Annotated in this window: 40 protein-coding genes and 1 pseudogene (1 of these 41 running past the window's edge); 17 read left to right on the top strand and 24 right to left on the bottom strand. The window is 34.0% G+C overall.

The annotated features are described in order from the left end of the window. The 3 genes from J8H85_RS16060 to aroC all read right to left on the bottom strand — a co-directional run. Positions 1-1352: the 5' portion of a dicarboxylate/amino acid:cation symporter gene (locus J8H85_RS16060; protein ID WP_209656301.1), read on the bottom strand. It extends 94 nt beyond the left edge of the window; only the first 1352 of its 1446 coding nucleotides appear in the window; its start codon is at positions 1350-1352; its stop codon lies off the left edge, out of view. A 109-nt stretch (positions 1353-1461) separates the two neighbouring features. Then, on the bottom strand, positions 1462-2490 hold the full coding sequence (locus J8H85_RS16055; protein WP_209656300.1) for a hypothetical protein: 1029 nt from the start codon (positions 2488-2490) through the stop codon (positions 1462-1464). Between the two features lie 219 nt (positions 2491-2709). Beyond that, the gene (aroC, locus tag J8H85_RS16050; protein WP_209656298.1) at positions 2710-3771 is read right to left on the bottom strand and encodes a chorismate synthase; all 1062 of its coding nucleotides are present in this window, start codon (positions 3769-3771) and stop codon (positions 2710-2712) included. A gap of 230 nt (positions 3772-4001) precedes the next feature. Between aroC and J8H85_RS16045 the strand changes: the two genes are divergently transcribed. Next, positions 4002-4859 (top strand): UDP-2,3-diacylglucosamine diphosphatase, encoded by an 858-nt coding sequence (locus tag J8H85_RS16045; RefSeq protein ID WP_209656296.1) that lies wholly within the window; start codon positions 4002-4004, stop codon positions 4857-4859. A gap of 59 nt (positions 4860-4918) precedes the next feature. Here J8H85_RS16045 and J8H85_RS16040 read toward each other — a convergent pair whose 3' ends face one another. Then, positions 4919-7840, bottom strand: coding sequence for an FAD-binding and (Fe-S)-binding domain-containing protein (locus J8H85_RS16040; RefSeq protein ID WP_209656294.1), 2922 nt, complete (start codon positions 7838-7840; stop codon positions 4919-4921). A 144-nt stretch (positions 7841-7984) separates the two neighbouring features. On the opposite strand from J8H85_RS16040, the gene J8H85_RS16035 reads away from it, so the two are divergent. Then, positions 7985-8479 (top strand): hypothetical protein, encoded by a 495-nt coding sequence (locus J8H85_RS16035; RefSeq protein ID WP_209656292.1) that lies wholly within the window; start codon positions 7985-7987, stop codon positions 8477-8479. A 200-nt stretch (positions 8480-8679) separates the two neighbouring features. Further along, complete coding sequence (locus tag J8H85_RS16030) at positions 8680-9195, top strand: outer membrane beta-barrel protein (protein ID WP_209656291.1); 516 nt, start codon at positions 8680-8682, stop codon at positions 9193-9195. Between the two features lie 75 nt (positions 9196-9270). Here the strand turns inward: J8H85_RS16030 and bshA are convergent, their stop codons facing one another. From bshA to J8H85_RS15990, 8 genes are all read right to left on the bottom strand, one after another. After that, positions 9271-10407 (bottom strand): N-acetyl-alpha-D-glucosaminyl L-malate synthase BshA, encoded by a 1137-nt coding sequence (gene bshA / locus J8H85_RS16025; RefSeq protein ID WP_209656289.1) that lies wholly within the window; start codon positions 10405-10407, stop codon positions 9271-9273. An 82-nt stretch (positions 10408-10489) separates the two neighbouring features. Beyond that, a complete protein-coding gene (locus tag J8H85_RS16020) occupies positions 10490-13408 on the bottom strand; it encodes a glycoside hydrolase family 3 N-terminal domain-containing protein (RefSeq protein WP_209656287.1) in 2919 nt (972 codons plus the stop codon). Between the two features lie 185 nt (positions 13409-13593). After that, positions 13594-14817, bottom strand: a complete 1224-nt coding sequence (gene serB, locus J8H85_RS16015; protein WP_209656285.1) for a phosphoserine phosphatase SerB — start codon at positions 14815-14817, stop codon at positions 13594-13596. A 74-nt stretch (positions 14818-14891) separates the two neighbouring features. Next, positions 14892-15377: an ABC transporter ATPase gene (locus tag J8H85_RS16010; RefSeq protein WP_209656283.1), complete on the bottom strand. Its 486-nt coding sequence runs from the start codon at positions 15375-15377 to the stop codon at positions 14892-14894. A 53-nt stretch (positions 15378-15430) separates the two neighbouring features. Next, entirely contained in the window at positions 15431-16222 is a 792-nt protein-coding gene (locus tag J8H85_RS16005) for a (Fe-S)-binding protein (protein ID WP_209656282.1), read from the bottom strand. 112 nt (positions 16223-16334) lie between these two features. Then, a complete protein-coding gene (locus J8H85_RS16000; RefSeq protein ID WP_209656281.1) occupies positions 16335-17648 on the bottom strand; it encodes a (Fe-S)-binding protein in 1314 nt (437 codons plus the stop codon). A 6-nt stretch (positions 17649-17654) separates the two neighbouring features. Next, the gene (locus J8H85_RS15995) at positions 17655-18584 is read right to left on the bottom strand and encodes an MlaD family protein (protein WP_209656280.1); all 930 of its coding nucleotides are present in this window, start codon (positions 18582-18584) and stop codon (positions 17655-17657) included. Between the two features lie 57 nt (positions 18585-18641). Then, on the bottom strand, positions 18642-19712 hold the full coding sequence (locus tag J8H85_RS15990) for an N-acetylmuramoyl-L-alanine amidase family protein (RefSeq protein ID WP_209656279.1): 1071 nt from the start codon (positions 19710-19712) through the stop codon (positions 18642-18644). Between the two features lie 201 nt (positions 19713-19913). Here J8H85_RS15990 and J8H85_RS15985 point away from each other — a divergent pair, with 201 nt between their 5' ends. Continuing rightward, a complete protein-coding gene (locus J8H85_RS15985) occupies positions 19914-22667 on the top strand; it encodes a putative LPS assembly protein LptD (RefSeq protein ID WP_209656278.1) in 2754 nt (917 codons plus the stop codon). Positions 22668-22722: 55 nt separating this feature from the next. Continuing rightward, the gene (locus J8H85_RS15980; protein ID WP_209656277.1) at positions 22723-23103 is read left to right on the top strand and encodes a RidA family protein; all 381 of its coding nucleotides are present in this window, start codon (positions 22723-22725) and stop codon (positions 23101-23103) included. A gap of 19 nt (positions 23104-23122) precedes the next feature. Here the strand turns inward: J8H85_RS15980 and J8H85_RS15975 are convergent, their stop codons facing one another. Next, on the bottom strand, positions 23123-24523 hold the full coding sequence (locus J8H85_RS15975) for an ATP-binding protein (RefSeq protein ID WP_209656276.1): 1401 nt from the start codon (positions 24521-24523) through the stop codon (positions 23123-23125). Between the two features lie 138 nt (positions 24524-24661). Here J8H85_RS15975 and J8H85_RS15970 point away from each other — a divergent pair, with 138 nt between their 5' ends. Then, positions 24662-25702 carry a GMP reductase gene (locus J8H85_RS15970; RefSeq protein ID WP_209656274.1) on the top strand — a complete coding sequence of 347 codons (1041 nt, stop codon included), beginning with the start codon at positions 24662-24664 and terminating at the stop codon, positions 25700-25702. A gap of 38 nt (positions 25703-25740) precedes the next feature. Next, a complete protein-coding gene (locus J8H85_RS15965; RefSeq protein ID WP_209656272.1) occupies positions 25741-26745 on the top strand; it encodes a sugar kinase in 1005 nt (334 codons plus the stop codon). Between the two features lie 5 nt (positions 26746-26750). On the opposite strand, the gene J8H85_RS15960 is transcribed toward J8H85_RS15965, so the two are convergent. Continuing rightward, complete coding sequence (locus J8H85_RS15960; RefSeq protein ID WP_209656270.1) at positions 26751-27647, bottom strand: SMP-30/gluconolactonase/LRE family protein; 897 nt, start codon at positions 27645-27647, stop codon at positions 26751-26753. Positions 27648-27953: 306 nt separating this feature from the next. On the opposite strand from J8H85_RS15960, the gene J8H85_RS15955 reads away from it, so the two are divergent. The 3 genes from J8H85_RS15955 to J8H85_RS15945 are packed head-to-tail and all read left to right on the top strand — an operon-like array spanning position 27954 to position 34752. Beyond that, positions 27954-31292: a transglutaminase family protein gene (locus J8H85_RS15955; RefSeq protein ID WP_209656268.1), complete on the top strand. Its 3339-nt coding sequence runs from the start codon at positions 27954-27956 to the stop codon at positions 31290-31292. Between the two features lie 7 nt (positions 31293-31299). Continuing rightward, positions 31300-33858, top strand: a complete 2559-nt coding sequence (locus J8H85_RS15950) for a circularly permuted type 2 ATP-grasp protein (protein ID WP_209656266.1) — start codon at positions 31300-31302, stop codon at positions 33856-33858. Positions 33859-33861: 3 nt separating this feature from the next. Further along, positions 33862-34752 carry a transglutaminase family protein gene (locus tag J8H85_RS15945; RefSeq protein ID WP_209656265.1) on the top strand — a complete coding sequence of 297 codons (891 nt, stop codon included), beginning with the start codon at positions 33862-33864 and terminating at the stop codon, positions 34750-34752. Positions 34753-35069: 317 nt separating this feature from the next. Here the strand turns inward: J8H85_RS15945 and J8H85_RS15940 are convergent, their stop codons facing one another. Beyond that, on the bottom strand, positions 35070-35309 hold the full coding sequence (locus J8H85_RS15940) for a ribbon-helix-helix domain-containing protein (protein ID WP_209656263.1): 240 nt from the start codon (positions 35307-35309) through the stop codon (positions 35070-35072). A gap of 262 nt (positions 35310-35571) precedes the next feature. Between J8H85_RS15940 and J8H85_RS15935 the strand changes: the two genes are divergently transcribed. Next, on the top strand, positions 35572-37002 hold the full coding sequence (locus J8H85_RS15935) for an ApeA N-terminal domain 1-containing protein (RefSeq protein WP_209656261.1): 1431 nt from the start codon (positions 35572-35574) through the stop codon (positions 37000-37002). Positions 37003-37065: 63 nt separating this feature from the next. Here the strand turns inward: J8H85_RS15935 and J8H85_RS15930 are convergent, their stop codons facing one another. From J8H85_RS15930 to J8H85_RS15910, 5 genes are all read right to left on the bottom strand, one after another. Beyond that, entirely contained in the window at positions 37066-38286 is a 1221-nt protein-coding gene (locus J8H85_RS15930; RefSeq protein WP_209656258.1) for an ATP-binding cassette domain-containing protein, read from the bottom strand. Between the two features lie 142 nt (positions 38287-38428). After that, positions 38429-39289 carry a BadF/BadG/BcrA/BcrD ATPase family protein gene (locus tag J8H85_RS15925; protein ID WP_209656256.1) on the bottom strand — a complete coding sequence of 287 codons (861 nt, stop codon included), beginning with the start codon at positions 39287-39289 and terminating at the stop codon, positions 38429-38431. Positions 39290-39373: 84 nt separating this feature from the next. Continuing rightward, positions 39374-40378 carry a type I glyceraldehyde-3-phosphate dehydrogenase gene (gap, locus tag J8H85_RS15920; protein ID WP_209656255.1) on the bottom strand — a complete coding sequence of 335 codons (1005 nt, stop codon included), beginning with the start codon at positions 40376-40378 and terminating at the stop codon, positions 39374-39376. A 17-nt stretch (positions 40379-40395) separates the two neighbouring features. Beyond that, the gene (pfkA, locus tag J8H85_RS15915) at positions 40396-41382 is read right to left on the bottom strand and encodes a 6-phosphofructokinase (RefSeq protein ID WP_209656254.1); all 987 of its coding nucleotides are present in this window, start codon (positions 41380-41382) and stop codon (positions 40396-40398) included. A gap of 158 nt (positions 41383-41540) precedes the next feature. Next, positions 41541-45914, bottom strand: coding sequence for a translocation/assembly module TamB domain-containing protein (locus J8H85_RS15910; protein WP_209656253.1), 4374 nt, complete (start codon positions 45912-45914; stop codon positions 41541-41543). 276 nt (positions 45915-46190) lie between these two features. On the opposite strand from J8H85_RS15910, the gene tsaD reads away from it, so the two are divergent. The 6 genes from tsaD to J8H85_RS15880 all read left to right on the top strand — a co-directional run bounded on the left by tsaD (position 46191) and on the right by J8H85_RS15880 (position 50336). Next, positions 46191-47213, top strand: coding sequence for a tRNA (adenosine(37)-N6)-threonylcarbamoyltransferase complex transferase subunit TsaD (gene tsaD, locus J8H85_RS15905; protein WP_209656252.1), 1023 nt, complete (start codon positions 46191-46193; stop codon positions 47211-47213). Positions 47214-47217: 4 nt separating this feature from the next. Next, positions 47218-47685: a hypothetical protein gene (locus J8H85_RS15900; RefSeq protein ID WP_209656251.1), complete on the top strand. Its 468-nt coding sequence runs from the start codon at positions 47218-47220 to the stop codon at positions 47683-47685. Positions 47686-47772: 87 nt separating this feature from the next. Beyond that, positions 47773-48417, top strand: coding sequence for a peptidylprolyl isomerase (locus tag J8H85_RS15895; RefSeq protein ID WP_209656250.1), 645 nt, complete (start codon positions 47773-47775; stop codon positions 48415-48417). After that, complete coding sequence (locus J8H85_RS15890) at positions 48417-49121, top strand: 16S rRNA (uracil(1498)-N(3))-methyltransferase (protein ID WP_209656249.1); 705 nt, start codon at positions 48417-48419, stop codon at positions 49119-49121. The genes J8H85_RS15895 and J8H85_RS15890 overlap by 1 nt, the downstream gene beginning before the upstream one ends. 1 nt (position 49122) lies before the next feature. Then, on the top strand, positions 49123-49767 hold the full coding sequence (locus J8H85_RS15885; RefSeq protein ID WP_209656247.1) for a DUF4159 domain-containing protein: 645 nt from the start codon (positions 49123-49125) through the stop codon (positions 49765-49767). A 68-nt stretch (positions 49768-49835) separates the two neighbouring features. Then, complete coding sequence (locus J8H85_RS15880) at positions 49836-50336, top strand: TrmH family RNA methyltransferase (RefSeq protein WP_209656245.1); 501 nt, start codon at positions 49836-49838, stop codon at positions 50334-50336. A gap of 145 nt (positions 50337-50481) precedes the next feature. On the opposite strand, the gene J8H85_RS15875 is transcribed toward J8H85_RS15880, so the two are convergent. From J8H85_RS15875 to J8H85_RS15860, 4 genes and pseudogenes are all read right to left on the bottom strand, one after another. Next, complete coding sequence (locus J8H85_RS15875; protein WP_209656243.1) at positions 50482-51909, bottom strand: rubredoxin domain-containing protein; 1428 nt, start codon at positions 51907-51909, stop codon at positions 50482-50484. Beyond that, positions 51906-55427, bottom strand: a complete 3522-nt coding sequence (locus J8H85_RS15870; RefSeq protein ID WP_209656241.1) for a nitrate reductase — start codon at positions 55425-55427, stop codon at positions 51906-51908. Before J8H85_RS15870 ends, J8H85_RS15875 begins: the two co-directional genes overlap by 4 nt. Before the next feature lie 118 nt (positions 55428-55545). After that, the gene (locus J8H85_RS15865; protein WP_209656240.1) at positions 55546-56973 is read right to left on the bottom strand and encodes an MFS transporter; all 1428 of its coding nucleotides are present in this window, start codon (positions 56971-56973) and stop codon (positions 55546-55548) included. A 439-nt stretch (positions 56974-57412) separates the two neighbouring features. Further along, positions 57413-57517, bottom strand: a pseudogene (locus J8H85_RS15860) (LuxR C-terminal-related transcriptional regulator); the annotation flags it as partial. Positions 57518-57671 lie beyond the last annotated feature (154 nt).

The following is a 57671-nucleotide window of genomic DNA, read 5'->3' as shown; positions in this document are numbered from 1 at the left end:
TCGCCTGTTACATTTACTACGGTTCTGAACATATCTAAAATTCTGTCCACAGGAAAAATAATAGCTATCCAAGCTGGATTTAAACCCACAGAATTTAAAACGATGATAAGCATAACCAAACCTGCACTTGGCACAGCGGCAGATCCAATAGATGCCAAAGTAGTGGTTAAAACCACCGTTATTTGCTGACCAATGGTTAAATCTATCATGTGCATTTGAGCTAAAAATATAACCGCAACTGCTTGATACAAACTGGTACCATCCATATTTACGGTAGCACCAATAGGCAACACAAAACTGCTTACTTTTTTATCTACACCCAAATTTTGCTCCACACATTCCATAGTTACCGGAAGTGTTGCAGCACTACTAGAGGTTGAAAACGCCAAGGTTTGTGCTGGCCCCATAGCTTTAAAAAAGCCCAAATACGGAATCTTTTTAACAAACAACTTTAATATGGTTGGGTATACTACAAAAATCATAAGCAACAATCCGATTAAAACGGTTAATGAATACCAACTTAATCCTTTAAAAATTTCGATCACTTTACCCATATCGTCACCCGCCATTTTACTAACTACACCTGCCAATAAAGCAAATACGAAAAAAGGAGCTCCTTGCATTACCAAATCCACCATTTTTAAAAACACTTCATTTATGCCGTCAACCAAAACTAATACGGGTTGCGATTTGTCGTTTGGTATGAATAATAAGCAGATTCCAAAAAACAAGGCAAAAAAGATGATTTGCAACATCAATCCATTATTAGAAAGAGATGCAAAGAAATTCTCTGGCACAATATCAACCAATGGTTGTAAAGGCGAGACGCTTTGTTGTTTATTAGCTTTTTCGAGCTTATCTGAAACCGAAGCTTCTTTTAATTCTGATTTTGATAATTCGGATATTTCTTGGGCACGCTCAAAAAACGCAGGGTCTTTTAAATAATTGATACCATCTTTTACCTCATGACCTTCGGAAGATGACCAAATTTCGTAACTAATTCTGTTATCAATTCTGCTTTGTTCATCAATTAATTTACCTGGTTTTATCACATTTACCAAAACCAAACCTAATGAAATTGCCATTATCGTGGTAACAAGGTAAATACCCAAGGTTTTACCTCCCATTCTTCCTAAGCTTTTAGGATCTCCAATATTAGCTACGCCTCCAATAATAGAAAAAAGCACCAATGGAATTGCTATAAGTTTTAATAAATTTATGAAAATGGTACCAAAAGGGTCTATCCAATTTATTGTAAATGCACTCCAACCTAATGTACTTGAAAGTAATGCCCATATAATACCGAGGGTCATTCCTATTAATATTTTCCAGTGTAGTGCGAGTTTTTTCATAAGCCTCTCCTAACCTCTCCAAAGGAGAGGGATTGTTTTTAGTTGATTATTGAATTTTGAAGCAAGATAAGAATTTAAACTAAGTTGTGAATGAATAAAACTTACTGCTTTATCTAGCTGTATATTTTCCTTCAATCCAACAAAATGCCCCTAATTGCCAATTTTCAACAGAATCTTTTGACGATACTTCTAGAACATTATTAATCTTTTGTATTTTTAAATGATGCTTTGATTCATATACTTCACCTTTATCAGAAAACACAAAACCTTCAAATGTATTCTCCTTAGATTTATATAGAACGCCTTCAAAATCGGGGACAGCACAATTTTCATTGGCAATCATTAAGCTTATTTTTATTGTATTCGCATCTACATAAATTACTTCTAAATCGTTGGTTTTACTGTAATAATTTAGGCCTTTATCCTCAAGAGATAATTTTAGTTTATTTTTTAATGTAGAATAAGCATATTTTAATTCAATATGTGGTGTCATACTCTTTATAGCATTTGGAAGACTACACTCTTCTATAACTTGCAAATAATCATCATACAAAGCAAACTCCTCAAAATCAGCATTATTTTTACAGTTAATGTAATATTCATGAACCCAATTATATTCATCTAAATTAATCTCGTTGGTTTTTAGCAATTCCTTCAGTTCATTCAATTGTCCATCAAATTGGTTGCTTTTATCGGTAATTAATTGTTCTTTGAATTGGTATAAGTCTATAATGTGGTTAAGTTCCAAGTATTCACCTGTTTTTGTGTTGTAGTTAAAATACGATACCCAGTTCGTACAGTACGCAGCGCAACCTTCTGTTTGGATATTTAGTGACAGTAAATTGTTTTGATTATAAGTAACATTGAAATCTATATACCCTATTTGATCTCCAATCCATTGCGTAAGCGTTTCTCTTACTGATAAATTTGGAGCTTCATCAAAGGTGTATCTATTCTTTAAATCAAAATTTATTAACGAATCTATTTTGATGTTACCTGTATTAATTATTGGATAAATTAACTTATCAGTTGAAGATTTGTTTTTTTCGTAGGGCGCCAAGAACAACGTATCTACTTTAACACTTTGAGAAAAGGAGTTCAAACAAATAAATAGCACTAAGTAACGCAGATTTTTCATTTCTGAACTAGCTGTAAATATGATGGGTCTAAGATAGGAAAGCTACCTTTATTCTAAACACAAACACTACAGATAATTTAGCCCCGATTGAAGCGGCATCCTTTTTTGTGCTAAACGAAAAGTGGCTTGAAACACAAATTAAAATGCACACAACTACTATGATGAGATACTGAAACAAGTTCAGCACAAGAAAGATATAGCCGAAAGCGGGAATAGCTTCTAACTATACATTTTATTACGTAAGTAAAAATCGGCCAAAACCAATGCTGCCATAGCTTCTACAATGGGTACGGCACGTGGAACTACACAAGGGTCGTGACGCCCCTTACCGTGCATAACCACGACTTTTCCTTCTTTGTCTATGGTTTCGTATTCTTGAATTAGGGTTGCTACGGGTTTGAACGCGACGTTAAAGTAGATATCCATACCGTTGCTAATGCCTCCTTGTACGCCACCTGAATAGTTGGTTTTTGTGGTACCATCGGTATTAAATGCATCGTTATGTTGGCTTCCCAACATGGTACAACCTTTAAAACCGCTGCCATATTCAAAACCTTTTACGGCGTTTATGGATAACATGGCTTTACCTAAATCGGCATGCAATTTATCGAAAACAGGTTCTCCTAAACCGATTGGCACATTTTTAATAACACAGGTTACAATACCACCAACGGTATCACCTTTTCCACGAACTTCTTTAATATACGTTTCCATGGTTGCTGCCATAGCGGCATCGGGGCAACGTACTATATTGGATTCTATTTGGGTTAAATCTAACTCGTTATGTGGTTTATCTAATTTTAAAGTTCCCACTCCAGACACGTATGCATAAAACTCAATGCCTTTAAGCATTTGTTTAGCAACGGCACCGGCAACTACACGACATGCGGTTTCGCGTGCTGAACTACGTCCGCCACCACGGTAATCTCTAAAACCGTATTTTTTATCGTACACATAATCGGCATGACTTGGCCGGTAACTATCTTTTATATGGGTGTAATCGTGTGATTTTTGATTGGTGTTTTCTATCACAAAACCAATAGAAGTTCCTGTGGTTTTTCCTTCGAAAATACCTGAATGAAACTGAACAACATCGGGTTCTTTACGCTGTGTAACAATAGACGATTGTCCTGGTTTTCTTCTGTCTAATTCTTGTTGAATGGCTTCTAAATCTAATTCAATTCCAGATGGGCAACCATCAATAACACCGCCCAAAGCAGGCCCATGAGATTCGCCATAAGTTGTTAGAGTAAATAGTTTTCCAAAAGAATTCCCAGCCATAATTAAAATTTTCAGCTAAAATAAATCATTTTTTAGAAATCAAAGGTACTAAATGAGTAATTCGTGAAACGTAAAACGTGAAATGCCAATTAACATTAAATGTAATTCGTAATTCGTAATTCATCAATCGTAATTACATAGCATAACATTTGTTTAACAATATGCTCATATTTAAATAATTATGAGATAATGATTAAGTAATACAGAACCTTGTATTTTACAATAACTAAATGAAACTTTTGAGAATTAAACGTAAAATAGAACTTGCCGTAATATCAGATGTACACTTGGGCACGCATGGTTGTCACGCAAAACACCTACTTAATTACCTAAGCAGTATAGAACCAAAAAAGCTTATTTTAAATGGCGATATTGTAGATGCTTGGCAATTCCGAAAACGTTATTTCCCAAAATCGCATTTAAAGGTTATAAAAAAAATCATGAATATGGCTGCCGATGGTGTAGAGGTTATTTACATTACAGGCAACCACGACGAAATGCTTCGTAAATTTACAGGAAACACCATTGGAAACATATCCATTGTAGATAAATTGGCATTGGATTTACATGGAAAAAAGGCGTGGTTTTTTCATGGAGATGTATTCGATGTTTCTATTCAAAATGCCAAATGGCTAGCTAAATTGGGAGATTATGGTTATAGGGCGCTAACCCAACTTAACCGCCTTGTGAATTGGTATTTGGAACGCAGAGGAAAAGAGCGCTACTCTTTATCCGATAAAGTTAAAAACGATGCAAAAAATGCTGAAAAACGCATTAAAAAATTCGAAAAAGTAATTTCAGATCTAGCCATTGAAAATGCCTATGATTATGTGGTTTGCGGCCATATACACCATCCAAAAATGGCATATATTGAAAACAAACACGGTACCACTATGTATTTGAATTCAGGCGATTGGGTTGAAAATTTTACCGCCTTAGAATACCAATTTAAACGTTGGAAGGTTTACCATTACAACAAAGACAAACTCTCCCCTTTTTTTGTAGATGAAGATTTTGAAAACATGGAGTTTAGAGACTTAATTGCTGCCATTACTATTGTAGAACAGCATGAGAAGAAAGCTAAATAATGTTTATTCGTTGATTTGTTTAATTGTTAACAACTTGATACTGCGACTGAGACTGTAAACTAAACCAAAGCTTCTCGTAAAATTGTCACTGGGTGTTTTGCTTCACGCTGGGTACCATCTTTAATTTGATGTCTGCAACTGGTTCCATTGGCCGAAATAATGGTATCGCTTGATGCTTTTCTAATAGCTGGAAATAAGGTTTGTTCACCCACGTTCATACTGACGTCGTAATGTTCTTTTTCATACCCAAAACTTCCTGCCATTCCACAACAACCACTTGATATAAGAGTGACTTTGTAGTTTTTTGGTAAATTCAAAACATCGAAACTAGACAATTGGTTGCTAAATGATTTTTGATGGCAATGCCCATGAAATTTAATGGTTTTTGCTTCTGAAGTAAATTGATCTGAAGTAATATTACCTAATTTTATTTCATGTTGAATAAATTCTTCTATTAAAAACGTGTGTTTTGCTATCGCTTCTGCGGAAGTTCTATCGTCTGCTAATCTTAAATATTCATCTTTAAAAGTCAAAATAGCTGATGGTTCAATGCCTATTAAAGGTGTTTCATTAGAAATTAAATTCTTGAAAATTGAAACATTTTTATTGGCAACCTCTTTAGCTTGTTCCAATAAACCTTTTGATATAAATGCACGACCAGATTCTGCACTTTCAACCATCTTCACATCGTAATTTAATGCAGTTAAAAGTTGAATGGCGTCCATTCCAATAGGGGTATCTAAATAGTTTAAAAACTCGTCATTAAACAAATAAATCGTTTTTATATATTCTTTTTTAACTTCTTGTTTTTTAATACTTTGAAACTCTTTAATTAAACTCTTATTTGATATTAAAGGCAATTGTCTTTCTTTAGCAATTCCAAATGATTTTTTTAAAATGGAAGATGTAAAACCATTAGAAAACATAAAGTTTGATAGCTTCGGAAAGGCACTTCCATAACGGTTCAACGTATTATTATATGCAAACAATTTGGTGCGTAATGATACGCCATTTGCTTTTTGATATTGGTATAAAAATTCTGCTTTTAAACTCGCTACATCTACACTACTTGGGCATTCACTGGCGCAGGCTTTACAACTTAAACACAAATCGAAAACCACTTTTAATTCCTCATGATCGAACTTATTAGCTTTATTAGAATTGGTTAAAAATTCACGCAATGCATTGGCGCGTGCTCGTGTAGTATCTTTTTCGTTTCGGGTTGCTCTATAACTTGGGCACATGGTACCACCAAATTCCGGGAGTTTTCTACAATCGCCAGAACCATTGCATTTTTCGGCTTCACGCAGAATACCTTGGGAATGTGAAAAATCGAGCATGGTTTCAATTTCGGGTTCTACCCTATCTGGAACATATCGCAATGATTTATCCATAGGAAATGCATCTACAATTTTACCTGGATTGAAAATATTATGGGCATCAAAAGCCGATTTTATTCGCTTCAAAATTTGGTAATTGGCTTCACCAATCATAAACGGAATAAATTCAGCACGTACAATACCATCGCCGTGTTCTCCACTCATAGAACCACCATATTTTTTAACTAAATGGGCAACATCGGTAGTTATTTTTCTAAATAACACCACGTCTTCCGATTTTTTTAAATTCAAAATAGGACGTAAATGCAGCTCACCAGCCCCAGCATGCGCGTAATAAATTGCTTCTTGGTTATAACCTTTCATCAATGCCGAAAACTCAGCTATGTAATTAGCTAAATCTGCTACCGTTACAGCGGTATCTTCAATGCAGGGGTGCGATTTTTTATCACCAATAATATTACCCAATAAACCCAATCCGGCACTGCGCAGGTTATTTGCTTTATTTATTTCATCACCTTCAAGTAATGGAAATGCATAACTTAACCCGGAAGCTTCAATAGAATTTACTAAGTTTTGAGCTAAAATAGCAGCTTCTTTTTTTGTAAATGCTCTTACTTCACACATTAAAATGGCTTTGGGATCCCCCTGAATAAAACTTCTGTTTTCTTGTTGTGTCTTATTATGCTTTGTACAATCTAAAATGGTTTTATCCATCATTTCACAATTGTACAAATTATGATGCATAACAGGTTCTACCGCATTTAAACAGGCTTCAATGCTTGTAAAATGTGCCGCCACCATAACGGCTTCCTGTGGTGGTAACTTATCTAATTTTAAAGTGATTTGTGTTGTAAATGCCAATGTGCCTTCGCTTCCCGATAGTAACTTACACATATTAAATTTTTCAGAAGTATTAGAAAACACATCCGATTTTATTAATTCATCAATAGCATACCCAGTATTTCTTCGGTGTATTTCTGGTTTTGGAAAGTTTTCAATAATCTGATTTTGAACAGCTTCAGATTCAAGTTCTTTATAAATAGTTTCATAAATTTCTCCCTCCAAAGTTTCTAAAGTAGTTTTCTTTTGAAATGCTTCAGAGCTTATTTCATTAAAAACCACTTCACTACCATCACTTAAAATGGTATGCATTTCAATTACTTTGTCACGGGTTACTCCGTATTGAATGGAGGTTGTTCCTGATGAATTGTTCCCAACCATTCCACCAATCATACAGCGATTGGATGTAGATGTATTTGGGCTAAACCACAATCCGAATGGTTTTAAATAGTTATTTAAAGCATCGCGCACAACACCCGGTTGCACCGTAACAGTTTGATTTTTTTCATTAACATCTAAAATTTTGGTGAAGTATTTTGAAACATCCACCACAATACCTTCTCCAACGCATTGACCTGCAAGCGATGTTCCTGCGGTTCTTGGTATCAATGAGGTGTTATGTTTTTCCGCAAACTGAATAAGTTGTTTAATATCTTCATCATTTTTTGGGTACGCGACGGCTAATGGCAACATTCTAAACGCAGAAGCATCCGTGGCATATATCGATTTTATTAAATCGTCATAGAATAATTCACCGGATAATTTTTCGCTTAGTGTCTGTAAATGTGATGTTAACGACATAATTCAATAAAAATGTTTAAAAACTAATGAGATGTTAAATATAAATACAATTTTGACGTTATTTTTGTTAATTCAAATTGGATTATTAAAAATAATCTTTTGCTAAAAAACAATCGTATATAACAAAACAAAAAAATGACATTTATGAAGAAATTACTTTTATTTTCACTGGTTTTATTAGGTTTCGGCTTTGCATCAAACGCTCAAGACGTTTCAAAAAATGCTATTGGTTTACGTTTAGGGGACAGCAACGGTGTTGGAGCTGAAGTATCATACCAACGGGCGTTGGGTGATATGAACCGTTTAGAAGTAGATTTAGGTTGGAGAGACAGTAAATATTATGATGGTTTTAAACTTGTTGGTTTATACCAATGGGTTTGGAATATTGAAGGAGATTTTAACTGGTATGCTGGTGTTGGCGGTGGTTTAGCTTCGTTTGATCATTATAGAAAAAACTATGATGATTATGATAACAACACTTTTATATTTGCTGCAGGTGATATTGGGATTGAATATAATTTCAATATTCCGTTATTAATTTCTTTGGATTTTAGACCTGAAATTGGTTTTGGACCTAGAGACTATGACAACAATGATTTAGATTTTGATATTGGATTAGGTATTAGATACCAATTCTAAAAAAAGTATTTTTAAAGATAAAGAGTTTCAATTTGCAACATATTTTATTTAAAACATAATCAATATTTAGCTATAATCTTTTTAGAAACCAAATTATTTTTTCGTTTATATTAAAGAATTATTTAATTACTTTTGGTTGTATTTTCTGAATAAAACAATTAATTAAACATTAACAACTAACATTAATACAATTTTAAAACATGAAAAAAATCACATTATTTTTGGCTTTATTTGCTTTCGGATTTACTTTTGCTCAAGCTCCCTTAGAAGAAGGTGGTTTACAATTAAACGCTGGTGTTGGAGCTACTGGCTGGGGTGCCTCAGTTTATGGAGGTGTTGAATATGGATTGTTGCCAGATATTACTATTGGTGCTGAAGCATCCTACCATTCTTATAACCACGATTATTTTGGTTCTAGTTATGATTACAAAAGTAATATCATAGGAATTCAAGCTAATGGAAGTTATCATTTTAATGAATTACTTCAAATCCCTAGTGAATTTGATGTATATGCTGGTGCTAACTTGAATTATTTCTCTTGGACTACAAAAGTAAATGGTGAAAAAGTAAATAGTTATAATGGTGAAGATAATTTTGGTTTAGGATTACATGCAGGTGGTCGTTATTTCTTTACTGATAATTTTGGAGTTAATGTACAAGTGGGTGGTGGAAATGTTTTCAGCGGAATTAAAGCAGGAATCACTTATATATTTTAAAAACTTCTTTTTATAAAAAAAAGGGTGTTTTACAAATTTGTAAAACACCCTTTTTTTATTTTTTGTATTTATATTTTATAGTACTAAACACTTTGCTAGAGTATCCTGATAAATAGCTTCATATTGTGGTACAATAGTATGTAAATCGTATTTCTCAGCGGTTTTTCTAGCATTCACTTTAAAAGTTTCTAATCGCTTTTTATCACTTAAAATATACAGAGCATTTTTTGTCATATCTGCAATATCTCCAACATCACTTAAAAATCCCGAAACGCCGTGAATATTTACTTCTGGAATACCACCTGTATTACTTGATATAACAGGAACACCCGATGCCATAGCTTCTAAAGCTGCCAATCCAAAACTTTCAGTTTGAGATGGTAATAAAAACAAATCGCTATAACATAATATTTTATCAATTTCATTACTCTTTCCGAAGAAAATAACTTTATCTAAAATACCTAATTCCTGACAACGTAATTCTATGCGTTCACGTTCTGGCCCTTCACCAATAAGCATCAGCTTTGCAGGCATTTCTTTTTGAATGTTATAAAATATGCTAATAACATCTTGTGATCGCTTTACAGGACGTAAATTACTAATGTGTGTTATTATTTTTTCATTTTCATTCGCCATCATACCGCGTTGGCAATCGGTAAATTTATGATTATATTTATCTAAATCAATAAAATTAGACACCACATGAATATCATTTTTAATGTCGAATAAACGCAACGTATCATCTTTTAAACTCTGTGACACTGCTGTTACTGCATCAGACTTGTTAATACTGAATGTTACTGCTGGCTTATAAAACGGATGACTACCAACAAGTGTGATATCTGTTCCATGTAAAGTAGTTACAATAGGCATTAAAATACCTTCTTCTTGGAGCATTTTTTTAGCCATATACGCCGCATAAGCATGGGGAATAGCATAATGCACATGTAAAATTTCAATTTTATGAAGTTTTACCATATCCACCAACTTACTCGATAAAGCTAACTCGTAGGGTTGGTAATGAAATAATGGATATTCTGGAACATTAACCTCATGATAATGCACATTATTACTCAATAACTCTAACCTAACTGGTTGGTTGTAGGTGATGAAATGAATTTCATGACCGCGTTTAGAAAGTTCTAAACCTAACTCGGTTGCTACCACACCACTACCTCCAAAAGTAGGATAACATACTATGCCTATTTTCATATTTTTTTAGTTGAAAAGTTATAAAGTTAAAAAGTTGTATGGTTTAGATAATCAACTTTAAAACTTTTTAACTTTAAGTACTTTATTCTTTAATTATCGCTTCATAAATTAAGCGTTGTATATCTGTTCTAATATTTTCCTTTAAAAGCAAATTTTGTGTAGCACTTGGGTACGTTCTATTCGCTAAAAACACATAAACTATTTCTTCCTCGGGATCTGCCCACGCATAAGTTCCTGTAAAACCAGAGTGACCAAAACTATTTAATGACACGCAGCCACATGTTGGACCATCTTCACCTAATTGTGGTTTATCGAAACCAATACCTCTTCTGTTTCCTTTATCACAATAGTAACACGTGTTAAACAAATCGAGTGTTTCTGATTTAAAATAACGCTTTCCGCCATAAAATCCTTTTTGCAAATACATTTGCATAATTTTAGCAACATCATTGGCATTACTAAATATTCCTGCATGCCCACCAATTCCATTTTGCATGGCAGCTCCCATATCGTGCACATAACCATGTACTTCTTGAAATCTGTAATAATCATCAATTTCCGTTGGAACTATTTTTGTATTACTTATTTTATGATACGGATTGTACATAGTATAGTTAGCGCCTAACGATTTATAAAAATGTTCTTCTACAAGAAAATCTAATGTTCTATCGTAATAGTTCTCAATATATTTCTTTAAAATGAAATATGGAAAATCACTATATCTATATTGTGTTCTACTTAATAAATCTGAATCTCTAATGATTTTTTGAATAGAATCTGGATAATCTGATCGTAAATATAAATTATTGGCTACTTCAATATTAAACTTTTCACTGCGTTCCTTTCTATAATATTTATCACTTGGGCGTTTTGTAGCACTGTCTAAAGTATGTGCATAAAAAGGTTCCCATGGCCTTAGTCGGGCATAATGTGATAACATTGCTTTTAATGTGGTATTTGCTTTGTTTGAATTCTTATAACTAGGTAAAATTTGAGAAAGCTTTGTATTTAAATTAACTTCACCCTTTTCCACCAATTCCATAAGTAAAGGTAAAGTTGCCAGAATTTTAGTTAACGATGCAACATCATAAATATCATCAAATTCTACTGGTTCATTTCCTGAATAGGTATGTTTTCCAAAACTTTTATTATAAATTACTTTTCCTTTTCTTGCTACCAATAATTGAATTCCTGGTGTCATCTTACCATTGATGGCTTTTAGAGCTAATGAATCGATTTTATTTAATTTTTTAGAATCCATTCCCACACGTTCTGGAACCGTGTAACTTAAACGCAGTATGGCATTGTTTTGAATACCATCACCCGCTTTAAAATATTTCCCAATAGAAACCGGTAAAGTGCCTTTTGATGCGATAGCCCCAAAAATGATTTGTGCCGATTTTTCTTGAGCTATTTTACTGTTTTGATAACTTACCACAATACTTTCAATATTTGCAATTGAAGTTAGGTCTGAAAGCGCGTATGGTTTAACAAATACGTCTAAAACTACTTTGTGGGTTTTCGCAATTTCATAGAGCCATGTCAATTCTGTACTAGTAAACTGATAGGATTTCCAAGGATTTTGATTTGAACGGTGCAAACCAATAACAACCGTATTGTAATCTTGAAGTTTTGCCATTAAATCTTCTAAAGTTTCTCCTTGAATTTCATGTACTTTGGCGTACTTTTTAAGTTCGTTTAAAAACACGGTACCATCATCATCACCCATTTTAACGTATGCAATTGTTTTTTCTTCAAGATGGCGAAATGGCAATAAATCCTGTTTATTTTTAACAATAGTGATGGCATTTTCTAATAATTCTTCATATAAAATGTCATCTTTTAATCTATTTAAATCGGTTGACAAATTATTCAAACCAACTGGTTCATACTTATTTAAACCAACTTTATATTTTGCTTGTAGAATTTTTTTAACTGAAAGTTCTAAATGTGCTTCACTAATCTCTCCATTATTATAAGCTTCTACAATTTTTGAAATACCAACAGCTACATTTTCAGACATTAACATCACATCATTCCCTGCTTTAAAAGCAGCTAAATCTATACTTCCAGCTTCTTTAAAATCGGCAGCACCTTTCATATCCAAGGCATCAGTAAAAATGAGTCCTTGAAAGCCTAATTTCTCTTTTAATATATCCGTTACAATATGTTTTGACAATGAGGAAGGAAAGCCAGACGGTTCTAAACTTGGCACTTTTAAATGCGCTACCATTACACTAGCTAAACCTTCGTTTATTAATTTTCTATAAGGATACAATTCTATGGAATCGATACGCTTTTCATTAAAACTAATAGTTGGTAAGGTTTTATGCGAATCTTGATCGGTATCCCCATGCCCAGGAAAATGTTTCGCGCTTGCCAAAACACCAGCACCTTGCATACCTTTCATAAAGGCCAATGCTTTTTCGGTTACATTGTCTCTATCTTCACCAAACGAACGATTTCCTATAATGGGGTTTAACGGGTTAGTGTTAATATCAACCACAGGCGCAAAATTAAAATGAACCCCTAAACGCTTACAATGTTCACCTATTTGTTTGCCAGTTTGTTCGATTAAGTTGTTATCGTTTATGGCTCCAAGCGTCATGTTCCAAGGAAAAGCGTAGGTATTATTTAAACGCATGCTCAAACCCCATTCAGCATCCATACCTACTAACAGCGGAATTTTAGAAAGCGATTGCAATTCATTATTTAATGCTGCTTGTTTGTCGGGTGTTCCAAGAGAATAAATTAAGCCTCCAATGTGATGCGTTCTAATCAAATCTACCAACTTGTTTTTTGTTGCTTGATCTTGATTAGACATTACTTGAACCATATATAACTGCCCAACTTTTTCTTCTAAAGACAAGGATTTATATACACTGTCTACCCATTTTTTTTGCGCTTCCATATCTCTGGAAGCCAAAGGGTTATTGTGTATTTGAGCAAAGCCTGAGAATGATATATATAGAGAAAGTACCGTTAATAATATTTGACGCATATTTGAGGATTAATTTAGCAAGTGAACATAGTATTTTATTACTACATAAATAACCATGCCAAAATACTACTTTTAAAAAGAAGTTGAAAAGACTTTATGATAGATTTATAAAGAAAGTAATGAACTATTTGGCTTCTTTTTAATAAAACAAGCCAAATAGTTTTTTATGAATGGATTTCTTTTATTTAATCCAATAAATCGATGTGTCTATCGTGGTAGCCTAATAAATACAAAACACCATCTAAACCAATACTTGAAATAGAACTTTGGGCATTGTCTTTAACTTTAGGTTTTGCATGAAACGCAATGCCTAAACCAGCTAAATTAAGCATCGGTAAATCGTTGGCACCATCACCAACAGCTATAGTTTGACTGATATCAATACCTTCTTTTAAGGCAATTTCTTTAAGATATTCTGCTTTTTTATTACCATCTACAATATCACCAAGGTAGCCGCCCGTTAAAACACCATCCTTAATTTCCAATTGATTGGCATATACATAATCCATCCCTAATTCTTTTTGTAAATAGTGACCGAAATAGGTAAATCCACCAGACAAAATTGCGGTTTTAAATCCATAACTTTTTAAAGTGGTCATAAGTCTTCTAGCTCCTTTTGTAAGAGGCAAATTAACAGCCACTTCATGCAATACTTCTTCTGATAGTCCTTTTAGAAGCTTCATACGTCTAATAAAACTTTCGCTAAAGTCTATTTCACCTTGCATAGCCAATTCTGTAATGGCTTTTACTTCATCGCCAACACCAGCTAATTCTGCTAGTTTATCAATAACTTCAGCTTGAATAAGGGTGGAATCCATATCGAAACACACCAAACGGCGGTTTCTTCTGTAAATATTATCTTCTTGAAATGCAATATCAACATCCAAATCCCTTGAAATTTGCATGAATTTTAAGGTAAACTCGCGTTTATCATCAATATGCCCTCTAATGGACAATTGAATACAAGCTCTAGGATATTCTTCTTTTTTTACAAGCGAGGTTCTTCCTGTTAATCGTTTTATAGAATCGATATTCAGGTTCTTTTGCGAAATAATTTCAGTGACTTGCGATATTTGTTGTGCTGTTAACTTTTCACCTAAAATGGTTACAATGTAGCGGTCTTTACCTTGAAGCCCCACCCATTTTTCGTAATTTTCAAGTGAAATTGGAGTGAATTTTGCTTTTATACCTAGTTCATACGATTTAAAAAGCAAATCTTTTAAAACGGCTGCCGATTTTGAACCTGCATGAATTTCAAATAAAATACCTAAGGATAAGGTGTCGTGAATGTTTGCTTGACCAATGTCTAATACTTTTGCTTTGTATTCTGCTAAAACACTTGTTAAACTAGCAGTTAAACCTGGTTTATCTTGTCCAGAGATATTTAATAGGAAAATTTCCTTAGCCATAATTTACTATTTAAGCTGTAAAATTGATTATTGTATTTGAAATATGAAAGCTTTTCTGTTTAAATTTTGAAGATTTACTTAACAAATCGACTATGCCAACTCTCGCTTGCAGGAACTTCCCAATTTTCATTAAACTCGGCAATATTGGAAACTAAATTATTAAAAACGATGGTGTTTTTTGAAACAGCTTTATCTTTTGCCATTTGTTTAAAATCGGTAAGTGTTTTGTATGCTATAAAATCGCCTTGTTTGTAGGAAACATTCATTTTATCCATCAAATCAACATTATAATCTTTTTCTAATTGCTGAATAAAACGAACAGATGAATCAATGGAACAACCCGTTGCTTTGTTTAGGTTTTGATTGATGCCTATGACGATGAATCTTTTGTATTTAATTAAATAGCCCGATTGTAAATCACTTCCATGTGCTGTCCAATTTTCAATAAATACATCCAATTTTGACTGTATCTCTTCTATTTCTTCTTCAGAAAAAGAACGATTGGCTTGATATATCCAAACTCGTGATTCTTCCGGTAATGTTTTAAAATCTACTAACATGATTTAATTTAAGATTTTTGATTTACGACTGACGTTTTAAGCTATTGCCTAATTTATAAATCTTGGGCATTGGCAATTAATTCGGCAATATCCATAACAGGTACCTCGGCTTCTTTATCTTTGGCTTTGACCCCATCGGTCATCATGGTATTACAGAACGGGCATCCCGCTGCAATAATTTCTGGTTGTACTTCCAAAGCTTGTTCGGTACGCTCTACATTTACGTCTTTATTTCCTTTTTCTGGTTCTTTAAACATTTGAGCGCCTCCTGCTCCGCAACATAACCCAGTGCGCTTGCAGTTTTTCATTTCTACCAATTCCGCTTCTAATTTTTTAATTAAATCGCGTGGTGCTTCATATACATTATTGGCACGACCTAGGTAACAAGGATCGTGAAAGGTGATACGTTTTCCTTTAAATTCGCCACCTTCAACAGTTAAACGCCCATCGTCCAATAAGGTTTTTAAAAACTGTGTGTGGTGCATGACCTCATAGTTTCCACCTAATTCAGGATATTCGTTTTTTATGGTATTAAAACAATGCGGACAAGCGGTTACTATCTTTTTTACTTCGTAAGCGTTTAAAACTTCTATGTTTGTTACGGCTTGCATTTGAAACAAAAATTCGTTTCCAGCGCGTTTTGCAGGATCACCAGTACAGCTTTCTTCGGTTCCTAAAACAGCAAATTCTACTTTGGCTTTATTTAATAGTTTAACAAAAGCTTTGGTTATTTTTTTGGCTCTATCGTCAAAACTACCAGCACAACCCACCCAAAACAATACTTCAGGTTGCTTTCCTTCTGCCATAAATTCTGCCATGGTTGGCACTTTTAGTAATTCGCTCATGTTCTATTTTTTTTTGCGTTAGGGATTGAGGCATTGTTGGAGCTCTCCCGATTTTTTCATCGGGAAGCGACTGCCGAAAGCCCGACCCTTGGGTAACGCCCAAATTATTTTATTATTCGTTTTTCCAGTTTAATCGGTCCATTTGGTTGTATGGCCACGGCGCACCGTTGTTTTCAATATTGCTCATCATGTTATTTAATTCTACGGGGGCAGCGGACTGTTCCATAACCAAATATCGACGCATATCCATGATGATTGAAAGCGGATCGATGCTTACAGGACACGCTTCTACACAGGCATTACACGAGGTACATGCCCACAATTCTTCTCTGGTGATATAATTATCTAGAAGTTGTTTCCCGTCTTCCTTGAACTCTCCTTTGTTGGCGTCTATATTTTTACCTACTTCCTCTAAACGGTCGCGGGTATCCATCATGATTTTTCGTGGCGATAGTTTTTTACCTGTTTGGTTTGCAGGACATTCGCTGGTGCAACGTCCGCACTCGGTACAGGTATAGGCATTTAAAAGCTGTACCCAATTTAAATCTTTCACGTCGCTGGCTCCAAATTTGGCTGGCATAGCATTTTCGGCGCCTTCAGCAGGTGCCGCAAATGGATCGACATTGGGGTCCATCATCATTTTTACTTCTTTGGTAACTGCTTCTAAATTATCAAGCTGCCCCTTTGGTTTCAATTTTCCAAAATAAGTGTTTGGAAAAGCCAATAAAATATGAAGATGCTTAGAAAAATACAAATAATTCAAAAACACTAAAATACCCATGATATGAAGCCACCAAGCAGTTCTTTCTACTGCATGAAGTGCGTTTTCTGACAGCCCATTAAACCATGGTGCTATATGTTGACTTATGATATTGCACGTATTGATACTCTGGAAATGGGTATCGGTGGCATTCATAACCAAAAACAAGGTCATTAAAACCATTTCAAAATACAAGATGAAATTACCATCGTTTTTAGGCCAACTGGTCATTTCGCTTTTCCAGAAACGTGCTAATTTGATAATATTTCTACGTATCCAAAAAATAATAACGGAGATTAAAACTAAAATAGCCAACACTTCAAAAGCACCTATTAAAAAACCGTAAACAGGTTCTGGAAGTACTGATAAACCGATGCGATGTGTACCAAAAATACCATCGATAATAATTTCTAATACTTCAATATTGATGATAATGAAGCCTAAATAAACCACAATATGCAAAAAGCCAGCGATGGGGCGACGCACCATTTTACTTTGCCCTAAAGCTATCATTGCCATGTTTTTCCAACGTTGTGATTTGTTATCACTAACATCTACATCATGACCTAATTTGATATTACGGGTAAGTTTTTTTACGTTTTTTACGAAAAAACCAACACCTATACCAAGTAATATTACAAAGATTATATTTGGTAAATATGCCATGCGTATTTATTTAGTTTCTTCTTGATACGGAATTTCTTTTTTAGATAATATTCTAAAATAACGTTTTGGGTGCAATTTTATATCACGCAGCAATTCTTCCATCTCCTTTGTTGCTCCATCAAGATTGTTATACAATCCTTCATCTTTTAGTAACTTTCCTAAAGAACCTTCGCCTTTATCTAGAGTTGTTAATATGGTATTTAATTTGGTGATGGCGCTATTTAAATTTTCAACCGTTGCCCCAACGTTAGCGTCTTTTAAATCGGCAGAAAGTAAAGCTAAATCACTACTTATCGTTTTAAATTTCTCTAGTATGGCCGTTATGTTTTTATCATTATTGGATATAACCGCATTTACAGAATTTGATGTGGTTTTAAATGACTTTAAGGTGTGATTTAATTCTTCAATGGTACGTTTTAAACCAGCATCTGAATTATCATTAACCAATCTATTGATACTTGACATTAACGTATCAGTCGATTTTAAAGTAGAATCTAAATTATCAGTAACTCCTGAAAAGTTTTTAGAAAGATTGGTTACTAAGCCAAATTCAACTTCAGATGGCAATACATCACCGGGTTTTGCTTGTTCACCTTCATTACTAATAAGTATGGCTAGTGCATTCCCTCCCATTAAGCCGGTTTCATACATTCTAATAACACTGTTTTTGGAAAATTTTAATTTCTCGCTTACAGTAAATGCAACTCTTGTTTTTCCCGTATCGTAGTTGTATGAGATGTCTTCAATTTTTCCAACCGAATTGCCCATAACGGTAACTGGCGACGATTTACTTAATGAATTATAATCAAATTCAGTGTAAAAAACATCGGTGGGTTCAAATATATTATTTCCTTTTAGGTAATTAAATCCAAAAATAAAAAGTGCAATTCCTGATAATACTAATATGCCTGTTTTAACTTCTTTTGATATCTTCAAAGTAAATAGAGTAAATGTTAGAAGTACAAATTTAAAATAAATTTAAAAAGAACCTCTTTAATTGGCAGTTGTTTTTATGGCTTCTTCCTCTAATATTTTTGTGGTATTGTAATCGGAGGTATTGCCATAAAAGTACTTGAACAGATTTCCTTCTTTTTCTCTGGTAATATTTTTAAGTCCTTTAAAATTATTGGGTTTTGGCTCTATGGCTCTTGTGGTGGCAGCTATTTGCACTTTGAATGTTATGGAACTAGCTACAGACTTTATTACTTGCGATATTTTAGGCACTTCAATAGTTTCGGGTGTTTTTACATCTGGTGTATCATCGTAAAAAACAAAATCATTTACATTGCCATCTAAAGTATGTTTATACTCCAAAATAGCACTGGTTATGGAATTGGACATATCTTTTTGTCCTTTTGGTGAATTCAAATACGCACCTTCTTCCCTATTTGTTAAAAAACCAACTTCTACCAATACACTAGGCATCACGGTTTGGTGCAATACAATAAATCCTGCTTGTTTAACACCTCTGTTGGTTCGTTTTAATTTATTTGTGAATCTATTTTGAATTAAACTTGCCAACATTATGCTTTGGTCCAGATATTCTTCTTGACTTATTAATATGCTCATTACAGATTCGGGGGAGTTGGGGTCGAACCCTTTATATTTCTTTTCATAATCATCTTCAAGAAAAATTACCGAGTTTTCCTTTTTGGCAACTTCAAAATTGGTTTCGTTCCTGTGGGTTCCAAGTACAAAGGTTTCCGTACCATGTGCATCCGATTTATGCGCATTACAGTGAATGGATACAAACAAATCGGCTTTAGCTTTGTTGGCTATTTGCCCTCTTTCAAATAAATCTACAAATACATCGGTCTTTCTAGTGTAAACCACTTTTATATTCGGGTTTGCCTCCAATTGTTTCCCAACATCTAAAGCAATATTTAATGAAATTTCACTTTCCTTATAGCCATTTCCTTTATTACCGTGGTCGTGACCTCCATGACCTGCATCTAAAACCACAATAAATTTAGCTTCTGGCTTTTCTTGATCAGCTTTAGTAAATGAAGAAAATGTTAATACTATTATAAATAATACGAAAAGTAATATTTTAGGCGTTTTCATGGAATAAATCATTTTTGACATAAATCGGTAACTCATAAACATTAACTATAATTATCACATTATATTTTATTTTGACAATTAATAGCTCACAAACATTTTAACGATTAAAAAACTTGGTTTATTATTTAATTTAAGTAGCACCAAGTTTAATTTAAAATTTTAATTGAATAATAAATTAATCACAGAAAAATATATGTAATTTTGGCTTTTCAAAAATCGAGCCATACTTTTACAAAAATACATTTAAAAGCGTTGCACACAAACAACTTTAAAATACTTTTTACACTAAGTTTTACAATGTTTATTAACATGTTAAGCTTTGCACAAGACATCCCTAAAGGCGGTATTCCTATTGACAGAAATGTAAAAGACAGCATTGTTGATAATGTTGATAGTTTGCTTGTTCCGCAAATTGCTGAAAAAGAACAAGATTCTACATTAAAAGATTCCATTAAACCTAAAAAGGAACTTTTAGAACATACCGTAAAATACCATGCTACTGATTATACCAAGTTTAACCAAAAAGAACATAAACTGTATTTATATAATGAAGCCACTATAGATTATGGCGACATGAATATAGCTGCTGGTAATATAACCATAGATTATACAAAAAACACCGTGTATGCTAAAGGTATTACAGATTCTATTGGTACTTATTCCCAAAAGCCTGTTTTTACACAAGGTGCCAATGTGGTAGAGCCCGACTCGATCGTTTTTAACACAAAAACAAAAAAAGCACTTATTTACAACTCTAAAACCGAACAAGGTGATGGTACCGTTATTGCATCGTTAACTAAAAAAGAAAACGATTCTGTTTACTTTTTAAAGAACGCCAAATATACAACTGCCGAAGATTTAGATGACCCCGAGTATTATATCCGCTTATTAAAAGCTAAAATTGTACCCGGAAAAAAAATAGTAACAGGAGCTGCAGGATTGTACATTTATGATATTCCAACCCCTGTTTGGCTGCCATTTAGTTTCTTTCCGCAGTCCGACAAACAAACCTCTGGTATTATCATCCCTAGTTTTGGTGAACAAAACGACCGTGGCTACTTTTTACAAAATGGAGGTTATTATTTAGCACTTAGCGAATATTTTGATTTAACACTTTTGGGCGATTACTATACCAACGGAAGTTATGGGTTTAGTAGTGAAAGTACTTATGCTAAACGTTATAAATTTAGAGGAAATCTAAGTTTGAGGTATGAAAGCTTAATTAACAGCGAACGTGGTTTTCCTGATTATTCTAAATCTACCGTTTACAATATTCGTTGGTCGCACAGTCAAGATACTAAAGCGAATCCGAATTCCCGTTTTTCTGCCTCCGTCAACTTAGGGAGCAGTAGGTACTACCAAACATCTGTAAATCAATTAAATACGGGTGCGTTTTTAAATAACACGTTATCATCTTCCATCTCTTACTCAAAGACATTTCAAGGTGAATTACAACCTAATATTAGTTTAACGGCTACCCATTCCCAAAACACAAACACACAAGTGATTAATATGACGCTTCCTACGTTTCAAGGAAGCATTGGTAGAATATATCCGTTTGCATCAAAAACTGGTACAAAAAAAGGAATCATTCAAAACATCAACCTTCAATATAGTGTGCGAGGTGAAAATAGAATTACCACGACCGATGAATTTTTCTTCAAAAAAGAAATGTTTGATGATGCCGTTGCAGGATTTCAACATTCCATTCCTCTTACTACTAATTTTAAATTATTTAAATATTTTAGTTTAAGTGCTAGTAGTAATTTTAATGAAGTTTGGACATTTAAAACCATTGAAAAATCATACGACACCACTGAAAGAGAGGTTGTAACTAAAGATGTAAACGGTTTTGATGCCTTTAGAACCTATAATTTCAGTACCAGTTTAGGAAGTACAGTTTATGGTATGTTTAACTTTGAAAAAGAAGGAAAAGACCCTAAAATTCAAGCTATTCGTCACGTTATGAGACCCTCGGTAAGCTATAATATTAATCCAGCTTTCGATAAATATTATGATACTTATGAAGTTGTAAGTGCCGACGGTTTAACTACAAGTGACGTGTCATACACGCGTTTTGAGGAAAGCATTTTTGGACAACCTGGTAATAATTTCTCAAGTTCTATTGGCCTTTCGCTTTCAAACAATCTTGAAGCTAAAGTGCGCGATAGGGATACTACGGCTACCGAATCTAAAAAAATTATCTTATTAAACAATTTAAACTTTTCAACCTCTTACAACGTTGCGGGCGACTCTTTACAATGGAGTCCTGTTAGTATGAGTGGGGGTACGCAACTTTTCGACAATAAAATGAGCATTAACTTTGGTGCTACGTTAGACCCCTATGCGTTGGACAATAATAATAGAAGAATTAACACTTTCAATATTGATAACGGTGGAAGCCTTTTTAGGTTAACAAGTGCCAACTTAACTACAAGCTGGTCTTTATCTAGTAAAGAAGGTGGTAAAAAAGACGAGAACAAAAGAGGTATTGAAGAAAATTTAAGAAGTGGCGGACGTGATGATGATTTATTCGGAATTTCAGAAGATTTTGCTAATCAGCAAAAAAACAGAGAAGAAGAACCCGATGAAGAAGAAAAACCCAGTGAATTTTATCATTTTAGCATACCTTGGAACTTAAGAATTGCATATGCTGTAAATTATTCCAATTCAACCCGACAGAACGAAATATCATCGCATTCACTAATGTTTTCGGGCGATATTAAATTATCCGACAAATGGTCTATTGGAGCCTCTTCTGGTTACGATTTAAAAAATGCCGGATTCACCTATACCCAACTACGTTTTGAACGCGATTTAATGAGCTGGCGCATGAATTTTAGTTGGGTGCCTTTTAGTGATCGTAGTTCTTGGAATTTCTTTATTGGAATAAAATCGAATATGCTAAAAGATTTAAAGTACGAGAAACGAAATCAACCAGATATACAACTATAGCTTATTGTCTATTGTCTATTGTCTATTGCCTATTGAAAATTAAAAACAACTCCGTATGAAAAAAATCATTACAACACCAAATGCACCTGCTCCTATTGGTCCTTATAATCAAGCTATTTTAAGCGGAAACACCTTATACACTTCTGGGCAAATTGCCATTGACCCAAAAACCAACGCACTTGTTTTAGGTGATATTGAAACTGAAACAAAACAAGTGATGCATAACTTAAAAGCTGTTTTGGAAGCTGCAAATATGACATTTGAACACGTTGTAAAATCATCAATATTCATTAGCAATATGGATGATTTTGCAAAAATTAACGCGGTGTATGGCAGTTTTTTTGATGAAGCTAGTGCGCCTGCGCGCGAAACCGTTCAAGTGGCACGTTTACCAAAAAATGTAAACGTTGAAATTAGCGTGATTGCTGTAAAGTAATTTAAAAAAAAACCAGCTCTTATTTTGAGTATTTTATTAATAACTCTTTCAGTTGCGCAACCTCAATAGGTTTTGGCAAAAATTCATCTATTCCAGCTAGTTTTGCGTTTAGTATATCTTCTTCAAAAGCACTTGCAGATACTGCAATAATTGGTGTTTTTAAATCTGAATATTTTTCTGTTGCTTTTATGGCTTTTGTAGCTTCATAACCATCCATATCTGGCATATAAATATCCATAAAAATCATATCGAAATCTAAAATCTTATACAAATCAACCGCTTCTAGACCATTTTTGGCAAACGTACAATCCGCACCTTGTTGTTCTAACAAAAATTTAATTACTTTTTGATTCATTCTGTTATCTTCAGCAACCAAAACACTAAACTTTTTTAATAACACAGGTTTTAAAATTTCATCTTCAGTATTTATGCCCAGTGTTTTTTTAAGTTGTAGACTAAAATAAAAAGTAGAACCTTCGTTTTCTTTACTTTCCAATTTTAATTCACCTCCCATCAATTTTACAAGTTGATGTGAAATGGAAAGCCCAATACCACCACCTCTATAATCTCTTCCTTCTGTTGTATTAAATGCCTTAGAATCTTCAAAAAATTGCTTTACTTTTTCAGGATTCAAACCAATACCCGTGTCTTTAATATAGAATGTTACAATTTGATCATCATCTATACTTACGGTTTGATCTACAATTACTGTTATTTTTCCGGAGTTTGTAAACTTTATAGCGTTGTTAATTAAATTGATAAGGACTTGTTGAATACGCAAAGAATCGCCCAAAAGAGAAAATTTACTTTTCTCACCTACTAAAAATTTATACTCAAATTGCAGGCCTTTTTCCCAAGCCTGAAATTCAAATACTTTGAAAAGGTGTGACAAATCAGATTTTAAATCGAGGGCCAATAAATTAATGCTTACATTGCCCTTATCCACATCTTCATTATCTGTAACCATGTTTACAAGCTGCAATAAGTGCTTTGAAGAATATTCAGCAATTTCAACCTGTGCTATTTGGTCCTCATCTAAATGAGTTTGTTTCAACATGTTGAGCATACCCAATATAGTACTAAGTGGAGTACGTATTTCGTAACTCATATTAGAAATATATACAGATTTATAATCGGCTAATTTATTGGCATCATCCAGATTAAATTTAAGCTCCTTAATTCTAGTATTTAAATTTGAAATTCTAACCTCATTCCTTAATTGATTTTTAAAAAAATATTGCAACACAAAAATTAGAGCAATTACAAATCCTAATAAAATCAAAACGAGAATGTCTGTATTTATTTTTTTCTCCAGAAAAAAGTATACTAACAATAAAACAACAGCTATTGAAGAAAAAATAATAATGGATAATATTTTCTTTACTCGAATAGATTTAAGAAATGATATAGGAAATTTCATAAAATTAGCGCACTTTTAACAAACTTATCCATAATTATATTAATATACAAAAGTAATACAGCTTTTAATTTTTATAAATTATTTTGTTTTATTTAACTTTATAAAATACTTTTAAAACGACCATAATCTCAATGATACATGCGCATAGAATATGATATAAAATTAGGCTTCAAGGATGTGATGATTCGTCCAAAACGATCTACTCTTAAAAGTCGATCTGAAGTGAGTTTAGAACGCGATTTCAAATTTTTACACAGTCCGTTTTCATGGACAGGAATCCCTATTATAGCAGCCAATATGGATACCGTTGGCACGTTTGAAATGGCGAAATCACTATCAAAAAAACAACTTTTTACTGCTATACATAAACATTATTCCATTGCCGATTGGAATATATTTGCATCAAACTTACCCGAGGGTATTGAAAATTATATAGCCGTTAGTACCGGAATTAGCAAAAAGGATTCTGAACATTTAGCGTCCGTATTCAAATTCAATCCTTATCTAAAATTCATTTGCATTGATGTTGCCAATGGCTATTCTGAACATTTTGCAGATTTTGTAAAAGAAACCAGAACATTATATCCTGATAAAGTAATTATTGCGGGAAATGTTGTTACTGGCGAAATGGTTGAAGAATTGTTATTATCTGGTGCCGATATTGTTAAAGTGGGTATTGGCCCTGGTTCTGTTTGTACCACACGCATTAAAACAGGCGTTGGGTATCCGCAGCTTTCTGCCATAATAGAATGTGCCGATGCTGCTCATGGTTTGGGCGGACAAATAATTAGCGATGGCGGTTGCTCCATTCCGGGTGATATTGCCAAAGCATTTGGTGCTGGTGCCGATTTTGTAATGCTTGGTGGGATGCTTGCTGGCCATACCGAAAGTGGCGGAGAACACGTTGAAAAACAAGGAAAACCGTATCGGAAATTTTATGGTATGAGTTCTACCACCGCCATGGAAAAACATATTGGCGGTGTTGCCGATTATAGAGCAAGCGAGGGCAAAACAGTAGAAGTTCCTTATAGAGGTGATGTTGAAAACACGTTGCAAGATATACTAGGAGGTTTAAGAAGTACCTGTACTTATGTTGGTGCCAAACGTTTAAAAGAACTAACAAAGCGAACCACATTTATAAGAGTTAATGAACAAGAAAATAGAGTTTATACAAAATAATTAATATATTAACCAAAATTAAAGGTATATCTTTCAGTATGAAGCAAATTATTACATTCGGAGAAGTTTTGATGCGTTTATCTCCAGAGGGAAACAAAAAATTTATACAAGCTAATTTATTGGAATTTTATTTTGGTGGTACTGAAGTAAATGTGGGCATCTCTATTGCTAATTTTGGTGAAAAAGTAAAGCACATTAGTTGTGTGTCTAATGATTTTGTTGGTGATACTGCCATTAAGTATATACAAAAATTTGGAGTTAGCACCTCTGCCATTGTACGTTCGGATAAACCTTTAGGTGTTTATTTTCTTGAAGTTGGGGCTGTAATGCGACCAAGTGCTATTTCTTACAATCGCTCCCATTCTTCGTTTTCTGATATTAAACCAAATATGGTAAATTGGGAAGGTATTTTAAGAAAAGGGAAATGGATCCATTGGACAGGCATTACTCCTGCCCTTAGCAAAGGGGCGTACGACACCCTAAAAGCAGGTCTTATTATAGCCAAAAAACATGGAATCACTGTTAGTGCCGATCCCACCTACCGCAATGGTTTATGGAAATATGGTGAAAATGCCAAAGATGTTTTAATAGATTTACTTACCTATTCTACCATTTTTATTGGTGGCATTAATGAAATAAATGAAGTTTTAGATACCAAATACGAATATTCCAATGATGATTTTATTGAAGCAAGTAAAGCGTTAATGGTTAAATTTCCTTCCATTGAAAAGGTTTTCGATAAAATACGAACTCCAATAAACGCCTCGTGGCACAAAATTAGAGCCAGAATGTGGAATGGAAAAGAGTTTAGGGAAACCAGTGATTTTGACATTACTCACATTATTGATAGAATTGGTACAGGTGATGCCTTTGCCGCTGGATTAATTTATGGTTTACAAGAATTTGACGATTATAAATCCATGGAATTTGCAAGTGCTGCATGCGCATTAAAACACACTTATGAAGGTGATGTTAACTACGCAACAGTACCCGAAGTAATGGGGATTTTAGATGGGAATATTTCTGGTAGATTCAATAGATAGGGGTTTTAGTTTACACCTTTTACCTGCATCTTTAATGTATATATAGATTTGCGAGCCGTGATAAAAAGTATGTTTCTTTTTTTACCGGCAAAACAAACATTTGAAGGTTTTTCGGGTACTTCTATCTCACTAATTAAGGCTCCTTTAGCGTTATATACCCATACTTTTCCTGAGGTAAGATAAATATTTCCTTTGGCATCAATGGTCATTCCATCACTACCATGTGGTGCAAAAAAGGTTTTATTAGCTAAAGTTCCATCTTCAGTTATATCATATTTCCATATTTTATTATCTCCATTATCTGCAACATAAAGTGTTTTCCCATCAGGTGTCCCTATAATACCGTTCGGTTTTACAAAATCAGAAATCACAAGTTTTATATGTCCTTCTGAATCTAGTGAATAGACGCCCTGTACGTCTTGTATTTGTTTATGGTCTTCGGCCCAGTAGGTTCTATGGTAATACGGATCGGTGAAGTAGATAGTTTCATTTGGGGCAATCCATAAATCGTTTGGTGCGTTTAAATGCTTACCTTCAAAGTCTTGAAAAATAACATTCATTTTTTTGTTTTCATCAAAATAGACTAATTGATTATTTTCATCGGCGCAGGCAACAAGCTGTCCTTTTGAATTAAAATACATACCATTGGATCGTCCTGTTCCTTGTAAATAAAGTGAAACACCTTTTTTTTCATCCCAAATATGAATCTTATCATTAGGCTGATCGGTAAAATATACGTTACCATTTTTGGCCACCGCTGGGCCTTCTGTAAAAAGAAAACCAGTTCCAGCCATTTCTACATGAGCATTTTGTTTAAATAATTTATCCTTTTTTTGACCATGTGTGGAAGCCATAAAAAAAATGATCACAAAAAATAAAAACAAAAAATCGAGTTTTTTCATAAAATATCCATTTCAAATTAAAAGATTAAAAATACATATAATAAGGTAAAACATTGTTTCTAATAGAAGATGTATGAATAAAAACCTGTTTTTTAACCGTAATACTATTAATAATACTTTATTTTTTTACCATTAAATATGTGATTATAATAGTTTAAAATTGTTATTCTATTATTATTACAAAATTGCTCTTAGTTATTATTTTTTTAATAATTAGTGCTCAGTTATTTGTAAATTAGAGTTTATAAAATAACTTTCTTTTCAATTAAAACAGTAATTTGCATTGTTTCTAACACCTTTATTTAAATGGCATTAAAAATTGTAATTTCACATAAAACACTTTACAAATACGATCGTTCGGTATCATTATCCCCTCATATTTTCAGGCTTCGACCCGCGCCTCATAGCAGAACTCCCATAGAAGCGTACTCTTTAAAAATTAAGCCTGAAAATCAATTTTTCAACTGGCAACAGGATCCTTTTGGCAACTATTTAGCCCGAGTTATTTTTCCTGAGAAAACTAAGGAGTTATCTATTGAGGTTGAGATTATAGCCGATTTAAAAACCATCAATCCTTTTGATTTTTTTGTTGAAGAATATGCCGAAGAAATTCCATTTAAATATGATGCCATCACAAAAAAAGAACTTCTTCCCTATCTAGAAGTCACCGAAAATGGAGAACTTTTAAAAAACTTCCTAAAAACCATAGCTAAAACACCTAGAAAAACCATTTATTTTTTGATTGATATCAATAGAAAAATATATGAGTATCTTAAATATAATATTCGATTAGATCCGGGTGTACAAAACTGTGAAGAAACCTTAAAACTAAAAAGCGGTTCTTGTCGTGATTATGCTTGGTTATTTGTGCAAACTTTACGCCACTTAGGTTTTGGTGCGCGCTTTGTATCAGGTTATTTAGTACAGTTAAAATCGGATGAAAAATCACTGGACGGTCCATCAGGCCCTGAAGAAGATTTTACCGATTTACATGCTTGGGCAGAAGTATACATCCCAGGTGCTGGCTGGATAGGTTTTGATGCCACTTCTGGTTTATTGGCTGGTGAAGGACATATTCCATTGGCATGTACACCGTCTTTTGAAAGTGCTGCCCCAGTATCTGGAATGAGCGATGTTTGCGAAACCGAATTCTTTTTTGAAAATTCAGTAAAACGAATTTTTGAATCGCCCAGAGTTACCAAACCTTACACCGAAGAACAATGGGATGCCATAAACGCACTGGGTTATGAAGTTGAAAAAGATTTGGTAAAAGGCGATGTTAGGCTTACAATGGGGGGCGAACCTACCTTTATTTCCATTGACGATATGGAAAGTGAAGAATGGAACACAGAAGCCGATGGCGACCACAAACGAGACCTTGCAAAAAACCTAGCAGCTAGATTATATGATGAATTTAGCGAAAATGGCATCATTCACCAAGCACAAGGAAAATGGTATCCTGGTGAGCCTTTACCAAGATGGAATATTGAATTATGTTGGCGAAAAGATGGTAAAGCCATGTGGAGAAACAGAAATAAGGATTTATTCTGCTTGTTTGCCAAAAACACAAAATTAGCACCAGATTCAGATAAGCTATTTTTAGAAACGTTAACAACTTTTCTAGGCATTACAGATAAAACCATTAAACCTGTATATGAAGATAGTTTCTACTTTCTTTGGGAAGAGGGCAAATTACCAATAGATATTGACCCGACTCAAGAAGACGGCAATATGCTGGTTAAAAACAAGCTAAAAGAAATTTTAAAAAATGGTACTACAAAGCCTGTGGGGTATGTAGTTCCTATTAACAATTATAAAAATAAATGGTTCACTTGTAATTGGACTTTTAGGCGTAAACACATTTTTTTAATACCTGGTAATTCCCCTATAGGTTTGAGATTACCACTTGGTTCGCTTTTAAGAGAGCCTGAGCAACAAGATTTCCCAATATATGAACCAGATCAATTTTCAAAACAAGAAGAATTACCACAATATTTCTATTCTGTTTTAGTTAGACGTGAAAAATTTCTAAAGAATAAATTAGATAATTTAAATGAGGATTATTTTATTAGAACAGCATTATGTGCTGAAATTAGAGATGAAAAACTTCATTTATTTTTGCCGCCTACCGATTCAGCCGAAGTATTTTTAAACCTGATTGCTTCCATTGAAGCCACTTCCAGTTTATTAAGTATTCCCGTAATTTTAGAAGGTTATAGCGCTCCTAAAGATAATCGCTTGGAATCTTTAAAAATAACTCCAGATCCTGGGGTTATTGAAATTAATGTGCATCCGTCTAAAAATTGGTCAGAGCTTACAAACACCACATTCAAACTATATGACCATGCTAAACATGCACGTTTAGGCACCGAAAAATTTATGCTCGATGGTAAGCATACGGGTACAGGTGGTGGTAACCACGTTACTTTAGGCGGTACCTCGCCTGCCGATAGTCCGTTACTACGTAAACCCAGTTTATTGCGCAGTTTGTTAACTTTTTGGCAACACCACCCAGGACTTTCCTATTTGTTTTCCGGTGCTTTTATTGGCGCTACCAGTCAAGCGCCAAGAATAGATGAAGCGCGCATGGAAAATTTATATGAATTGGAAATTGCATTCAGCCAAATACCTAAAAATGGCGACGTGCCTTTTTGGTTAACCGATAGGTTATTCCGCCATTTATTAACAGATTTAACAGGAAATACGCACCGTGCAGAATTCTGTATCGATAAATTATACTCACCCGATTCATCTTCTGGACGTTTAGGTATTTTAGAATTGCGTGCTTTTGATATGCCCCCACATCCACGCATGAGCTTGATGCAAAATTTATTGGTTCGAACGTTGGTTGCTTGGTTCTGGAAAACACCTTATGAACACAATTTAGTGCGTTGGGGTACCGAATTGCACGACAAATTCCTAACGGAACATTATGTAAGAGAAGATATTAAGGATATTGTAGACCAACTTAATAAAGCTGGATATCCGTTTAAAGAAGATTGGTTTAATCCTTTTTTTGAATTCAGATTTCCGCTTCATGGTATGGTTGAAATCAATAATATCCATTTAGAACTACGAGCTGCCATAGAACCTTGGAACGTTTTAGGTGAAGAAATGACTGGAGGCGGAACTGCCAGATATGTAGATTCTTCTGTAGAACGTGTTCAAGTTAAAGTGTCGCACTTTATTGAAGAGCGTTATGTACTTACTTGCAACGGTATTAAAGTACACTTAAATAGTACGGGGGTTAAAGGTGAATATGTTGCTGCAATTCGCTATAAAGCTTGGAACCCACATTCATCATTACACCCAACCATTGGTGTAGATACGCCTTTGGTTTTCGATATTATTGATACTTGGAATAAACATTCTATTGGTGGTTGCACCTATTTTGTGAATCACCCGGGTGGCCGTTCGTATGAAACCTATCCTGTAAATAGTTATGAAGCAGAATCAAGACGTATCAATCGTTTTTGGGAACAAGGGCATACACAAGGTGATATTACTGAAGTTGAGAAAATTACGCAAGATGACAACAATTCCGACAGAGACTTAAAAAAATCTGAAGCTTCCAAAAAATTTAATTATAAAGAATTACCAATTAATTTCGAATTTCCTTATACCTTAGACCTCAGAAAAAAATAACCGATTGATGCCGATTGATAATAACACGCTTTTTAAAAATTATTTTTCCGATTTTAAGAATTATGATGAAGTTCTAAAATCCAATATGTCCGTGAATCCCAATTGGGACAAACTACTCAATAATATTACCGAAATGGGTGCCGATACCTTAATCTCGAAGCAAAATGAGATGGATTGGTTAATGGATGAAAACGGTGTTACCTATAACGTTTATAACGACCCCAAAGGCATGCACCGTGCTTGGGAGTTAAATATTGTGCCTTTTCTTATTCATGAAAAAGAATGGGAAACAGTTGAAAAAGGCATCAAACAACGCTCAGAGTTATTGAATTTAATTTTAAAAGATGTTTATGGTGAGCGCGAACTTATTAAAAATGGCATCATTCCGCCCGAAGTTATTTTTGCTCACCGTGGCTTTTTAAGACAATGCGACCAAATTCAATATAAAACAGCAAAGGATCTATTAATATATTCTGCCGATTTAGCACGTGGTCCCGATGGCCGTATGTGGGTGGTAAACGACAGAACCCAAGCACCATCAGGTATGGGCTATGCTTTGGAAAACAGGTTTTCAACCAGTAGAATATTACCAGATATTTTCAAAGATATCTATGTAAAACAACCTTCGCATTTCTTTTTCGATTTCAATCAAATGCTCATCGAAGCAGCGCCACAAAATAAGGAGAACCCCAATATTGTTATCCTTACTCCCGGTCCGTTAAACGAAACCTATTTCGAGCATGCCTATATGTCGTCATTCTTAGGCTATCCCTTAGTAACAGGAAACGATTTGGTGGTACGAAGCGGAAAAGTTTGGATGAAATCTTTAAAAGAACTGAAGCAAGTTGATGTTATTTTAAGACGTGTAGATGATGTGTTTATGGATCCTTTAGAGCTTCGTGAAGACTCTTATTTAGGAGTTGCTGGTTTGCTGGATGTAGTTAGGCAACAACAAGTAACTATTGTAAACCCTATTGGTAGTGGCGTTTTAGAAAACTCGGGGTTAATCCCGTTTATGAATGCTATTTGCCAATACTTTTTAAAGGAAGATTTAATTTTACCACAAATAGCTTCGTGGTGGTGCGGACAAAAAAAGGAACGCACTTATGTTTTAAACAACCTAACCAATTTGGTTGTAAAACGCATAGACCGTTCCAACAGAGAAAGCATCTTTTTCTGTGAATTTTTAAAACCAAATCAGTTAGAAGAGTTAAAACAGGAAATTCTAACCAACCCCTATAATTTTGTAGCTCAAGAAAAAATATCCTTTTCAACAGCACCCGATTTTGTAAATGGCAAACTCGAACCCCGTAAAGTGATGTGCAGAACATTTTCCATTGCGCATAAAGATGGCTATTCGGTAATGCCAGGGGGTTTAGTACGAGTAGCCCCTGAACGTGAAAATTTATTCGTATCAAACCAACGTGGTGGCGTTAGTAAAGATTTTTGGATCGTTACAGATGAACACCAAACCAACATTCAAAATTATTCGTGGGATGATAGTTGTAGAATTTCCATTTCAGGCATCAACGATTTACCCAGCAATACCGCCGAAAATTTATATTGGTCTGGTAGGTATTTAGGCAGAGCCTTGCTTACTGCTCGATTTTTACGCACCGTACTCAACAAGATGAGCAGCGAACAATACAACAAACAAATAACGGAATCTGAAAGTTTACTTAATTTATTTCAGTCGGTTACAAATATTACCTCTACATTTCCTGGTTTTATAGGTGAAGAAGGCGAAGAAGCTCTAGAAGATCCATTAAAAGAAATTTTGTCTTTAATGATGGATGCCGATAGGATGGGAAGTTTTGCGCAAACACTTTCCAGTTTTAATAATTCATATTATTCGCTTCGAAATTTATGGTCTAAAGACATGTGGCGTGTTTTTGATGGCATCCAAAAAATTTGGAAACGTTTTGAAGTTGAGGATGATAAAACATCTACCCCTGCCCTTATAAAAGTTCTGGACAGAATTATTACCAGACTCATCGCTTTTATGGGGCTTATTGAAGAAAGTATTCTGGTTGATCAAGGTTTGCTTTTATATTTTATTGGTTTACAAACCGAACAAGCCACTATGAATATTGCCAAATGCCGTTCGCTTTTAGTAATAAACCATAGAGAACAACCCCAGTACGACATTTTGGAAGCTTTATTAACCAGCCATGAGAGTTTAAATATTTACCGCTACAGTTACCGTTCGTATTTAAGCATTGAAAATGTTATCAACCTTATTCTATTGGACACCGAATATCCAAAATCGCTAACCTATCAGCTTAGACGCATTCAAAAAGATATTGATCGGTTACCCCATTCGGAAGTCACTGGAAAAGCAACCGACTGCCAAAAATATATTTCTGAAGCTAATTTTAAAATTAAAAGTTTAAATATAGATGCGCTTTTAGTATTGGATCCAGATGGTGTTATCAGACAAAATTTAGATGATGCTTTAGCTGAATTAAGCGATTTGCTGCATAAAATGAATTTATCCATATCGGACACTTATTTCAATCATGCGTACCAGCAAACACAATTGGTTAATCAAAATTTCCCTCTTTAATTTATGGAGTTTACAGTATCACATACTACCAGTTATGAATATGAAAGTGGTGTTACCTTTTGCCATAACATTGCTACGTTAAAACCAAAAAGTATTGTAGGGCAAACTTTATTGGATTATCAACTTATAATTAGCCCTACTCCTGCTGAAATAACGGAGCGTTTGGATTTTTTCGGGAATACCATCACCCGTTTTTCTATTCAACAACATCATACAGAACTTAAAGTAACTGCGCTAAGTAAAATTTTAAGAGATAGCAGTTTACAACCCGATATTGAATCTTCTGCCACTGGAAAAACCATCACTTTAGAAACAGCGTTAGAAAGTTTAAAAACGAATTCACCAGAGCATATTGATGAGAAACAATTCATTTTAGAGTCTATTTTTATAGCGAAAATTTCACCAGAAATGAAGGCTTATGCCGAAGTATCCTTTAAACCAAACAGACCCATTTTTGAAGCTGCTTATGAGTTGATGCAACGTATTTACACCGAATTTGAATTCGATTCAGAATTTAGCACCATTGCAACGCCACTTCACGAGGTCATGAAAGAGAAAAAAGGCGTGTGTCAAGATTTTGCACAAATTGCCATTGCCTGTGTGCGTTCTATAGGATTACCTGCACGTTACGTAAGTGGTTATATTGAAACGTTGCCACCTCCTGGAAAAGAAAAATTGGTTGGCACCGATGCATCGCATGCGTGGTTTTCGGTTTATATACCTACGTTTGGTTGGGTAGATTTTGACCCCACCAACAACCAAATACCAAAAAACCAACACATAACCGTATCGTGGGGACGCGATTATTATGATGTACCACCGCTAAAAGGTGTTATTTACAGTACTGGTAAAAATAAGATGAAGGTGGCTGTGGATATCAGGCCAGCTGTTTAGGAAGGTTTGAATTGTTTGAAATAGGACTATTTTAAAAACTATAACATATTTTTCAAGTCTTGTCTTCCAACTATGGTCATAATTTCTACAATACCATTATTAACTCTGTAATATATACTATCAGAACCACAAACACAGCATCTATAACCTTCTCTCATAAAATCGACTGATTCAAATCAAAACGGGTTTTCATATATGATATCAAAATACACAAAGAAATAGTTAAAATATTTATCTGCTTGAATTTCTCCAAATTTTTTAACTCCATAATGATGAATTCTTATTAAGTCTTACTAGCTACACGACTTAATTAGTATTTAGCCATTAAGTAAAGCCTTTGATTTCGCTAAAATTTGATCTTTACTATCATTCGTAAATCCACTATTCTCAGCTTTTTCCAATTTAGAATTTATCCAATCAATATGTTGATGCTGTTTTCTAGCTTGTCTTATCAAATCGTTTACAACTTCGCTTTTACTAGCATATTCTTTATTTTCCACTTGAGATTTTAACCATTCATCATTTGGTTGCGTTAATGAAATACTTTGTCTTGCCATGAGGTGCGTTTTTGATGAAAATTTACACCAAAAAAAATAGGTTTTCAAAATTTTTAAACTTATAGTTACATTAAACCTACTTGATTTTCCTTAGTACTTTTCAAATCTATTTAAGGATGAAAAAGTGATTTATATTTAAATTTATTTATATAGGTTTTGTGGGAAAAAATTTCTAAATTCGTTCAACTACTAATATTAAACATTAGAACAATTTAATATCAGCTACCTATAAACAAGCCGTAAAATATACATTTACATCTTAATGAAAGAAAATTTTAAAATAATTGGCGAATGGTTCTTACCAAATCAAAAAAACAGAATTCATGGAACATTAAATTACGAAAAAAACGGCAAAACAACTCTTGAATTATATGGAAGTTTAACCTCTGATAATATTCCAGAATTAGAAACTCATGAAATAATACTTGGAATATCAAGTAAGAATAAAGAGTTAACACTTTCAGGCTGCTATATGACAAACTATGAAAGTGCAACTTTTGTTCGAGGAAAAGAGGGAGCAAAAAGTTCTGTAACTTATTTAATATCTTATATTTTTATTGGTATACACGTTTCTAGAAATGACGAATTAATATTTGATAACATCTCATCCGAAATATTCAATCTTTACCAATGGTTAGGAATTAGTGGCTTCAAAAAAAATGAACTTTACTCTAAAAAGATTAAAAATAACGAATATTGTATTGAATATAAATTACCTGAATCAATAGAATTTGAAATAGACAAAACATATTCTGGTAAATTTAGTTTTAGCGTGAATTACCTGGGCTTTTCTAATCATCATGGAAATCAACAAATTAGTCAACAAGTACAATTTCAAATTTGCTCTAAAAATGAAATTAATTTTCTTGAACTTATAAAAAAAGTTAATAGATTTAAGAATTTTTTACTTTTAGCACTTTACAGAAATACAAGTATTTTATCTTTAAAATTGAAAGGAGAAAGCCATAAGGAAATTTTAGCAGATGGTAGACAATTCAAGAAGCGCATAGAATTATTTTTTTCAACATTTCATTCTGAAAATTATGACAGACCTATATCATTCCGAGAAATGATTTTTAGTTATCAAGATATAGATTACAAATTCCCAGAATTAATTAAAAACTGGTATTCAAATTACGATTTACTAGAACCTGCCTTCAACCTACTTTTTGAACAATTTTATCAAGTTTCAAAATTCAATGAAAATTCTTTCTTAAACCTTGCTCAATCTGCTGAAACATTCCACGCTAGAATTCATAATCACACAAAAATTCCAAGAGAAAAATATAAGATTATGAAAAAAGAAATATTAAAGACAACTGATTATAAATATCATAAATGGCTTAATGAGCAATTCAATTTTGGAAATAATCTTAATTTACATTTGAGACTTAAGGAAATCACAGAAAAATACTCAAATGACGTAATTGATGAAATAATTTCTGATAAAGACGAATTCATTTTTCAAGTAAAACATTCCAGAAATTATTATACACATTATTCAAATAGTAGTAAAAGAAATGCTCTTAAAGAAAGTGATTTAAATTATTTGTCTGAAAAATTAAAGTTACTACTCGTTTGTGCTTTTCTTATGGAGTCAGGTTTTAAAAAAAAAGAATTATCAACATTATTGGATAATGTTAAATGGATACTTTTTAACCATTTAGCAAATTGGAGTAAAAAAAACGAATAAGTTAACCTACGATAATTTATAATTAATTGTTTAGCTATAAACTAATTTTATTTCAACAACTATTTAAATTTTTCCGCCAACAGATCCCTTTTCACTCAGTGTTAACTCATAAATAAAATCAGGGTTTAAACCAACTTCTTTTCGGTGCGACACGTATAAAATAGCAGTATCGGTTTCTTTGGCTATTTTATTTATAAGTTCGGAGAATAGTTTGGCATCAGAGTCGTCGAGTCCGTTAGTGGGCTCGTCTAAAATAAGCAATGGTGGGTGTTTTACCATGGCCCTGGCTATTAATACCAAGCGTTGGTGCCCTTTTGATAAGTCTAAAAAACTTTGTTTTCTAATAGCGTACATTTGCAACACGTGCAGCCATTGCTCGGTGATTTTAATTTGCTCGTTGGTAGGTGTTTTATACAAGCCTACCGTATCAAAAAAACCGGAAACTATCATATTCCCTATAGAATCCAAGCGTTTAAAACCTCGTAACATTTCTGAAGAAAAATAACCGATTTTCTTTTTAATATCCCAAACGCTCTCTCCACTACCCTTTTTTACTCCAAATAAAATAATATCTTGTCCGTATGCTTTGGGATTGTCGCCATAAATCATACTCAACATAGTGCTTTTTCCCGAACCGTTGGCACCTATTAATTGCCAAAATTCGCCACGCTTTATTTCCCAAGAAATATCGGTAATAATAGGACGTTCTTGATAAGACACTGATACCTTATTAAACTTTACCAAGGGATTGATTTTTTCTGAAATGGGACGGTACGGTTGTGGTAAGGCCTCCACAAACCGCATATTTTGATTGGTTTGTGAAGTTTCCTTTAGATTGAATTCAACCAGCGTTTTATCTTGAAGTTTATAAGTTTTGGTTATAAATTGTAAAATATCATCTTTTCTATTTGTAATTTGAATGATTTGGGTTTCATTACTTAAATCTGAAAACGTTTTTTCTATATCGGCTTGTTTTGCTACATCAAGATTGCCAAAAACATTATCGGCAATAATATAATCGGGCTTTTGTAAAATGATATGGTTTAACAAGGCCTTTTTTCGTTCGCCTTCAGAAGAATGCAGCAAACTGTTTTTTGTTTCTGTACGCACATCAAAATGCCCATGAATGATTTCTTCATCAATAAATTTATTCAAGCTTATTTCAGAAAAAAGACCGTGTTTTAAATCTTTCAACTCTTTAAAAATAGCTCCAGAAATGATTTGTTCTATTAGCTGAAGTTTATCATCATTATTGCTAATGTAAATGGCTATATGGTTTTTCAATGGGTTTGTTTTTTTTGGGTTCTAAACTAATAAATTTAATTTTAAAACTACCACCTCATAAAAAGACCTCACAGGTTTTAAAAACCTGTGAGGTCTGATAATCTAATCATCAAAAAAAATATTTCGATTTAAAAATTTAGATTTATAAGTTTTTAGTATGATAAGCAACCAAACCTTCAATAGGTCTGCGTTCAAAATTACCAACTGTAAAGCCCATTTCCTTAGCTACGGCTTTAATTTCATCTTGTGCAAAATAAGCAATAGAGCCTGCAAAATGTACAGGAACGGTTTTAAGTTCCTCTTTATATTGCATGATGTAATTTTTAACAAAAATGCGAATGCCTTCTTTAATCATTTCAACAATATATTCTGAATCTTTGTTTAAAAACATAAATTCTGCAAAATTTGCTAAATACGCGTTTGGATTTGGCTGTTTGTATATGTTGTATTTAACATAATCGGCTTCCATGTTATATTTGCTACCAAATGCTACTTTAATATTTTCGGGCATCAGGTTGAAATAATAATCTCTAATCAACTGTTTTCCATAATAATTTCCTGAAGCATCGTCCATTAAAATATAGCCTAAAGACTGAACTTTTTGGTGCAACTTGGTACCATCATAATAACTACAATTAGAACCTGTTCCTAAAATACAAACAACTGCAGCCTCCGTATCGTGACTAATAGTGCCGTAAACAGCTGCCAAAGTATCTTCTTCAACTTTAACCATAGCTGTTGGAAACACTTCTACCAAGGCATTTTTTACAATTTCTTTACCACGCTCTGTACCACAACCCGCACCGTAAAAAAACACGTGCGTTACTTCTTTTCTGTGGGCTTTTAAGTTTGGATTCTTTTTAATTAGTTTTTTTAGCTTTTCCTGTTTTAAGATTTCAGGATTAAGACCTTTTGTTCGCAACTTCTCTAAAAGTTGTTTGCCATTATTATCTACTGCAATCCAATCACTTTTTGTGGAGCCACTATCAACAATTAAAATCATGAGTTTTCTAAATAAAAAAACTCCACAGACTTTGTTTTAAAACAATAAATCTGTGGAGTTCATAATTAATATTCTTTTCTTAAATTATATTTTACTAATATATTGAGCAAGGTCAACTAATTTAGTTGAATAACCAAACTCATTATCGTACCAAGATACTAATTTAAAGAAATTATCATTAAGAGCAATACTTGCGTCTGCATCAAAAATACTTGTCATAGATTCTGAAACGAAATCTTGAGATACTACAGCTTCTTCAGTATAACCTAAAACACCTTTTAAATCGCCAGATTCTGAAGCTTTTTTCAATACTGCTTTCACTTCATCCCAAGATGCAGATTTTTCAGTTCTAACAGTTAAATCTACTACAGATACATCTGGAGTTGGAACTCTAAATGCCATACCTGTAAGTTTTCCGTTTAATTCTGGAATTACTTTACCTACTGCTTTTGCAGCTCCTGTAGATGAAGGAATGATGTTTGCTAATGCACTACGACCACCTCTCCAGTCTTTCTTAGAAGGACCATCAACAGTTAATTGTGTTGCAGTTGTAGCGTGAACCGTAGTCATTAAACCTTCGATAATTCCGAAGTTATCGTTAATAACTTTAGCTAAAGGCGCTAAACAGTTTGTAGTACAAGATGCGTTTGATACAATAGTATCTTTAGCAGTGATTTTTTTGTTGTTTACACCCATTACAAACATTGGCGCATCAGCCGATGGTGCAGAAATTGCTACTTTTTTAGCACCTGCAGTAATGTGTTTTTGAGCTCCTTCTAAAGTTGTGAAGATACCAGTACAATCCAATACTACTTCTGCTCCAACAGCATCCCATTTTAAATCTTCTGGGTTACGTTCTGCAGTAATTCTTATTTCGTTTCCGTTAACAACTAAATTACCATTTTTTACTTCAACGGTTCCATTAAAACGTCCGTGTACAGAATCATATTTTAATAAATATGCTAAATGTTCTACATCTAGTAAATCGTTGATTCCTACTATTTCGATTTCTGGTCTGCTTGCAGCTACTCTAAAAGCAATTCTACCTATTCTACCAAATCCGTTAATTCCTAATTTTAATTTTGACATAATCGTGTTTATAAATGTTAAGTGCTCATGATATCTGAGACACGCAATAATTCTAAATTTATTTTTGTTTTTCCTTTAATGGCTTTTTCCAATGGGGTTAGTTCCATTTTACTATTTAGCAAACCAACCATGTAATTTGTTTTACCTTCTAATAAAGATTCCACTGCTTTAACACCCATTCTACTTGCTAAAACGCGATCGAAACATGATGGTGCACCACCACGTTGCATGTGCCCAAGCACTGATACACGTACATCGTAACCCTCTAAATTTTCATCAACAAAGTCTTTTAGCTCGAAAATGTTTTTTCCTATTTTATCACCTTCAGCAACAATAACAATGCTTGATGTTTTTCCTGACTTTCTACTTCTATTTAAGGAATCTACCAACCTATCCATTCCTAAATCTTCTTCAGGAATTAAAATTTCTTCGGCACCACCTGCTATACCGGCATTTAATGCTATATGGCCCACATCGCGACCCATAACTTCTACAAAGAAAAGTCTGTTATGTGAACTTGCAGTATCTCTAATTTTATCTATGGCATCAACTACGGTATTAAGTGCGGTATCAAAACCTAAAGTGTGGGTTGTTCCAACAATATCATTATCAATAGTACCAGGAATACCCATAACAGGAAAGCCGAACTCTTGATTGAATATCATGGCGCCTGTAAATGTTCCATCTCCTCCAATAGCTACTAATGCATCAATATTTGCTTCAACTAATTTTGCAAATGCTTTTTCCCTACCTTCTTTTGTTCTAAATTCTTTTGAACGTGCTGATTTTAAGAAAGTTCCTCCTTTATTTATGATGCCCTTTACACTTCTAGCAGTCATTTTTTCGAAATCGCCTTCTATTAAACCTTCATACCCGCGATATACCCCAAAACACTCTATTTCATGATAAGCACATGTTCTAACTACAGCACGTATAGCTGCATTCATCCCCGGAGAATCGCCTCCAGATGTTAAAACGGCAATTCTTTTAATTGTTTTTGACATTAAATTTTAATTTTTCAAAGGTAAAATTACTAAACAAAAACCATATATCTATAGCATTTACCCTATTTTAATGCACATATTAAACTATAACGTTTTAGTTTGCAAAAAAAATAGTGAAGAATTATAAACCCACTTCTTTTTATATAAAAATGTGCAATTTATTCTTTTGAAGAAGTCTTCATTTTCATATAATCGGGAAATACACTCGCTTCTTTTTCGGTTTCTTTTTCAATAGTAATTTCTTCTTCCTTTTTAGCATTTCTAAAAAAGTTTTGTATTAGCTCTTTAAACGTATCAAAATCTACACTATATGAAAGCCCGATACCTTGGGTGTAGCCTATTTTTTCGCCAAAATTTTGAATACTGTTTTCTCTATTGAATACATTGGCAGTTAAAGTACCTTCGTCATTTAATAAAAAATTGATTTCCACATCGCCTGCAATAACAGTTTCAGTAGCTGCACCTCCAACGGGCACTCCTACTTTACCATTGATAAGTATGCGGTCGCTAATTTGGGTTTGTAAGGTAACACCAAATCGGTCATCAGTTTGGTAGTCTGGTTGGTTTTGACCCGCTTCATAGTTCAACCCTATATTAAGTTTACTATCGCCTGTTGTAAAAATGCCATTAATGATGCCATTTAATCGTTCGGCAATGGTACCCGAAAAATTAAGTTCGCTTAAACCTCTTGAAAAAGATCCTGTAGATAATAAGTACAAGGCTTGGTTTTGTTTATCGTTATCAGATTCCAAACGGTATTGCAACTCCGATTTTATAGTGGAGCTTACGGTAGGGAATCTAAAATCGTAAAGTGGCGTTGGACGCTCTAAATCGCCTGTTAAAGTGATATCCAGCTCTACAGGGATGCTTCTATTAATAGGATTGTCCAGTAATGGCGATGGGTTTGTTTGGGTTTTATAGGTAGCGCGCATATTCAATTCGGCGTTAAGCGGATCGCCTTCCCAAGCAATGGTACCACCGGGTTGTACTGTAAATTCCTTTTGAATTAGACCGCCATAGGCGAAATTATAAACCCCTTCAAATACCGAGAAATCTCCCCACATATTGAATTTTCCATTGGTATTGATTTCAACCAATAAGCCCCCACGACCACGACCTTTTAAGGAGTGTCCTGAATTTTTATCAATAATAATTTCAACTTCGGCATCTTCGGTTACATCCAAATCAAAATCCAGCTCCAGCCCTCGTATTTCGTTAAACACAACTTCTTTACCTAACCTTCGGGCTTCTTTTTCTTCTTTTGTGATGAAATGTATATAGGAGTTATCTCCAAAAGACTCGGTATCACTTAACGGAATTTTAAAAACAGTTCCAGATTTTGTTTCACCAATAACGCTAATTACCAATTGGTCTGTTGGCCCTGAAATACTTGCCCTACCACCAATAAAACCTGTTCCGTAGTATAAAGCGTCTTCGGTTTCTTTGGTGTCTAAAATCAATAGTCTGGGTGTGTTTAATCTTAAATCTAGGCTCCATTTTGAAAAGTTAACATGGCTTATAGAACCGTTTATCTGTCCTTTTGATTTTTGCTTTGTATCGGTAATTTGAATTCTGTTAAAAATAAAACTCTGGTTTTTAAGTGACACCGAAGAATTATTGGCAAATTGATAATCTACATTTAAATAAGGAACGCCAAAACCACCATTATCTAAACTTAAGCTACCATTTATATCAGGTTTCCTTAAATTTCCTATTACATTCACCTTTCCGGTAGCTAAACCGCGTATGTTTGATAATACATTTTGTAAAAAAGGGTTTAAGGGCTTCAAATTAAAGTCGTTAAGCTCCAAATCTACATTTATATTAGATTGTTTTCCGTTTACAGTGATATCGCCAAGTGCCCTAAAGGATTTATGAACATCATTTTTAATGGTAACATCTACATTGTAATTGGTTAAATTTTGATTCCCTTTTATATTGGCATCAAACGAACCTAATTCGAAATCGTTCACCTTAAAATCATCAATCACAATATTTGAATTAGGCAAATAACTTCCATTTTTTTGCAATAAATCCAGCTTACCATTAACCCTACCTGCTAATTTTAAACTGTCAATTTCTGGAACTATTTTAGCTAAATCGACATTTTTGAAATCCAGCTTTAAGTCTTTTTGTGTGGAATCTTTTATAAAGCCCGAAAATTTAATTTCTTCATCTTGGTGGTTTATAGCCAGCTTGTCTATATTAAATTTTGTGAAGGTATTATTGAACGAAATTTTATTGAATTTATCCTTCTTTTCGTTAATATACCATGTATTATCCTTTATGGTAACATCCGATTTTTTAAATCCAATAACCGACTCTTTCTCTTTATTGATGGTATGATAGAAGCTTAAGTTGAAAATATCATTGTTGCGTTTTCCGCCTCTAAACTCCGAACGCATAAATAAGGTATCGTTTACCGTAACATTAATTAAACTGAATTTGGAAACGTTGTAATACTTTGTATTTAAGCTATCTACCTCTACATAAGTGTTAAAAAGCGGATTGCTATTATCAACCTGAAGCTCAATATTGTTGGCAAAATAATCAAGCAATTTTATTTGTGGCGATTTAAAAGTGAGCTTAAATTGTCTTTGATCGTTTTCAACACGCCCTTTTATATAGGTGTTTTTTCCAAGTTCGATTTCTGGATAGAAAACTTCAACTATTTTATTATAAATTTTGAAATTGAAATCGATGTTTTGATTGGTTTTTATTTTATGCGGAATGTAATTGGTATAAATATGCCCTAATGAATTTTCGAATAGTTTTTTTATATCATTAACAACAAAACGGCCTTTAAGTTCCCCTTCAATTACATCGGGCGATTTTATTTCTATAAAGCGAATATCCTCTTCAAATCTGGACGTTAAATCTAATTTATCAAAATAATACGTGTCATTTTGGTTTTTATAAACTGTATTTTCAAAAGAAATTTTTCCGTAGGCATCATCAAGCGTGCTACTGTTCATGTTCATTTTAACTTTACTGCTAAACTGGGACAAACTATCTTTCTTTATAAAATTTAGAGCGTTTAAATTGGCATAATCTACATGGGCTTCAAAATCATATTTTTTAACTTTTTCAGAAAAATCTACAAGTCCTAAAAAGTTCAATCTTAAATTTTTATCGTTTGCAATTAAATTTCCGTCAAAAATTTTATTCCTAACATTTCCAATAACTTTAATTTCTGAGTAGTTATATTTATTGAATTCTATTTCATACACATCACCTTTTACTTGGGTGTTCAAATTTTGAGCAGTAAAACCATATCCTTTTACATCAAAATTTAAAGATGCCTTTCCAACTGTTGGGTCGTTAAGAAAAGCGCCTAAATCAAAACTTTCAAAAGCAACCTTACCATTGTATGATGCATTGTCGATATCGTTAATTTTTGATATTTGTAAGTTGGAATCTACATAACCCAATTCGGTATCAATTTGAATATTAGCATCAACGGTTGATGCGGTTACCTGGGAATTACCAACAATGGTAAATTTTCCTAGCTTATCAAACGAAGAAGGGATCGACGCTCCTAAAATATTGGGCAACAAACCTTTTAAATCTTTATATGTGGAAGATAAATTTCTGAAATTTCCATTCATATAGAAATTCCCTTCTTCCTTGTTAAACAGGTTCTTAAAAAGTATGTCGCCATCAACAACCGTGTTGTTTCCTGTATTTAATTTTAGATTGGTGGTTTGTAAATTATTTAAAGTTCCAGATAAATCAACGCTTAACTCAACCGATTGATTGTTTCCAAATTCATTATAAAACACATTAATTTCATCTACAAATACATTAGAATTATTAAAACTGGCGGTTACCAAAACCTTATCGGTAAAATATTGCAAATCTTCTCTTATATACGAAAACTTCAAATCGCCTTTTAATCTGGAGTGCTGGGTTTTAGCATCTAAATTAGCAAAGGTCATATCGGTAAGCGTGTATGCAAAATCGGTCATCATATTTTTCATAACCAATCCTCTGCTATCTTTAAAAGCTAGGGTGTTTATTCGGGCGCTAACATCACTTCCATTAATTAAAAAATTGGTAGCATTTATGTTTAGCTTCGTAAATTCAAGTAGTTTTGAGGTCTCCCTGTTTTCATCAAGAAGTCTAAATGTTCCATTATAAATAGAAACATCACTAGAAGATAATAAAAAGGTGCTGGGGCTTTTTCGTGGGTTATCATCTTCAAATTTATGCACAAAAACATCCAAATTTGTTTCCGATTCGCCTTTATGGGTTTTAATATTAAAAACTAAATCTTCAATATCAATATCCCCAAAAGTCAATTTCCCATTAATTAAATTATTGATGCTTATAATGGAGGTGTTTAATTCTGCAATACCAATAAGTGTATCTTTCTTATAATCTTCTATATAAATATCCTTAAGTTCCACATCGCCATTAAACTGTAAGCTAACTTTATTAATATTTATGTTGGTTTTAAATTCGTCGTTCAATCGCTTTGTGGCATATTTACCAAGGCTGGTTTGAACAGAAGGAATAGAAAGTACCAGCACCAAAATGATGAAAAGTAGCAGTAAGATACCTGCTATTTTATATGCTATTTTGAAGGCTTTTTTGATGCTTTTTTAAATTATGGATTTATTGAGAACGCTTAACATTTCCTTAGTCAAATTCTACCTATAAATTATTGATTAAAGTAAATTATACAATCTGTATTTTTACTTCAATTAAAAAATATATTTAAGTAGTTTTGCAATTACGGATAAAAGTACTGTATTAGACTTTAATTCTGTTTCAAAATTAACAATTATTATGCCTAAATTTTACTAATGGCTTCACAAAATATTTATATTCTAGGAATTGAGTCATCTTGCGATGACACAGCGGCTTCTGTAATGCACAACGGACGCATTTTAAGCAATATTGTTGCCAACCAAAAAATACACGAAGAATACGGTGGTGTGGTGCCCGAATTGGCATCTAGGGCGCACCAACAAAACATAGTTCCGGTGGTGGCGCAAGCTTTAAAAAAAGCCAACATAACTAAAGATCAATTGCATGCTATTGCGTTTACACGAGGCCCTGGGCTTATGGGTTCTTTATTGGTAGGAACATCATTTGCTAAATCGCTGGCTTACGGGTTAGATATTCCACTTATTGACGTTAACCACATGCAAGGGCATATATTGGCACATTTTATAGATGAAGATGGGTTTGAAAAACCACCTTTTCCCTTTTTGGCTATGACCATTTCGGGTGGTCACACACAAATTGTGATGGTTGACAACTATTTTGATATGACCGTTATAGGTGAAACTATTGATGATGCCGTTGGTGAAGCTTTTGATAAAAGTGGAAAAATTCTTGGTTTAGGCTACCCAGCAGGACCAGAAATTGACAAACGTGCCAAATTAGGAAACCCTAAAGCCTTTAAATTTACCAAACCCAAAGTAGATGGATTGAATTTTAGTTTTTCGGGTTTAAAAACCGCTATTCTATACTTCATTCAGAATGAAACCAAAGCGAACCCCAATTTTATTGAAGAGAATCTGAACGATATTTGTGCTTCCATTCAATACACCATTATTGGTATTTTAATTGATAAATTGAAGCTGGCATCTAAGCAAACGGGGATTAAACATATTGCTATTGGTGGTGGTGTTTCGGCAAATTCGGGCATTCGACAAGCTTTAAAAGATGGCGAACAAAAATTTGGATGGACTACCTATGTGCCCAAATTTGAATTCACTACCGATAATGCTGCTATGATTGCCATTGTAGGTCACCTAAAATATTTGGATGGTGAGTTTGCCGAACAGAATGTGGCTGCTTCGGCACGGTTGAAGATATAAAAGAATGAAATATTCAAAAACGTATTTCTGGTTTGTATTCACTGCTGTAATAATTTTTATTATTGGTATGTTTTATAAAACCAGTGAAGATGTGATTGTTTTAAATAATCATGATACGTACTTTGTGATTTCAAATTTCGATGCTTCTATAATTTTTGCTTCCATATTTGCTTTAATAGGTTTTATTTATTGGATTTTGAGTAAAACAAGTTTAAAACTAAACACTTTATTATCTAAAATCCATTCAATTGCAAGCATTTCTTGTGTTATTATGTTTAGTATCGGCATATTTTATTATAACAAAATTAAAACCGAAAATGAATTTCCGTTGTTCAATGATACCATAGACAACCATTCTTTTATCACTTTATCTTTTATTATTTTTTCTTTTATTCAAATGCTATTCATTACCAATTTATGTACTTCAATATTAGCACATTTCTACTTTAACAATAGAACTAAAAAGTTGTAAACAATCTATTCTTAAAAACTTATTTTCTTTCTATTTAAATTTTCCGACAATAACTTTAAATTTGAGGTTAAATTTAAACCCAAAATCATGATTAAACACCTACTTTTCGCAGCAATCCTTAGCGGTTCTGCTTTTTTGAATGCCCAAAATTTAATTGAAAACGAATTAGAATTTATTGAAACCCCCGAACAGATTAGTGAGTATCTCGCATTAAAAAAATCAAACGACAATAAATTGCTTACTTTTAATGAAGAAAAACACAAAACCATACTAGCTAAAGAACTTTTAGAGCTTAATACTGGAAGTATGAAAACAGTAAAAACAAGCTATGAAAGAATAATTTATAAAGTAGTAGAAAAAACAAAAAAAACATATTACAGAGTTTCATATATTTATTTAGATGGAACAAAATATGAAAACATAGAACACTTAAACAACTTAAGATCCGTATTGATTAACGAGTATAAAAATAGTAATGCCCCTTTCGATTTTTTAGCGAAACGCTATTCCATGGATGACCATGCCAATAAAGGCGGAGATACTGGTTGGTTTATAGAAGGAGATTTTGAACCCGAATTTGAAAATGAAATTATCAACGGGAACCATAGTTTTAATGACGTTTTCACTGTTGATATTCCAGAAAAAAACAATTACTATATTATTCTAAAAACTTTTGAACCTAAAGATATTACCGAAATCAAAGTTTTAAAAATTGTAGATGCTATAAACTAATGCAACTTTTTTACAATCCAGACATTACCGAAAACACCACCCAATTTTCTTTTGAAAAAGAAGAAAGCAAGCATATTGTAAAAGTGCTTCGTAAATCGGTTGGTGATACTTTGCATATTACAAACGGTAATGGCTGGTTGTTTGATGCCGAAATTACCATTCCAAATATTAACAAATGTGTTGCTAATATTATTTCAAAATCTAAACAGCAAAAACACAACTATCATTTGCATTTGGCGGTAGCGCCTACCAAAATGAACGACCGCTATGAATGGTTTTTGGAAAAAGCTACCGAAATTGGTATTGATAGCATCACCCCTATTATTTGCGACCACAGCGAACGAAAGGTTATAAAACCCGAACGCTATGAGAAAATTTTACAATCGGCCATGAAACAATCGTTGAGTTGTTTTATGCCGAAACTTAATGAGGCCATCAATTTTAAAGACTTTATAAAACAAGATTTTGAAGGCGATTTATTTATTGCACATTGTGAAGAAACCGATAGAAAATCGTTAAAACAACAACTAAAACCCAATCAAAACATTACCATTTTAATTGGACCTGAAGGCGATTTTAGCACCAAAGAAATTGAATGGGCACTTAAAAACAAGTTTATTCCCGTAACTTTGGGTGAAACCAGACTACGCACTGAAACTGCTGCTATTGTAGCGTGCCACAGCGTTGCATTTATAAATGAGTAATATGAAAAAAGCCGTTTTACTTTTAACTTTCAACTTGCTACTTTTAACTTTATCTGCCCAAGAAATAGCCCTAGTTAAATACAAAGGTGGTGGCGATTGGTATGCAAACCCAACAGCTTTACGTAACTTAATTGCCTTTTGCAACAACAATATAGGCACCAAAATAAACCCCAAACCGCAAGATGTAGAAGTGGGGAGTTCTGATATTTTTCAGTTTCCTTTTTTACATATGACGGGACATGGCAATGTGTTTTTTAGTGATAACGATGCCGAAAACCTTCGGAATTATTTAATATCTGGTGGTTTTTTACATATTGATGATAATTACGGGTTTCAACCTTACATAAGCAAAGAACTTAAAAAAGTATTTCCTGATAAGGAATTGGTAGAACTACCTTCAACCCACGCTATTTTTAATACAGCGTTTAAATTCCCCAACGGATTGCCTAAAATACATGAACACGATGGCAAGCGCCCGCAAGCTTTTGGAATTTATTTTGAAGACCGCTTGGTGTTAATTTTTACTTTTGAAAGCGATTTGGGCGATGGTTGGGAAGACCCCGAAGTACACAACGACCCCGTCGATGTTAGGGAAAAAGCCTTAAAAATGGGCGCAAATATTGTTAAATATGCGTTTGAAAATTGAAACGATTTACGATTTTTGATTTACGATTAAACAAATCAACTCATAAACAAATAAACACCTAAATTCCCTTGCAACTCACCCACTACAATACCCATTTTAACAAACGTACTTTCCCTATAATATTAGTGTGCGATCATGTAACCAACGCGCCAAACATTGGTAGTTTGTTTAGAATTTCGGATGCATTTGGTGTTGAAAAATTGATGCTTTGTGGTGCTGGCATTACTTTGGGACGAAAAATAACCAAAACATCGAGAGCTACCGAAAAAGTAGTGGATTTTGAAATTTGCGATGAGGCTTTAAGTATTGTCGACCGTTTGAAGAATGAGGGCTACCAAGTTATATCGCTAGAAATTACTTCTAGCAGCAAACCTATACACACATTAAAGTTTTCAGCAGAAAAACCTATGGTTTTGGTAATTGGTGATGAAAATTTTGGAGTTTCCGAGGCTATTCTAAATATATCGGATGTGTTGGTACATATTGATATGTTCGGGCAAAACAGCAGCATGAACGTGGTGCAAGCCACCAACATTGCGCTTTATGAAATGACTAAGCAGATTATGTAGCTTTGTCAGGTCGAGCGCAGTCGAGACCTATTAAAATCACGAATTGAAAAAACCTCTCGACTGCGCTCGAGGGGACATTATTAGTTTCATTGAAATTTTAACTAAACAACATCAATTCCAACCCAAATCAAATTGCTTTTTTAAACTATTTTACCAATACCTTTTTCTCAAAACTACTTTTTGGCGCTTCGCACAGTGAACATTCGTAGGTTTCTGGAAGACTATCAAATGTTGTGTTGGGTGCTATGTTTTGAGTAATATCGCCATACACTTCATTATAAATAGTTAGGCAATCTTTACACTGGTACACTTTTTCTTCGGTGGTTTCCTTTATGGCATCTTTTGTAGAAACAACCTCGCGTTCGGTTCCTAATTGTTCAAAATACAACTGGCTTAATTCCATTAACAACCCAGGCAATTCTACCTTATCTACATCCTGAACATGCATGATGTATTCGCATGTGTTGGGATCGAAATTTTTGGCGTACAACAGATTGTAGGTATCTCGAATTACAAAATCGCTTAGGGCTTCTGGTTTTTTGTTTTTTTCTACAACAATAGACGTGAAATGATAGGCGCTACTGGCGTAATTGGTGAGTCCGAATGTTAAACCATAGGTACTGATATCGTTTTGGTCGAAATTGGTTACCAAGTATTTTTTAAGGTTTAAAGCATCTTTATCGTTCACCGGTAAATGCCAATTCAATTCCAACATGGAATGGCGTACATTGATACCGAATTTACCTAAAAACTTTTCCCACTGCAATTTAGCTTGCAACGGAATACCCTTTACAATAAAGGATTTCCATGGGGTAATGGATATTTTACCTATTTTATTTTCGGCACACAACTCGCACATGGCTTTTAAGAATGTTAGGTCGTAGCGGTTGTTTCTCCAATACAATCCTAACCAATATTTATCGCCAATGCGGTTCATCCCTTCGTAATATGGAAATGGGTAAAATGGCACCTCCAAGGGTTTATCAACCGTTCTGTTGTTGGTATCGATGGCATCACTTACCAATTCAAAAATGGTTTCAACGTTTTCTGGCTCTTCTTGTAACATGTTTTCAATGGCCAACTCTACCTTATCCAAATCCCAGCTGTAAATAAGCGCCGGATACATAACCGTTTTTTTCCATTCTGGAAGACGGATGTATAAATACCAATAGTCTTCATGCTCTGAAGCTATAAAATTGATATGCCCCGTAAACAAGGGTACTAAACGCTGTTTGGGGTCGGTAACATTTACGCGTAGTTTCAGTTCGTGTTTGAATTGCTCTAAAATGTACAAATACCTATCACTAGTAAGCCATGAGGTACTTGGAAAAATATCTGAAGACACGTATGAAGACACCATATTTTCAGTACGCACCTGATTGGGCGCCACAATTTGAAGCTTATCAAAACTTCTTAGCTTTTCTATATCAACAGGTTCTGGAAAAATAATGTCTTGTCTAGATCCAAATGAAATGGTATCTAAACCCAAACTTTCGGCAGCTTCACAAATGTATTTTAATTCTCCCGGAGACAATACACCGCCATTAACTATCAATCTACACGATTCCTTCATGCTAATACCTTTGTGTTATTTAAAATTTCCCTAACCTCTGTTTTACAACTTCCGCAGCCCAAACCAGCGCCTGTTTTATTGCACAGTTCGGTAAAGTTTGTACATCCACCTTTGATGGCTTCTTCTATATTTCCTGCGCCTACCTGACTGCACGAGCATACCAACTTACCAATTACTGGCACATCGTTGGAAGCACCTCGTAATAAGGTATTTCGCTTGTCGGACATTTCAATTTTGCTCTCAATCATGGTTTTGAATTCGGCAAACTCATTTTTGTCGCCCATTAAAACCGCACCAATCAATAAATCGTCTTTAACGATGCATTTTTTGTAATAACGTTTTGAAATATCGGTGAAAATAACTTCTTCATAAGAATCGTCATTATCAGGTACATCTATATTCCCAATACTACAAAGGTTTAAGTCGTTGAATTTTAAAATATTCATTAAAACCGAACCATTGTAAGCACAACTGATATCGCCCGCAATAAAGTTTGCCAAAATGTTTGCTTGCTCTTCTGCTGCCGAGGTAATTCCGAATAACTGATTGTTAAATTCGGCAATTTCTCCAATGGCGAAAATATCTGGATTGGAGGATTGCAAATGCTGATTTACCTTAACCCCACGACTGCAAACAATACCATTTTCTCTAGCAATTTCTATATTAGGAATCGTTCCAATAGCATACACAATGGCATTGGCAGTTATGAACTTTCCACTTTTTAAGGTGATGTTCAATTCACCGGTTTCATCATCATCAAATACCGTACTTACCTCATTATCAAAGTAAATTTGAATACCGCGTTCCTGTACATCTAAAGCCAATAATTTACTGGAAACTTTATCCAATTGACGCTCCATCAATCTGGAAGCACGTTGTATGATGGTAATTTTTACGTTTTTATGTTTCATGGCCGCTGCCAACTCCAAACCTAACAAACCACCACCAACAATAACCACATGTTGTTCTTCTGGTGGCAACCCAGTGGCATCTAAATAGGCTTTAAACCTATCGGCGTCACTTTTATTACGCATGGTAAAACGACCCGGTAAATCTATTTGAACATCTTTAGGAATGAACGCACGACTACCCGTTGCCAAAATAAGCTTATTGAATGTATGTTGGTCGCCATTAGTATCCGTCACTACTTTATTTTCAGAATCAATTTTCTGGATAGAGGTTTCAGGATATACCTTTATATTAAGCTTACCTAATTCCTTTTGTTTAATTTTAAGAAGTTGTTCCCAAGAAAGTTCTTCGGTAACATATTCAGGTAATAATACCCTGTTATAAAATAAATTAGGTTCTTTTGAAAATACATGAATTTCATCAACCTCGTTATATTCCCTATAATTTTGAACAAACCTGAAAGCAGCAGCTCCTGCCCCAACAATGATTATTTTTTCAACAGGTTTTTTATATTTTGAAACCGATACACGCGTAAATTTAAAATCCGGTTCTTTAGATGTAGGATCGATGTGCGTGTTGGTTAAATTGTTAGCTCTGTTTAGGTCGCTTTGCAATTGTTTTCCCCAATGCATTGGTAAAAACACGCAACCTTTTACAATGTTTTCGGTAACTTTTGCACGTACACGAACAACACCGTTTTCACTTTTAATTTCGGTAATATCGCCATCTTTAACCTTATTCAAATAGGCATCAACAGGATTGATTTCCAATACAGGTGTTGGGTAATGTGTTTTTAAACGCGATACCTTACCCGTTTTGGTCATGGTGTGCCACTGGTCGCGCACCCTACCCGTTGTTAAAACCAGAGGATACTCTTCATTGGGTTTTAATGAGGTATTTTCAATACTGGTTGCCACATTAAATATGGCTTTTTGAGAAGGTGTATAGAATTTTTTTTCTTGAAAAAGCCTTGGGGTTCCTGTATGGCGGTACTCGGGTACAGGCCATTGGAAGGTGCCCTCACCTTTCAATCTATCATAATTTAGAAAAGAAACATCAATTTTTGTTCCTTTTGTCATTGATGCATATTCATCATAAATTTCTTCGGCACTGTTGAAATTAAAACCACGGAAGCCCATACGTTGCGCAAAATCGCAGAAAATCTCCACATCGGGTCTTGCTTCACCCGGTGCATTGATTTCTTTTGGCAAATAGGAAATACGACGCTCAGAATTTGTCATCGTACCTTCTTTTTCCAACCAACCAGCAGCAGGAAGTACCAAATCGGCATAAGCTACGGTATCGGATTTATATGAAATATCTTGAACCACCACAAACTTTGCGTTTTTCATGGCGCGTTCAATACGGTGCGTATTTGGTAAACTCACCAACGGATTGGTGCAAGCAATCCAAACGGCTTTTAATTTTCCAGATTCTAAAGCATCAAACATTTCGGTAGCCGTTAAACCCGGTTTTGGTGAAATTTTATCAACGCCCCAAAATTGTGCTACTTCCCTGCGGTGTTCTTCATTCATCAAATCTTTATGAACCGCTAGTAAATTGGCCATACCTCCTACTTCGCGTCCGCCCATAGCATTGGGCTGTCCCGTTAACGAAAAAGGTCCTGAACCCGGTTTACCAACCTGACCCGTAATTAACGATAAATTCAACAAGGCCGTATTTTTATCGGTACCCACCACACTTTGGTTAAGCCCCATAGCCCACATGCTTATAAAGCCTTTTGAAAGCCCTATAATATCGGCTGCTTTTCGAATATCCGATTCTGGTACGCCGCATATTCTTGAAGCATCTTTTATAGACGTTGCAAAAATTTGTTCTTTATAAGCTGTAAATCCTTCGGTATGGTTTTTAATAAAATCATCGTCAATCAAGCCGCGTTTGAACAAACATCTACCAATGGCATTGTAAAGAATAACATCGGTTCCTGGAATTAATTGCAGGTGTAAATCGGCAAAATTTGCTGAATCGGTTTTACGCGGATCGACCACAATGATTTTTACATCGGGGTTTTTCTCTTTATGCTGTTCGATGCGTCTGAAAAGAATGGGATGGCACCATGCTGGATTTGCACCTGTAATTAAAAAACAATCGGCTAATTCGATGTCTTCATAAGACACCGGCACGCTATCTTCACCAAAAGTTTTTTTATAACCAACCACTGCCGAACTCATACACAAACGCGAGTTGGTATCAATATTATTCGTTCCTAAAAACCCTTTTGTAAGCTTGTTGGCAATGTAATATTCTTCGGTTAAACTTTGTCCGGACACATAAAACGCCACACTATCAGGACCATGTTTTTTTATAATGGATTTAAAAACGCTGGCAGCACGATCTAAAGCATCGTCCCAACTAACACGTTCGCGAGGGTGCGAACGGCTCCAACGCATTTCGGGATATAAAATTCTATCGGAAGTATCGTTAACCACGTAATGTAAATTCATGCCTTTGGAACAAAGCATGCCTCTGTTTACTGGGTGGTCTTTATCGCCTTCAACAAAAACCTTATCATTATTGTCTTTTTTAACAATGATGCCGCAACCAACCCCACAATACGAACACGTAGTTTTTACTTCCTTTTTTATCATTTATACGAGTGATTTAATACGAATTAAGACAATTTAACAACACCAAACAAGCTTCCTATTTATTATTACTAATACGATAAAAAGCCTGTTTCATTTTTTAAAATATATAAATTTAATATTAATAATCTGCTTTTACGGTAATCAATTTAGGATTCGCTTCTAATGCATCTTCCCTAACCACTTCTTCTTCTTTGGTTGAAAAACGAATGGCTAATGAAAGGACTCCTGCTAAAACCACTATAAAACCAATAATAAAATAACCACTGGAAACGGCACTTGAAGCTGCTGCAGATTGTGCAGATTTCATAACCTCTTCACCCAATCCTTCACTAGAAACAATGGCAGCTTTTTCAGCTACGGCCGATTTAGATTTTAGCAACATAGCCGCTAAAAAAGCACCCACATTTCCTCCGGCACCCACAATACCTGAAACCGAGCCAATCGCTTTTTTATTTATAAACGGCACCACCGAAAATGTAGCACCTTCTGCCATTTGTACCGTTAAACTGAACATGATTAAAAACATGATTCCGAAAACAATACTTGTGGTAGTTGAGAACGTTATAAGCATGATCCCTTCTAAGGATAAAATGGCTGCCAAAAACAATACACGACCACGTAAACCTTTAAGTTTCCCAAATTTATCGCCAAAGAAACCTCCTAAAGTACGGGCAAAAATATTCATTAAAGCGAACGACAATACAATGTTTCCTGCAGTAAGCCTACTTAGTTGAAAGGTGTTTTGTAAATAATCGTCCATAGTACCATAAACCGTAAGTTCTATACCAAAACAAGCGGCATATACAAAGAAAAGTATCCATGTTCTGTAATCTTTTATAACGGTTGAAAAACCAACTTTATCTTTTTTAGTTGTGATGGTTTCACCAGACTCTCTTAAATCTTTAAAGTTTCCTTCAGGGGTATCTTGTGTAAAAAAGTAATATACAAGTCCCATTAAAAAACAAACAGCACCAGCAACAACCATGGAATATCTCCAAGCTTCGGCATCGGCAACCCCAAAACTTACAACAGCTGCTGCAATTAATGGCATCCCTAAACGGTTAGCACCACCACCTAAATTACCCCATCCTGCCGAGGTAGCATTGGCTGTTCCCACTACATTAGGCGCAAACATTAAAGAAGTGTGTACTTGGGTAATTACAAAAGATGCCCCAATAAAACCAATAAATAATCTACATATTAAAAACTGAAGCGGTGTTTGTACCAAACCACATGCAATAACCGGAATAGCACCAAGGGTTAACAACCAAGTATAACATAAACGTGGCCCGTATTTATCACATAATTTTCCAATAAGTAATCTAGCAAACACGGTTCCTGAAACTGCTAAAATAATGGAGTTCCATTTTTGTGTTGGTGTTAAACCTAAATCTTTAACAACATCGGGCATAAACGGTACAATACCAAACCATGCAAAGAAACACATGAAGAATGATATAGACGTGATCCAAAACGTACGAGTTGGAATGGATTTTAAGTTTAATAAATTAAATTTTGTAGCCTTAAGAGATTGTGAAGTTTTCATAATAAGTATATTTATACGTACAAAACTAAGTATATTTACTTAATTATACGTAGTTAATACGTATTATTTGATAATTAATATGAGGTTGATAATTTTTGAAGTTGGTTTTTGAAGAATTGATAAAAAAAAAGTATTTCTAAGCTTTGTAAATAATAAAACAGCAATTAAAGTTGAAAGAATTTTTGATGAAAATTGTTTTTATAAACACATATTTCAATAGGAAGATTGCCCAATTTTACTTAAAAGAAGTAAAATTCGCAATCATGCTATTTGATAAACTTTTGATTAATAGATGGCAAAAATTCAGAATGGAAATATAAACATTTAACATAGAAAGGCATGTTCGTTATTCAGACCTCACAGGTTTTAAAAACCTGTGAGGTCTTGATTATCCTGAAAATTATTGAAAAACGTGATACAAAATGCACCACAATACTAACTAAACCAACTCAAACTCCTTAGCCTTATTACTTAGTTCCATAAGGTTTTTAACGTCTAGTTTTTTCATTAAGTTAAAACGGTGTACTTCGGCAGTGCGCTTGCTTGTACGTCATCCTATGTTTGTAGAATGAAAGTTCTTTGAATAATGAGTAAATTTATTTTCAACAGAAGATAGAGAAAGATAAAAGCTAAGTCCTGTCATTGGTCTTAAAGGCTGTTCGCAATGCTAGTTCCTTTCTCTCTCTGCTTTGAACTTG

Origin of the sequence: Mariniflexile gromovii (genome assembly GCF_017814435.1) — a bacterium.
Taxonomy (GTDB): Bacteria; Bacteroidota; Bacteroidia; order Flavobacteriales; family Flavobacteriaceae; genus Mariniflexile; species Mariniflexile gromovii.
The sequence above is the reverse complement of the archived record's forward strand: the minus strand, read 5'-3'. Positions and strand labels throughout refer to the sequence as shown.

What these genes read in the sequence shown, in the direction of transcription:
- J8H85_RS15935 (WP_209656261.1), top strand. Translation starts at nt 35,572, where the DNA reads ATGAAAGAAAATTTTAAAATAATTGGCGAATGGTTCTTACCAAATCAA.
- J8H85_RS16040 (WP_209656294.1), bottom strand. Translation starts at nt 7,840, where the DNA reads ATGTCGTTAACATCACATTTACAGACACTAAGCGAAAAATTATCCGGT.
- J8H85_RS15970 (WP_209656274.1), top strand. Translation starts at nt 24,662, where the DNA reads ATGCGCATAGAATATGATATAAAATTAGGCTTCAAGGATGTGATGATT.
- J8H85_RS15945 (WP_209656265.1), top strand. Translation starts at nt 33,862, where the DNA reads ATGGAGTTTACAGTATCACATACTACCAGTTATGAATATGAAAGTGGT.
- serB (WP_209656285.1), bottom strand. Translation starts at nt 14,817, where the DNA reads ATGGCTAAGGAAATTTTCCTATTAAATATCTCTGGACAAGATAAACCA.
- J8H85_RS15900 (WP_209656251.1), top strand. Translation starts at nt 47,218, where the DNA reads ATGAAATATTCAAAAACGTATTTCTGGTTTGTATTCACTGCTGTAATA.
- tsaD (WP_209656252.1), top strand. Translation starts at nt 46,191, where the DNA reads ATGGCTTCACAAAATATTTATATTCTAGGAATTGAGTCATCTTGCGAT.
- J8H85_RS15980 (WP_209656277.1), top strand. Translation starts at nt 22,723, where the DNA reads ATGAAAAAAATCATTACAACACCAAATGCACCTGCTCCTATTGGTCCT.
- gap (WP_209656255.1), bottom strand. Translation starts at nt 40,378, where the DNA reads ATGTCAAAATTAAAATTAGGAATTAACGGATTTGGTAGAATAGGTAGA.
- J8H85_RS16035 (WP_209656292.1), top strand. Translation starts at nt 7,985, where the DNA reads ATGAAGAAATTACTTTTATTTTCACTGGTTTTATTAGGTTTCGGCTTT.
- J8H85_RS15885 (WP_209656247.1), top strand. Translation starts at nt 49,123, where the DNA reads ATGAAAAAAGCCGTTTTACTTTTAACTTTCAACTTGCTACTTTTAACT.
- J8H85_RS16045 (WP_209656296.1), top strand. Translation starts at nt 4,002, where the DNA reads ATGAAACTTTTGAGAATTAAACGTAAAATAGAACTTGCCGTAATATCA.
- J8H85_RS15895 (WP_209656250.1), top strand. Translation starts at nt 47,773, where the DNA reads ATGATTAAACACCTACTTTTCGCAGCAATCCTTAGCGGTTCTGCTTTT.
- J8H85_RS16005 (WP_209656282.1), bottom strand. Translation starts at nt 16,222, where the DNA reads ATGAGCGAATTACTAAAAGTGCCAACCATGGCAGAATTTATGGCAGAA.
- J8H85_RS16030 (WP_209656291.1), top strand. Translation starts at nt 8,680, where the DNA reads ATGAAAAAAATCACATTATTTTTGGCTTTATTTGCTTTCGGATTTACT.
- J8H85_RS16055 (WP_209656300.1), bottom strand. Translation starts at nt 2,490, where the DNA reads ATGAAAAATCTGCGTTACTTAGTGCTATTTATTTGTTTGAACTCCTTT.
- pfkA (WP_209656254.1), bottom strand. Translation starts at nt 41,382, where the DNA reads ATGTCAAAAACAATTAAAAGAATTGCCGTTTTAACATCTGGAGGCGAT.
- J8H85_RS15960 (WP_209656270.1), bottom strand. Translation starts at nt 27,647, where the DNA reads ATGAAAAAACTCGATTTTTTGTTTTTATTTTTTGTGATCATTTTTTTT.
- J8H85_RS15940 (WP_209656263.1), bottom strand. Translation starts at nt 35,309, where the DNA reads ATGGCAAGACAAAGTATTTCATTAACGCAACCAAATGATGAATGGTTA.
- J8H85_RS15865 (WP_209656240.1), bottom strand. Translation starts at nt 56,973, where the DNA reads ATGAAAACTTCACAATCTCTTAAGGCTACAAAATTTAATTTATTAAAC.
- J8H85_RS15990 (WP_209656279.1), bottom strand. Translation starts at nt 19,712, where the DNA reads ATGAAAACGCCTAAAATATTACTTTTCGTATTATTTATAATAGTATTA.
- aroC (WP_209656298.1), bottom strand. Translation starts at nt 3,771, where the DNA reads ATGGCTGGGAATTCTTTTGGAAAACTATTTACTCTAACAACTTATGGC.
- J8H85_RS15925 (WP_209656256.1), bottom strand. Translation starts at nt 39,289, where the DNA reads ATGATTTTAATTGTTGATAGTGGCTCCACAAAAAGTGATTGGATTGCA.
- J8H85_RS16020 (WP_209656287.1), bottom strand. Translation starts at nt 13,408, where the DNA reads ATGCGTCAAATATTATTAACGGTACTTTCTCTATATATATCATTCTCA.
- J8H85_RS15890 (WP_209656249.1), top strand. Translation starts at nt 48,417, where the DNA reads ATGCAACTTTTTTACAATCCAGACATTACCGAAAACACCACCCAATTT.
- J8H85_RS15955 (WP_209656268.1), top strand. Translation starts at nt 27,954, where the DNA reads ATGGCATTAAAAATTGTAATTTCACATAAAACACTTTACAAATACGAT.
- J8H85_RS15950 (WP_209656266.1), top strand. Translation starts at nt 31,300, where the DNA reads ATGCCGATTGATAATAACACGCTTTTTAAAAATTATTTTTCCGATTTT.
- J8H85_RS15975 (WP_209656276.1), bottom strand. Translation starts at nt 24,523, where the DNA reads ATGAAATTTCCTATATCATTTCTTAAATCTATTCGAGTAAAGAAAATA.
- J8H85_RS15870 (WP_209656241.1), bottom strand. Translation starts at nt 55,427, where the DNA reads ATGATAAAAAAGGAAGTAAAAACTACGTGTTCGTATTGTGGGGTTGGT.
- J8H85_RS16010 (WP_209656283.1), bottom strand. Translation starts at nt 15,377, where the DNA reads ATGTTAGTAGATTTTAAAACATTACCGGAAGAATCACGAGTTTGGATA.
- bshA (WP_209656289.1), bottom strand. Translation starts at nt 10,407, where the DNA reads ATGAAAATAGGCATAGTATGTTATCCTACTTTTGGAGGTAGTGGTGTG.
- J8H85_RS15875 (WP_209656243.1), bottom strand. Translation starts at nt 51,909, where the DNA reads ATGAAGGAATCGTGTAGATTGATAGTTAATGGCGGTGTATTGTCTCCG.
- J8H85_RS15965 (WP_209656272.1), top strand. Translation starts at nt 25,741, where the DNA reads ATGAAGCAAATTATTACATTCGGAGAAGTTTTGATGCGTTTATCTCCA.
- J8H85_RS16000 (WP_209656281.1), bottom strand. Translation starts at nt 17,648, where the DNA reads ATGGCATATTTACCAAATATAATCTTTGTAATATTACTTGGTATAGGT.